This is a genomic window from Clostridioides sp. ES-S-0123-01, from assembly GCF_020658415.1.
GTDB lineage: Bacteria > Bacillota > Clostridia > Peptostreptococcales > Peptostreptococcaceae > Clostridioides.
On record NZ_JACVWD010000004.1, the window covers coordinates 519,041 to 562,472 of the forward strand.

At 27.4% G+C, this 43,432-nt stretch carries 34 protein-coding genes and 1 other annotated feature (1 of these 35 only partly in view); of the genes, 26 read left to right on the forward strand and 8 right to left on the reverse strand.

Annotation, left to right across the window (positions count from 1 at the left end):
* The 7 genes from IC175_RS12225 to IC175_RS12255 all read left to right on the forward strand — a co-directional run.
* Window positions 1-991 carry the 3' end of a virion structural protein gene (locus tag IC175_RS12225; protein WP_227851574.1) on the forward strand. 1,190 nt of this gene lie to the left of the window's left edge, so the window shows 991 of its 2,181 coding nt (coding positions 1,191-2,181); its start codon lies beyond the left edge, outside the window; the stop codon is at window positions 989-991.
* A gap of 10 nt (window positions 992-1,001) precedes the next feature.
* On the forward strand, window positions 1,002-2,765 hold the full coding sequence (locus tag IC175_RS12230) for a hypothetical protein (RefSeq protein ID WP_227824064.1): 1,764 nt from the start codon (window positions 1,002-1,004) through the stop codon (window positions 2,763-2,765).
* The gene (locus IC175_RS12235) at window positions 2,762-4,888 is read left to right on the forward strand and encodes a hypothetical protein (RefSeq protein WP_227851575.1); all 2,127 of its coding nucleotides are present in this window, start codon (window positions 2,762-2,764) and stop codon (window positions 4,886-4,888) included. Before IC175_RS12230 ends, IC175_RS12235 begins: the two co-directional genes overlap by 4 nt.
* Complete coding sequence (locus tag IC175_RS12240; RefSeq protein WP_227835737.1) at window positions 4,888-6,597, forward strand: hypothetical protein; 1,710 nt, start codon at window positions 4,888-4,890, stop codon at window positions 6,595-6,597. Before IC175_RS12235 ends, IC175_RS12240 begins: the two co-directional genes overlap by 1 nt.
* Window positions 6,598-7,827 (forward strand): hypothetical protein, encoded by a 1,230-nt coding sequence (locus IC175_RS12245; RefSeq protein WP_227824061.1) that lies wholly within the window; start codon window positions 6,598-6,600, stop codon window positions 7,825-7,827.
* Between the two features lie 664 nt (window positions 7,828-8,491).
* Entirely contained in the window at window positions 8,492-8,755 is a 264-nt protein-coding gene (locus tag IC175_RS12250; RefSeq protein WP_227851576.1) for a hypothetical protein, read from the forward strand.
* Between the two features lie 78 nt (window positions 8,756-8,833).
* Window positions 8,834-9,745 (forward strand): helix-turn-helix domain-containing protein, encoded by a 912-nt coding sequence (locus tag IC175_RS12255; RefSeq protein WP_227824059.1) that lies wholly within the window; start codon window positions 8,834-8,836, stop codon window positions 9,743-9,745.
* A 59-nt stretch (window positions 9,746-9,804) separates the two neighbouring features.
* Here the strand turns inward: IC175_RS12255 and IC175_RS12260 are convergent, their stop codons facing one another.
* Complete coding sequence (locus tag IC175_RS12260) at window positions 9,805-10,182, reverse strand: PadR family transcriptional regulator (RefSeq protein WP_227824058.1); 378 nt, start codon at window positions 10,180-10,182, stop codon at window positions 9,805-9,807.
* 265 nt (window positions 10,183-10,447) lie between these two features.
* Between IC175_RS12260 and IC175_RS12265 the strand changes: the two genes are divergently transcribed.
* The 5 genes from IC175_RS12265 to IC175_RS12285 all read left to right on the forward strand — a co-directional run bounded on the left by IC175_RS12265 (window position 10,448) and on the right by IC175_RS12285 (window position 17,335).
* Window positions 10,448-10,882: a hypothetical protein gene (locus IC175_RS12265; protein ID WP_227824057.1), complete on the forward strand. Its 435-nt coding sequence runs from the start codon at window positions 10,448-10,450 to the stop codon at window positions 10,880-10,882.
* A gap of 83 nt (window positions 10,883-10,965) precedes the next feature.
* Window positions 10,966-12,201: a hypothetical protein gene (locus IC175_RS12270; protein ID WP_227835409.1), complete on the forward strand. Its 1,236-nt coding sequence runs from the start codon at window positions 10,966-10,968 to the stop codon at window positions 12,199-12,201.
* Window positions 12,202-12,311: 110 nt separating this feature from the next.
* The gene (locus tag IC175_RS12275; RefSeq protein ID WP_227482760.1) at window positions 12,312-13,454 is read left to right on the forward strand and encodes a peptidylprolyl isomerase; all 1,143 of its coding nucleotides are present in this window, start codon (window positions 12,312-12,314) and stop codon (window positions 13,452-13,454) included.
* A gap of 459 nt (window positions 13,455-13,913) precedes the next feature.
* The gene (locus IC175_RS12280; RefSeq protein ID WP_227437297.1) at window positions 13,914-15,305 is read left to right on the forward strand and encodes a peptide MFS transporter; all 1,392 of its coding nucleotides are present in this window, start codon (window positions 13,914-13,916) and stop codon (window positions 15,303-15,305) included.
* Between the two features lie 236 nt (window positions 15,306-15,541).
* A complete protein-coding gene (locus tag IC175_RS12285) occupies window positions 15,542-17,335 on the forward strand; it encodes an aminopeptidase P family protein (protein WP_227851577.1) in 1,794 nt (597 codons plus the stop codon).
* 85 nt (window positions 17,336-17,420) lie between these two features.
* Here the strand turns inward: IC175_RS12285 and IC175_RS12290 are convergent, their stop codons facing one another.
* On the reverse strand, window positions 17,421-18,803 hold the full coding sequence (locus IC175_RS12290) for a peptide MFS transporter (RefSeq protein ID WP_227437294.1): 1,383 nt from the start codon (window positions 18,801-18,803) through the stop codon (window positions 17,421-17,423).
* Between the two features lie 255 nt (window positions 18,804-19,058).
* Here IC175_RS12290 and IC175_RS12295 point away from each other — a divergent pair, with 255 nt between their 5' ends.
* Both IC175_RS12295 and IC175_RS12300 read left to right on the forward strand, forming a co-directional pair.
* Window positions 19,059-19,406 (forward strand): cupin domain-containing protein, encoded by a 348-nt coding sequence (locus tag IC175_RS12295; protein WP_227437292.1) that lies wholly within the window; start codon window positions 19,059-19,061, stop codon window positions 19,404-19,406.
* A gap of 17 nt (window positions 19,407-19,423) precedes the next feature.
* Window positions 19,424-20,458 carry a DUF6398 domain-containing protein gene (locus IC175_RS12300; RefSeq protein WP_227835411.1) on the forward strand — a complete coding sequence of 345 codons (1,035 nt, stop codon included), beginning with the start codon at window positions 19,424-19,426 and terminating at the stop codon, window positions 20,456-20,458.
* Between the two features lie 50 nt (window positions 20,459-20,508).
* Here the strand turns inward: IC175_RS12300 and IC175_RS12305 are convergent, their stop codons facing one another.
* Window positions 20,509-21,558: a PTS transporter subunit IIC gene (locus IC175_RS12305; RefSeq protein ID WP_227437288.1), complete on the reverse strand. Its 1,050-nt coding sequence runs from the start codon at window positions 21,556-21,558 to the stop codon at window positions 20,509-20,511.
* A 273-nt stretch (window positions 21,559-21,831) separates the two neighbouring features.
* Between IC175_RS12305 and IC175_RS12310 the strand changes: the two genes are divergently transcribed.
* The 3 genes from IC175_RS12310 to eam all read left to right on the forward strand — a co-directional run bounded on the left by IC175_RS12310 (window position 21,832) and on the right by eam (window position 25,365).
* Entirely contained in the window at window positions 21,832-23,373 is a 1,542-nt protein-coding gene (locus tag IC175_RS12310; protein ID WP_227437287.1) for a hypothetical protein, read from the forward strand.
* Between the two features lie 211 nt (window positions 23,374-23,584).
* Window positions 23,585-23,725: a hypothetical protein gene (locus tag IC175_RS12315; protein WP_227482756.1), complete on the forward strand. Its 141-nt coding sequence runs from the start codon at window positions 23,585-23,587 to the stop codon at window positions 23,723-23,725.
* Between the two features lie 371 nt (window positions 23,726-24,096).
* On the forward strand, window positions 24,097-25,365 hold the full coding sequence (eam, locus tag IC175_RS12320; protein WP_227437286.1) for a glutamate 2,3-aminomutase: 1,269 nt from the start codon (window positions 24,097-24,099) through the stop codon (window positions 25,363-25,365).
* A 101-nt stretch (window positions 25,366-25,466) separates the two neighbouring features.
* On the opposite strand, the gene IC175_RS12325 is transcribed toward eam, so the two are convergent.
* From IC175_RS12325 to IC175_RS12340, 4 genes are all read right to left on the reverse strand, one after another.
* Window positions 25,467-25,823 carry a hypothetical protein gene (locus IC175_RS12325; protein WP_227437284.1) on the reverse strand — a complete coding sequence of 119 codons (357 nt, stop codon included), beginning with the start codon at window positions 25,821-25,823 and terminating at the stop codon, window positions 25,467-25,469.
* Window positions 25,824-25,973: 150 nt separating this feature from the next.
* Window positions 25,974-27,068, reverse strand: a complete 1,095-nt coding sequence (locus IC175_RS12330; protein ID WP_227437282.1) for an AI-2E family transporter — start codon at window positions 27,066-27,068, stop codon at window positions 25,974-25,976.
* Window positions 27,069-27,271: 203 nt separating this feature from the next.
* Window positions 27,272-27,970: a transglutaminase-like domain-containing protein gene (locus IC175_RS12335; RefSeq protein WP_227437280.1), complete on the reverse strand. Its 699-nt coding sequence runs from the start codon at window positions 27,968-27,970 to the stop codon at window positions 27,272-27,274.
* 36 nt (window positions 27,971-28,006) lie between these two features.
* Entirely contained in the window at window positions 28,007-28,696 is a 690-nt protein-coding gene (locus tag IC175_RS12340) for a helix-turn-helix domain-containing protein (RefSeq protein ID WP_227437278.1), read from the reverse strand.
* Window positions 28,697-29,081: 385 nt separating this feature from the next.
* On the opposite strand from IC175_RS12340, the gene IC175_RS12345 reads away from it, so the two are divergent.
* The 9 genes from IC175_RS12345 to IC175_RS12385 all read left to right on the forward strand — a co-directional run bounded on the left by IC175_RS12345 (window position 29,082) and on the right by IC175_RS12385 (window position 41,605).
* Window positions 29,082-30,197 carry a 4-hydroxybutyrate dehydrogenase gene (locus tag IC175_RS12345; protein WP_227437276.1) on the forward strand — a complete coding sequence of 372 codons (1,116 nt, stop codon included), beginning with the start codon at window positions 29,082-29,084 and terminating at the stop codon, window positions 30,195-30,197.
* A 318-nt stretch (window positions 30,198-30,515) separates the two neighbouring features.
* Window positions 30,516-31,337 (forward strand): AAA family ATPase, encoded by an 822-nt coding sequence (locus tag IC175_RS12350; protein WP_227851578.1) that lies wholly within the window; start codon window positions 30,516-30,518, stop codon window positions 31,335-31,337.
* 20 nt (window positions 31,338-31,357) lie between these two features.
* Entirely contained in the window at window positions 31,358-32,554 is a 1,197-nt protein-coding gene (locus IC175_RS12355; RefSeq protein ID WP_227851579.1) for a VWA domain-containing protein, read from the forward strand.
* Window positions 32,555-32,702: 148 nt separating this feature from the next.
* Entirely contained in the window at window positions 32,703-36,101 is a 3,399-nt protein-coding gene (gene cspBA / locus IC175_RS12360) for a bifunctional germination protease/germinant receptor pseudoprotease CspBA (RefSeq protein ID WP_227437270.1), read from the forward strand.
* 9 nt (window positions 36,102-36,110) lie between these two features.
* The gene (gene cspC, locus IC175_RS12365; protein ID WP_227437268.1) at window positions 36,111-37,784 is read left to right on the forward strand and encodes a bile acid germinant receptor pseudoprotease CspC; all 1,674 of its coding nucleotides are present in this window, start codon (window positions 36,111-36,113) and stop codon (window positions 37,782-37,784) included.
* 101 nt (window positions 37,785-37,885) lie between these two features.
* The gene (locus tag IC175_RS12370; RefSeq protein WP_413926922.1) at window positions 37,886-38,089 is read left to right on the forward strand and encodes a CDIF630_02480 family spore surface protein; all 204 of its coding nucleotides are present in this window, start codon (window positions 37,886-37,888) and stop codon (window positions 38,087-38,089) included.
* Between the two features lie 289 nt (window positions 38,090-38,378).
* Window positions 38,379-38,613, forward strand: a binding site (T-box leader).
* Window positions 38,614-38,688: 75 nt separating this feature from the next.
* Window positions 38,689-40,086, forward strand: coding sequence for an asparagine--tRNA ligase (asnS, locus tag IC175_RS12375; RefSeq protein WP_227437264.1), 1,398 nt, complete (start codon window positions 38,689-38,691; stop codon window positions 40,084-40,086).
* Between the two features lie 176 nt (window positions 40,087-40,262).
* Window positions 40,263-40,721: a hypothetical protein gene (locus IC175_RS12380; RefSeq protein ID WP_227851580.1), complete on the forward strand. Its 459-nt coding sequence runs from the start codon at window positions 40,263-40,265 to the stop codon at window positions 40,719-40,721.
* Window positions 40,722-40,930: 209 nt separating this feature from the next.
* Entirely contained in the window at window positions 40,931-41,605 is a 675-nt protein-coding gene (locus IC175_RS12385; protein ID WP_227851581.1) for a YARHG domain-containing protein, read from the forward strand.
* A 274-nt stretch (window positions 41,606-41,879) separates the two neighbouring features.
* On the opposite strand, the gene IC175_RS12390 is transcribed toward IC175_RS12385, so the two are convergent.
* Entirely contained in the window at window positions 41,880-43,055 is a 1,176-nt protein-coding gene (locus tag IC175_RS12390; RefSeq protein WP_227851582.1) for a GGDEF domain-containing protein, read from the reverse strand.
* Between the last annotated feature and the right edge of the window lie 377 nt (window positions 43,056-43,432).

A 43,432-nucleotide genomic window follows, 5' to 3' on the forward strand; every position in this document is an offset into this window, starting at 1 on the left:
ACAAATGAATGATAGAATATTATCAGATTCTTATGATGAGCTACTATCTAGAATAGTTGGAAATGACAAGTTGAATCACAAGGTATTAAAATATGAATACAACTATGGTTTATATGATTTAGGATGCTATAATAATCATTTTGATAGAACTGGCTTTTATATAAGCAAATCTTTAAATTTAAATTCTAATATAAAAAGTGTACAGATAGTAACTGATGAACTACATCCTAAAAATTCACTTGGAAAAACTGTCACCGACATAGAATACTATATTACAGTATCTGATAATCCAGATGCTAAAGATTGGATTCCTATATTGCCAATGAATAAGGAGATTATAGAATCTGAACTTTTATTTATAACAGGAAGTACTAGAGCTTATTTTAGATTTGAAGCAGAAATCGTTTATAAAGTAATGAAAGATGGAGAAGAGATACCTTTAGATAGTGAAGGATTTTATATACATAAAAATCAAAAAACTGGATTTTTTTGGTGTATTCAAATATTTAATTATGATTATAATGCAGTATATAGTATAAGTTATAAGCCTGTAAGGGGCAGTGATTCTGTAGATTTTGCATCAAAGTTAGAAACAACTATAGAATCTTTTAATGGAGAAAATAAATCAAATTTTGAACTTAAATACAGTCCATTTACAGAGTCTACAGTGGATTATTGTGATGTAAAAGTGGTAGACACATTAAATCAGAATATTAACTGTGAAATAGAAACTCTAAATGTGACAGATATATCAGAAAATGGAAGTAGTTATAAGAATTTTGATAATTTAAATGACAAACTTCAATTTTATATATTTAAGAACTCAATCTATTTTAATAGAGAGATAGAGAATAAGTATATCATAGATATATCATATAAACATTTAGTATCAAAAATAAAGTTGAAAGCATTATTTAGAAGAAATACAGTTAAAGATGGATGGTTAACACCTGCTTTAAAAGAAATAAAATATATGGTAGATACATTTTAAAGGTGATAATATGAATAATTATAAATATAAAAAGCCAAATATATTGTTTGAAGAAAGAATTAAAATTCTAATAGATGATTTAAACAAAGATTTTGATTCTGGAAAAATAAAAACTAAAGCAGAGTATTTTTATGAATTTAAGAATATGATTATTGATTTTTATAATAAACTTGGAAAACCATCATTTAAATTCTATGAGGCAGTATATATACCATCATTTTCAAACTATAGTGATATGTTAAAAAAAGCTAAATATGATATGCATGTCTTAATGTGTAGTTGTGAGAAAATAGGAAATGATTTACAAGTATATTTTAAAGATGTTAAAGAAGATACTGGTATATTAATGAAAAAATTAAACTGCATAGAAACAGAGATAAATGAACTAGATAAAAAAGTAGACTCTTTGAAAACAGTAAGTAATATGATTTATTCAGATGACTTTGTAAAAGTTAGTAATAGAAATAACTTGAATAATACTTCTTGCAGTGTATTATATGGAGCATTAACATTAGCAACAACATCGAGTAAATGTTTAAATGACAATATAAATATACAAGTTTTAGATATATCAAATGGCTTTCCTGGAAATACACATGAAATATATCCATCTTATAATAAAATAAAATATATTGGAGAAGATGACCCTCATATATATTTATCAGATATGTTAGATGGAAATGATGATACTTGGTTTGAGTTTGAAATGTATAATTTAGAATCTGATGTAAAAATAAAAACTGGAATGGTTGGATTTAAGTACAAAGAAGGTATAAGTTGGATAAGTGATGATAGAGTTTTAAAACTACATTTTAAAGTTTCTTTGGAGATACCTGTTAATATCAATTGGTTCAAAATTTCTGGTATACCAAGGCCAAATGTTAATCTACATAATCCTATAATAAAAAGAATAGTTGTAAGAGATAAATATGAAAATGCTCAAATATTACAATTAAATCAATATCTAGATGAAGAGCATATAATAACATTTGAATCGAGTATAGTTAAAGAAATTATAGTTGAATTAGAACAAGAGGACAGTAATTTTACTAAAGTATGTAGAGAGTATTTTTTAAATATAAATCCAACTAGAATTCCATATTTTTTTTATGACAGTGAGAAAGATTATGTACAATTTGATAAACCTCAAAAAAGTATAGAATTAATAGGGCTTAAATATAATCATGATGATAAAAATATAATTTATCCATCTACAAAAACAATAAACAATTTTTTGACAAGAGAGTATGTTAAATCTCAATTGTTTTATAAAAAGATAAGTGAAGATATTTATAAATTTCAATATGAAGAAGTAAGTGCAAGGAGATATGTTATAGGCATAAAAAATATTGATCTTAAATACAAAGTTTATGATATATATGGAGTATATCTATCACGTAAATTTTTATCAAATGAAAATATAAGGTCAATTACTTTAAATTCTAAAGATTACATACCTAAAAGATTTATAGAATATACAGATAAAAACAACAAAATTGATGATTATATTAAATATTATATAAGTTTTGATGATGGTTCAGTATGGACTAGGATAAGACCAAGACATAGAACTCAGTATGGCTCTTGTACAATAGTAGTAAATAGTAATGTATCAATTGTAAATAGAAATAAAAATGTTACATATGTTGATATGCTTAATGATGTAAAAGAATTTAGATTAAAAATAGAGTTATATAGACCAGAGGAAATAATTGATGAGTCACCTATAGTATATAGTTATAGTATAGATGTAGGTTCGGAGGAAATTATATGATGAACATTCAAGAGTATCAATTAAAAATTAAAGAAGAAGAGATAATAAAAAGGCTTTTGAATAATGGAGATTTAGTGACTTTTTATGAAGTAAATAAGTTTATAAGTGAATTTTTTGAAAAGAAAATAATTGGTTTGCCTTATTTTAAGCCAATTACATTATTACCATATCAAAATTCAGATAAAGAACAGTTTAATAATATGTTTAAAAATATAGAAGATGATTTGAAATCTATTTATGAAGTACATAATAATCATGTAGAGTCTTTTATAGAGACTGTAAATAAATATGATTTAGAAATAATAAATATATATAATGAAGCAAATAAGATTATTGCTTATTCAGAAATAGCAAATGAATTTTCAAGCCAAAAAATGGCTTATTACCCCTATGTTATAACTTTTAATACACTTGAAGATACAAATACTATAAACTTAGTAAAAAATAATATACCTAAGTCAACTTGTGAAATAGATTATAATACATCTACACTTAGAAATGAACTTCATTCAACCCCAGATGATAAAATAGATTTAAGTAAGTCAAATTTGAAAATATTATTAAATGGGCAAGAGATAGGTACAAGTTCAAATCTAAATTTAATATTAAATGAGGCTCTTAATGAAAACATATCATTAAATATAATGCCAATTAAAAATGAAACTCAAATAATTACAATTGACTTAGTGTTAGATGATATTAAAACAGTATCTAGAATTGAGTTGAGCGGTTACTCACTACAAGATACCATTATAACACTATTAATTTCTTCTGATAATAAGAATTTTAAAGAGAAGTTTAAATATCATGGAGAAAGAAATAATATATGGAGATTTAACAAAGAAGATATTTTATCGATTAAATTTATAATTGAAAAATATGAAATTGACCAAGAAGAAATAGATAACTTAAGTTCATTATTTGTATTAAACAATATTTCACTTTACAATGATAAGTATTCTAAAACTAGTGTGTATACAAGTAATAAAATTAAAATTGATGCACCTATATCAAATATAACATTAAATCCTAAAAATAAAATACCACCTATGACGAATATATCATATTTCATAGGTATAGAAGATAAAAATAATAGTGTAGAATGGAAGAATATAAAGCCAGGTGTAGCTTTAGATTTAAATCTTCTATGCAAAGAAGAAAAACTACTTAATTATTATACATCTGATTTATTTGGAAGACGTGACTTTGATATAGAATTAAAAAATTTTCTGTTTTATATACAACAACTTCCAGAACATGTAAACTTAAATTCTATTGAAATGAGAACAGGACATTCACAATGGATGATTGAGAGGCTGAATGTAAGTGATAAATATAATCAAGAATATCCAAGTTCATTGAAGGTATCTATAAATGACTATGCAAAACATAGAGTTACTGGAATAGCTCCAATGGATGCAAATATGATGGAAATAATGTGTAAAAGCGTATGGAATTATATGGTAATGAGTCAATATGTTAATTGTCTTGAAGATACTGTAATAGAAAATAAATATTTTAGTTTTGACAAAGACAAGGAAGTTTTTGATGTAGTTGTACTTGTAAATGGAAGACAAGTATTTAAAAAAGATAATAAGTATGCATTTAAGTTAAAAAAGGGAGAAAATAAAGTTCAAATAATGTTTTTACTTGGTGAATTAGATTTATCCGAGCCATTAAAAACCATCAAGCATAATTTTAATCTAATGTCTTATAGTGATTATATATTTGCTGGTCCAAAAATGAAAAGAATAACGTATAATTCTCTAGTGAAAGATATAAATCCTCATTCTCTTAAATATTATGCAATAAAATCTATAGATAATATGGACAATATAGTTACAAAATTTGACCCTAATTATACGATTAGCCCAAATAACCCTATAAATATTGAATTAAGAGAAAAAAGGAGTCCACAATACCAAAGACCAGATATAAAAATTAATACAGCTGAGTATTTTAGAATATTTATAAAATATAGACATATGTTGCCATCAACAATTGAAAAGTTAAAATCTATAAATGATGATAGCTTAATAAGATATAGAGTAATGGCTAAATTATCTACTTCAGATATATCTGTTACTCCTGTAATCAATAATATAAAGGTGGTGGCTGAATAATGTCAATAACACTATATGCTAAATCATCTGATAAAGAAAATAAGGTTAGTTTAAGTTGGGAGAATACATCAAGTTCACCTCACTTGTACAGAGTATTTAGAAAAAAAATAGGAGATGATTTTGGTAATTCTGTTGATGAAATATTTCAACCTATTTCTTTATGTGAACTAGAAAAATTAGAAAGTGACATAAAGGTATTGAATATACATCCAGACATAGGAGAAGAAATTAGTTTTAAATGTTATAGAGGTATTACATGGAGTATTAAGAAGTCTGCTTCTTTAAAAAAATGGATGGAAGAGCCTTGCAAAGAAGATGCAAGAGGATATGGTATGGCTAAGATAAATGTAACTCCTGTATCAAACAAAGAATTTTGTGAAAATCCAGATGATTTTTTAAAGGATACTAGTGGTATGTACATTTATGATGTAATAGTTATCGGATTTTCTAGTGGTGAAGATTATACTAATGAAAATAAGTTAAATAAGATAGCATTAGATTCTATATTTGAATTTATGAATACAAATAGAAGTGTTATTGCTAGTCATGATTTAATTTCATCCATATTTAGAGAAGATGAAAGTTTAAATAAGTTAAGGGAGTTTTTTAATGTAAAGATTGGAAAATGGAAAGGAGAGAATATATTTTTTGATAAAGGCTATGGATTTACAAGTTCTGTATGGGGAAATGAAGTAGTTGTAAATAAATTAGATTCAGTTGCATTATATCCATGGAATATTGTAAATAAAGAAGAAAAGATAAAAATATCATATACCCATACTACATCTAATTTTGCACATGGAGATATATGGTTTAATATAATACCACAAAAAACAGAAGGAGAGTCGAATTGGTCTACTTCACAAGAAAGAGCTGCTTCATATTATCTTACAACATGGAATAATACTGCCATGATTCAAATAGGACACAATATAAATGATATTGAAGATATAGAGGAAGATGAAAAGAAGATATTGGCAAATACTATTTTTAGAATGAAACAACTAACTGAAAATACGTCTATTGAAGACAAACCTGGAGATACCTCTATTCCAATTAAACCAAGTATAACAAATCAGTATACTACTGAAGATAGAAAAGTCATTTTGGAATATACTTCTAAAGATACAGGGAGTATATATCAATATTATGTAGAAGGAATAGATTTAAGTACAAAAACAGTAACAGAATCGAACATAGCCACCACAATAGTTACTACAGGCATAAAAGAGTACAATTGGTGTTTACATCCTGTAGAAAGTGATATTAATCCAATTATTTTAAATAATTCACATATTGTATACAATAAGACCCAAAGAGAAACAGTGATGACACAATCTCTACAAAAAGGATATTATATGTTTAGGATTTATACAACTGATTATTCAGGTAATAAATCTAAAGTAGAAAGTAAGATTTTTCATGTAGATGGTAAAGTAGACGAAACTTCAAACAGGGTATTAGATGAAGTTCCAAATGCTGTAAGATTTAATAATAGGTATAGGGGGCCACAAGAAAGTTGTAAGACAAGTTCGATGTACAATCAGATAGATTATAATATAAGAAAGTTAAGTGGTAAAATAGATAGATTAGGTGTAATGAAAGAAGAAGTGCTTATAGACTCAAATTATAGTTATGGAAGTTTTGTAGATATAATTGACAATATACAAGAAGAGATAGACATATTTTATGATGTAAGGGGAGATTAGATGAATAAACTTATCATTAATAACTTACCAGTATCAAACAGGAATGATTTTGGATATAAAGCCATAAACAAAAGTTCAATGCATAATGATAATCAGAATAATATGCTAAATGATATCCTAGATTTATTCAATAAAACTAATGAGATAGAACGTACATTAAATAATAAGATAAGTTTGATAAAACTTGAAAATGCTCAGTTGGAAGCTGTAAATTTAAACTTGATACAAAAGTATAATCAATTATTGAATAAGTATATTGATATACAAAAGTCTAATAAATCAAGAAGAAAAATAATATTACCTCAAGATTGTAAGACTGAGGAGAGTACATTTGGAGCTATAATAAACAATGTAACATCAGATATAACTATAAGACCTTCAAAAAAGATTTCAAAATTGGCTGTTTTTGATGATATATCAAATTCTATGTTTATTCCCAAAAGTCTTTCGGTTAAGACAAAAATTACTAGTTTTGGTGTCATATCAGAACAGGATAATGATTTATATGCACCTTTTTCTAAAGATAATAATCTATATTGGACAAAAAGAGTAGTTACAAGTAATTTCGTAGATTTTTTAGATACAGAGTATGAAATTACTCTTCCAGAGGATATTATGACTACATTAGAAATGAATGAAATATATATACATCCATTTTTATGTAGTGTAAAAAATGTATATGTAAGGTTTGGAGATTCCAGCTATTGGGAAGAAGTAGAGGGAATTGAATATCATTCAGCAATAACACAGAATAATTTAACAAATGAATTTTCAAATTCAGTTAGAGCATTTAGAATAAACTTTCCTAATAAAAAAGTTAATCAAATAAAAATAGTTTTAAGAGGTTATAATTATGAAGAATGTGAAACAAATCTAAGAACTTTTGTTTATGGTATAAAATCCTTAGGAGCTTATATAAATTATTATAATAATTATGAATCTTCTACATTTAGTTTTAAGTGTAATATTGATGAAAAGAAAGATGTAATGATTACAGGTATAACGCCCCACTTTAATAATAGCAGTGACACTGGAAAATATTCTAAAGACTTTATATTTGACGTATATTATGAAGATAAAGGAGAATATCATCATAAAATAGTAGATACTTTTCCATTTAAACCTCCTACAAAAAAATTGATGTTTAAATGCAGGATAGGTGAAATTTATAGTGAAATAAATATAAAGAGTATTGATATAAATTATACCTATTATGGAGATGACTTGTAGTGTTTTTAAGTGTGAATGATTGTATTTAACATTTTGCATATGATATAATTAGTAGTACAAATTTGGGGGTGGTTATTTTGATAGTGCTGATTTAGGATTTATAATAAAATATTTTAAGGTTTATAATAAAATATTAAAAAATTTTGTCTTTATTGAAAGACTTTTTTTTATTTTTAAATTGTCAATTGTGACAATTGACCTATATACTTTTATGCTTAGATTTATCATTAATAATGATAGATAGAGCGACATTAAAGATTAGGAGGTGAAAACTATACATTTATTATACAAAAATAAAAGTGAAATTAAAACAGTAACTAAAATAGTAAATCTTATTTTTAAAATTATTGATGAGTTAAAACTATTTGCTAATAATGTGGTGATATGTAATATAAATAAAGATGACTTAAAATATTATTTTTTGAAATTTGATTTACAAAATAAAAACTTGTTGTTTAATATAAAGCTTTACAATTCAATTACAAAAACAATTGTTATAAAAAGTTATGTGTTAACGGACTTGATAAGAGACTGTGAAACTAAAAAAATAGAATTAAAATTGAACTATGATGTCAAAAATATGATATTAAAATCAAAAGAGAATGTACATAAAGATATTACTGAAATTTATATATGATTTTATCAAGCTTATGGGGGGAGAAATATGAATTTTACTATTGATAAAAATATAGAAGCAAAGCATTGCACTACAGGCGGTAGAGTTCCAAAGCCACCAGGAAAAGGAGAGGTAATGATATGTCAAATATGTAATAAGCCAATAATGCCAGAACAATTTTCAATAGATAAATATAAAAGAAAAAAAGAATTTAAATGGCATATACATCCAAAATGCTTTGAGTACATAGATAAAATGGCTGATAAATCAGTTCCTGGTTTACTTAATGAAAGAAGATATTTACTTGAGTAAATTTTTCTTGTATAAATGTATAGTTTTATAATCTTAATGGATAAGAAATGATAATATAATGCTAAGAAGGTATATAATATGGAGAAAAAAATAACTTATAAAAATAATATGCAAAAGTATGGAATGAGTGAATATCAAAGAATACATGATTTGGTATATGAGTTACAAGCTGGTTCAAGAGATGCCGCACAAGAATTAATTAATTCATTTAGAACAATGTTAAATAAGTATGTCTCTTTAATAGTGTATGGACAATATTCTATAGAAGATTACTCAATAAGAAGTTTTATTAAATTATTTGTAGAGGAAGAAAATGAACGACTAAAATTAAATTCATATTTTGTGAATGGTCATGGTCAAAGGGTAGCAGATAAGACAGTTGCAAAAATAGTTGGTATATTTTCAAATAATGACAAAGAAGACATACAACAGGAGATAAGCGCTATTTTTTTATCTATGTGTCATAAATATAAAGATACAAAGCCGTCTTTTCACAATCATGTCAAAAGAAATTTTCATTATTATGTCTTTAGACATTTAGAAAAACTATCTAAAGACCCAATAGCAAGAGGTCTATATTATCAGAAAAAAATATGTAAGATATATGATTCTGACCAACAATTACCTATAGAAGAAACAATTTGTGATAAAAATGCACAAAAAGAAATAGACGAAGTGCTCGATTATGTCGAGCTTTTTTATAAGTTACAATTGTCAATTGCGATAATTGAAAAAGATGTAGCTATAAATATATACGATGATGAATTTTTAAATAATAATTGGATTAATGGAATTACGTGTTCTAATATTTTTAAGGATCTTACAACATTTGAAAGACGAATATTAGTAATGTGGTATATGAAAGATAATACTGATTCAGAAATAGCAGAGCTATTTGGTCTTTGTAGAGGGACAATAAATAAAAAAAGAGCCTGTGCAAAATCTAAATTGAGAAAAGCTGTAAGATTGATTAATTATTTAAAGGAGTAAGAATTATTACTCTTATAAGATTTAGACCACTCTAATATAAAGAGTGGTCTTCTTGAGTATTATTCTAATTCGTTCGCAATAGTATTATAAAAATTTGCTGATTCTATTAGCATTTGTTTAAAGTCTGCAGACCTTTCATTGTAATAGGTTCTACCTTTTTCAGTTATTTTATAGAGCTTTTTACGTTCTTTTTTTGCTGCAACCTCAATAAGACCTTTTGTGAGCATTTTTTCTATTATTGGATACATAGTTCCATTACTAGGTTTCCAAGATAAATTAAAACTACCTATATAATCTGTAACTTCCTTTCCATAAACACAATCGTCTTTTTTTATCATCAAATTTAACGTGTACAGCTCTAAAAATATACTACTAGAAAATTTATTATCATTTTCTTTTGTATTTACCGCTTTCATACCCATTGTTGAATATTTCATATATTTTCTCCTTTTAAATATTATTTTACAAATTCTGATACAGTTTTAATAAATAATTTACATGATAAATAATTTACATTATGTATTTGAATAATATAATTGAATATACACTATGAATTTTAACTTATATTTTTTGTATAGTTTTTACACGTACTTGATTATTATTATATAACATCCAACAGTCGCAAACAACAATTAATAAGTTAGAAGATATTTAGTTTTTAAGCTATAAATAAAATTTCAAATAAAGGAATGGTGAATAAACATGTGTAATACCAATATACAAGAAGAAACTATTTTAGAACAAATAAAAAGGATAAATGAAGAAGATAACAATATAGTTACCAATATAGTAGATAATTTTATAAATAAGCTTTATGATGAAATTAATAATAATGAAAATTTTAGTCTAAAACATGGTTTTTTAACTATAGGAAAATTACTAGTTATTTTAGCACAGTCATTATGTGATAATGAAGAACATTTTTCTAAAGAGTGTGATTTAGCAAAAGATATAGTTTTAAACAAAATTATGGAAGCTATTATGCCAAAAGTTGATTGTGGAAAAGTTATTGATGAGGATTTTGATATAGAAGATTTATCAATAAGAAGAATAATGCTTACACTTGGAATAGCTATAGATTATATTATTTGGAAAACTGATTTAACAAAAAAATATCAAGAAAATAGTATTAAGTAGTTATATACCAAATAAGAGTTTTGACAAAGTAATATTTTGTATGGCAATATAAAGAGTAGATAAAGTATTAGGAGGAACATTGAGTGTTAAAAAAGTGGTTTGGTATTATGAAAAAGAGACAAAAAGTTGAGGCAGCAAAAGAAGAAGGTGAAATAATATTAAAAAATGAAAAAATTTTGTATGAAGAAAATTTAATTGATAAAGAAAAAAAGGTATTATGCTGTAAAGAGGAAGTTGTAAGTGAAGAAAATGAGTCTTTAAACCAAGAAGAATATTTGTCTAATAAAGAAGATAAAGTGTTACGCAAAGAAGAAGTGGTATGTGATAAAAAAAATAAAGTCTTATCTGAAGAAGAATTAATAATCAACAATGATAAAGAAGAATTAATAGTTAATAATGATGATACAACTTTAAATAAAGTAGAAATAATAATTGATGATATAGAAATAATAGAAAAAAGTATAAATAGCGAAGAAATACTAATTAATAAAAATACTATAGAATTAGATAAAAATGAAGTATTTATTACTGATGAATCTATCAACTTAAATAAAGAAGAAATACCGCTTGAAAGTAAAAAAACAGATTCTAAAAAATTTGAAGAAATTGAGCGAAGTGAAAATAATATTTTAGTAACAAACACTACTGAAGTTGAAGAAAAACAAGTAATTGGTATAAATGAATATTTAACAGAAGAAGATTTAAATTACATAAAAGAAATAAAAATAAAACGAGGAAGAAGTATAAAAGCAATAAACTTATATACTAAAGAAGAGAAGACTTTTGATACTCATATTCAATGTAGTAAAAATCTTAAGGTACCACTTGGCTACATAAGAGAAAATTTAAAATATGGATATATGGATTACTTTGGAGAAGCTATAAATTATTTAAGTAAAGTGTTAAATGTAGAAGAATACTGTAAAAATGAGTGGAGCTATCTAGAAAATAGTAAATCTCCATCTGAGATATTTAATATTCTTAATGACAAAATATTTAGTACAAGACTTTCTGATAAAAGGAGAAATGAAATTTTAACTAATGATAAGATTGAAACAATAAAAATGAATTATAAGTTTGAGTGTATTGATGAAGAATATGATGAATATTTTAAAAAATATAAGTCTATAATCAAAAGAGGTGGAAAGAAAAAGATTGAATTAGTAAATAAAAAAGGCGAAGTATTAGAGATATTTAAGTCTTTAGAAGAATGTTCTATTTATTTGCAAAAAGAAAAAAATGAAGTTATACAAATGTTAAAGTATGGAGATACAAAAATAGGAAGAAATTTCATAAGATATAGTTTAAGAAATATTTAATTTCATTTTAAATTCATGAGAGTTTCATTTATGATTCACACATTTAATATTATTTTAATGTAAAATAATAAAAGTGAAGTATTGTACAATTAAATTTAAGGAGGATATTAATGTCTGAAGAAAAAAATTCAAAAGATAATACATTGAATGAAATTAAAAATTCAGAAAATGTAAGTTCTAAACAAGATGATGTGTCAGGTGAAAAAAATACTGATAACAAAATCAAAAAAAGAGAAATAAAATTAAGTAGTAAAAAGCTTAAAGCAATTGTAGCAATTGTTGCAGTAGGGGCAATTTGCTTGGGTGGAGGCTATGTCTCTGGAAAAGAAGCTGGAAGAAAATTACCAGCCACTTCAAAGCGTTATAATAGTAATGAAGTAGTAGCTACTATTGGGGATAAAAAAATTACAGGGGAAATGTTAAGAAAAAGAATGGAGCCATTATTTTATTTAAATGCAAAAAATACTATGAGTGATGATGAAATACGTTCATATGAATCAAATATGATTGAGACTATGATTACATCAGATATATTATCTTCAGAAGCAGCAAAAGAAAAGATAAGCATAACTAATGACGAATTAAATTCTCAATATGATAATCTAATGTCTAGCATAGAATCTGCAATGGGAATGACAAAAGAAGAGTTTCTAAAGCAATTTGACCTGACTGAGAAATATATAAAAGACGATATGAAAAAAGAACTAATAGCATCAAAATACTTAAATGAAGCATCAAAAGTAACAGATAAAGATGCACAAAGTTATTATGACAAAAACAAGAGCAATTATTTACAAGTTAGAGCTTCACATATTTTAATAAAAACTGTTGATGATAAAGGTAAACAAGTCAGTGATAGTAAAAAAGCTGAACTTAAAAAACAAGCAGAAGAAATACTTAAAAAAGCTGAAGCTGGAGAAGATTTTGCTACTCTAGCTAAAAAGTATTCTGAAGATAGTAGTGCAGAATCAGGTGGAGATTTAGGATTTTTTGGAAAAGGTCAAATGGTAGAATCTTTTGAAAAAGCTGCATTTGCTTTGAAAAAAGGAGAAATATCTAGTAAGCTTGTAGAAAGTGATTATGGATACCATATAATTAAGAAAACAGATGAAAAATATCAACCATTTGAAGAAGTAAAATCAGATTTAGTAAGTACTTTAACATCAGAAAAGCAAAACTTACTTATAAATGATTTAAAGGAAAAATACAATGTAAAAATTACAGATAAATATCAAATGAAAGCAAAGCAATAGATTAAATCAATTTATTAAAAGAAGAAAATATTAATATATATATCTAAAAGCTGTTTTTGTTCTTAAATAGAGAACTTAAACAGCTTTTATTATTTTATCATAAAATTAATTCGCCTAAAAATGAAATTATAAAAAAATAACATGCATAAATTAACAATGAAAACGTATTTTGAATTTAAATTATTTCATTGAAAATCTATATAAAATATAAAAAAAATAAATAAAAAAATTTAAAAGCTAAAAAAATACTATTCAAATATATATACTAAAGTTATTCTTTAAAAATACTTAAAAAAGAATATTTTTCATAATTTTAAAAATAATAATAAAAAAATGAAAATATTAACAATAATCTATTGAGTAATATAAAAAAAGATGCTATTATAAGTATGTGTTAAAATGATTAAGCTAATCTTAGTACTGAATTTAACTATAAAAATAATAAGGGGGCGTTTTTTTATGTCAAATACTGAAAGCGTATCTAAAAAAGCTAGTCATCCGAAGAGTTTTTGGCTTGTTTGTATGACAATTTTATGGGAAAGATTTAGTTATTATGGATTAACAGCTTTGTTGGTATTATTTTTTACAGCGAGTGTAACTCAAGGTGGTCTAGGACTTTCTACTCAAGAAGCAACTTCAATGTTTGGTTTGTTTACAGGTCTTATATATCTTACACCATTAATTGGTGGCTGGTTGGCAGATAAAGTTTTAGGTCAACAAAAATGTATATCTATAGGTGCACTTTTAATAGCAATAGGTGACTTTGTTTTGTTTGCATCATCTACATCTATTAATATGGTTTGGGTAGGTCTATCAATAATCATTTTAGGAAATGGTTTTTTTAAATCAAGTTGTTCCAATATAGTTGGTGATATATATCCTAAAACCGAGGTATCAAGAAAAGACGCAGCATATAGTTTATTCTATATGGCAGTAAATGTAGGTGCATTCATAGCTCCAATCATATGTGGACTGCTTTCTGATAATGTATTTGCAGTAAGAGGAGTAAACGGAGATATAGTGTCTTATGGATATAAGATGGCATTCTTAGTTTGTGGTATAGGTATGATGCTTGGTATGATTATATTTACACTTTTTGCGCCAAAGCTACTAAAAGAAGTTGGAAAACATCCAGTTACTAAGGGAAATAAAGGTGAAAAAATTGAGTATGGACCACTTACTAAATTAGAGAAAAATAGAATCATAGCAATGGTTGTATTATTCTTATTTGTAGTTTTATTTTGGACAGCATACTATCAAACACAAAGTTCATTTATGATTTATGTAAGAGACAATGTAAATAGAACTCTATTTGGATTTGAAATGCCAGTGGCATGGCTTACATCGTTAAATGCTATATTATGTGTAGCTTTATGCCCTGTATTAGCTGCTTTGTGGGTTAAATTATCTAACACTAAAAGAGGCGACTTTTCTATTCCAGTTAAAATGGGGTTGGGAATGATAATAATGGGTCTTGGTTTTATAGTTATGGTATTGGCCACATTAGCCAATGGTTCAGATGGGACAATAAAGGCTAGCATACTTTTTATAGTAGTAACCTATATATTTACAACTGTAGGGGAGTTATTTTTGTCTCCTATAGGTCTTGCAATGTTTAATAAATTAGCTCCAGCTAAATACGCTACATTATCTATGGGTGCATGGTATCTGACAAGTTTTTTTGCTAGTTTGTTATCAGGAAAAATTGCTGGATTTACAGCTACATTAGGTTTTTTGCAAATCTTTGGAGGAATAGCAGGAGTCTTAATAATCTTTGGTTTAATATTACTTGGATTAAGAAATATATTGACAAAATTAATGGCAATGGATTTGTTAACAGAAACAAAATAATCCACACTTAATTAGTGAAAATAAAGGAAATTACATTTGAATATAAAATCAAACGTAATTTCCTCTTTAATTATGAAAAAAAGCTTTACATAGATAGATATTGTAATTAAAATTATAATTGTGATAATTAGAGTGTATAAGATTTATATAAATTATATAAAAGGAAAATTTATGTAATAAACTTTACATACTTATATATTTAGTTATTCAAACTATTATTTTGAGGAGGTCTTGTTGTGAATATAAAAGACAGAGTAAATGAATTAAGAAGACTTATGGAAGAAAAAAATATTGATGCTTATATGATTCCGTCTTCTGACAATCATCAAAGTGAATATGTAGGAGATTACTTCAAATCAAGAGAATTTATATCAGGATTCAATGGTTCAGCTGGAACAGTTATTGTGACTAAAGATGAAGCTGGATTATGGACAGATGGAAGATACTTTATACAAGCAGAATCTCAATTAGAAGGAAGTACAATAAAATTATTTAAAATGGGACAAGAAGGTTGCCCAACTACTGATGAATATTTATATACAAATATTCCAGAAGGTGGAACTTTAGGTTTTGATGGTAAAGTTATATGTGCTAAAGAAGGAGCTACATTAGCTGAAAAATTATCTAAAAAAGGTATAAAAGTAGAATACCAATATGATTTAATAGATAGCATATGGTCAGATAGACCAGCTTTATCAGATAGTAAAGCATTTTTATTAGATGTTAAATACTGTGGAGAAAGTTTTAGTTCAAAGTTAGCTAGATTGAGAGAAAAAATGAGTGAAAAAGGTACTTCTACTCATGTAATAACAACTCTTGATGACATAGCATGGTTATTTAATATAAGAGGTGGAGATGTTAAATACAATCCAGTTGTACTTTCTTATGCAGTGATAACTTTAAAAGAAGTTTATTTATTTGTTGATGAAAGTAAATTAAATGAAGAGATATTAAATGAATTGGCTAAAGAAAATGTAAAAATAAAACCATATAATGATGTATATGATTTTGTAAAACATATAGATAAAGATGAAAAAGTTTTAGTTGATGGAACTAAGATTAACTATGCAATTTACAATAATATACCTTGTGGAGTTGAAAAAGTTGATGAGTTTAATCCAGTAATGTTCTTTAAGGCCCAAAAAAATGAGGTAGAATTAGAGAACATAAGAAATTCACATGTTAAAGATGGTGTAGCTTTCACTAAATTTATGTACTGGTTAAAGAATAATGTAGGTAAGATAGAAATAACTGAAATAAGTGCTACTGAAAAATTAGAGGGACTAAGAAGAGAACAAGAAGGATTCTTTGAACCAAGTTTCAATACAATTGCTGCATATAAAGAGCATGCTGCTATGATGCACTATAGTGCAACTCCAGAATCAAACTATAAGTTGGAAGCTGAAGGTTTATTCTTAGTAGATTCAGGTGGACAATATTATGATGGAACTACTGATATAACTAGAACTACAGTATTAGGATCTATAAGTGATGAATTAAAATTACATTTCACTTCTGTAGCAAGAGGTATGATAAATCTTTCTAAGGTTAAATTCTTACATGGTTGTAGAGGATACAACCTAGATATATTATCTAGAAGTTGTATGTGGAATATGGGAATAGATTATCAATGTGGAACTGGACATGGTATAGGATTTGTATTAAATGTTCATGAAGCTCCAAATGGATTTAGATGGAGAGTAGTTCCTGAAAGATTTGATAGTGCAGTTCTTGAAGAAGGAATGGTAACTACTAATGAACCAGGTATATATATAGAAGGTTCTCATGGTATAAGAACAGAAAATGAAATAGTAGTTAGAAAAGCTGAAAAGAATTTTTATGGTCAATTTATGGAATTTGAAGTTGTTACATTAGCTCCTATTGATTTAGATGGTATAGTTCCAGAATTAATGAATCAAGATGAAAAAGATTATTTAAACTGGTATCATAAATTAGTTTATGATAAGATATCTCCTTTCCTAACTGGTGAAGAAAGAGAATGGTTAAAAGTTTATACTAGAGCTATATAGTTTTGTAATTGAATACTATAAATAAATCGAGGCATTTTAATGCCTCGATTTTTGATATATTATCTATTAAACTTAAACATAGTTTTTACTTTGATAATTCTACAAGTTTTTTATTCATTATAAGTAATATAATTCCAAATAGCAATAAAAATGAAGGGATTACTATAAATACTTGTAACATACCAAGGTGGTCTATAATAGCCTGTGTATAACCAGATAATTTATTTGCTGCAAATTTACCTAAGAACCAAACACCCATTAAGAATGAAATATATTTTTCTGGTGAAAGTTTATTTACCATACCATATCCAACTGGAGAAAAACAAATCTCTCCTATACTTTGGAATGTTAAAAATCCAATTACCCAAAATACACTTGCTTTCTGAATTGAATTAGGGTTAGTTCCTGTTTGTATAACTGCGACTATCATGAATAAAAATGCTATAGCTAATAGTATAAACCCTAGACTCATTTTTGAAGGTACACTTAAATCGCCTTTTTTAGTCTGAGATAATTTTACCCAGACTAGAGCAGATATAGGGCCAAGGATGACACATAGAAGACCATTATATGAATCTATCCATGAGGTTGGTATTTGAAAATTACCAACAGTCAGATTTATGTGTTCTTTTGTATACAAAGCTATAGACATAGAAGCTTGATTATATGCTATCCAAAAAAATACTGTAAAAAAAGCTAATATTAATATTACTATTATTCTTTTTTTCTCAACTGAAGTTAATGGTTTTGAAGCAAGTAATTTTTTATATTCTAATGATTTCTTTATAGTTTCTTTTTGACTACTAAATTCATTACTTGAAGATTTATAAAATCTTTTGTGACCAAATATAAAGAATAATAAGCCTATTAAAACAGTAATTGAAGCAAATAAAAATACATATCTGTAACCATACATATTTATAGAAGTACCATTTTTCATAGCGAACCATTCATTAGCGACCAAACCACAGATTAAAGGACCGAATAATGTTCCCAGATTAGTAGCCATATATGTAATAGAAAAAGCGCCATCCTTTCTTGGGTCATCATTAGTATATAAGTTTCCAACTAAGGTATGTAAGTTTCCCTTATAAAAACCTATTCCTAATCCAGACAAGAATATCATGATGTTTACATCCATTTTGCTATTTGCCAGATATCCTAAAAAGTAGCCAATTGAAACCATTATCATTCCAAGCATAATACAATTTTTCGGACCTAAAAATCTATCACTAACCCATCCACCAATAACTGGAGAAAAATAAGTCCATGCTAAAAAAGATGCAAGCATTGATGCAGATTCTGCTGGTGTTAATCCCAAACCACCTTTAGATACTTGCTCAGCTAGAAATAACAATAGCACTAATTTCATACCATAGTATGCAAGTCCTACAAATGTAAATATTGAACAACAAAAATATAAATCCTTAGGCTGTTTAAGCTTTTCTTGAGTTTTTAAAATTGACATATGTCGAGAACCTCCAGACCAATAATTTAACAAAATTTTTCCACACTATATGAGTATATGTTTTTTTTATAAAGACGTCAACTTATGGCATAAGAAAACAAAGTGTTAATAATCTATAAAAATAGTATTATTTTATAGATTCAGTAATATTTTTTTACAAGAATATATGTTATTATTATATTAAAATACAACATATTATGGAAAGGATATGCCAATTTAGTAGTTAGATTGATTGTTTGGCAGGTGGGATGAGCTATGATAAGAAAGAAATCTGAATTACAAGTAGAAGTAAAAGAAAATTTAACTGGTGGGGTTGGAAAAGTTAAGCTTGAAAATATATTACAAATTGATGAGCTTAAAGGAAAAGGAAGATTATTTAAAAGAATAACTTTACCAGTAGGAAGTTCAATTGGTGTACATGACCATACAACTGATTTTGAGGTATATTATATATTAAAGGGAAAAGGTAAAGTTTTTGATAATGGGGAATTTGTAGAAGTAAATGAGGGTGATGTAATATACACTGCTGATGGTGAAGAACATTCTATAGAGAATATAGGAGAAGAAGAACTTGAATTTGTAGCAGTAGTCTTATATGTGTAAAATATGGAGGAGGAGTCATGACAAGCAAGATAGAAGAAATTAAAGACAAGATAAATAGATTTTGCAACTCCAATCTAAATCAAGAATATAAAGATATAAGTTTTAAAATCTTGCAAGACATTTTAGATAATAATAAAGAGATAATTCATTCTTCTAGAGCTGATATATGGTCTTCAGCTATACTAAACATAGTTTTGGAGCAAAATCTCTTATATAATAAGAAGCATCCATTACATATAACCAAAAAGGAATTTTCAAAAAAAATAGGTGTTTCTTTAAACACTATAAACAATAAATCATCATTGATAAAAGACGTTTGTAATATTGATTTCTTAAATCAAGATACTATTGCTATCTCTAATATTGAGTTTTGGGTAAGAGAGAGTAACTCTAAATCCAAAGCCATAGATTTAGAGTTAGAAAAGAAAAAAATACTTTATAAAAGATATATTAAACTATCACAAGAAGCTAAAAATCATATTGAGTCAATTAGGTATATGGAAGAAGCTGTAAACATTGGAAAAAGCATGATTACTAAGGAAGATAGACAACTTGGATTTTGGAAAGGTGTATCTACTAGAGCTTATATGGTAGCACTTGAGTCTCTTGCTAGGAAGTTAGAGAGTATTGATAATTTAAAGGAAGCTAGAAAGGTATTAGAGTATTTAATAGAAATCAATCCTGATGATGAGCAAGGAATAAGGTATAAATTACTCAATGTATTAATTAGGTTAAATGATAGAATAGCAATAAATAATTTATTTGAAATGTATAAAGAAGAAAATTCTGCTACATGGATGTATAGCAAAGCTCTTTATTATTTTAAAAATAAAAATATGTTTTTAGCAAGTGATGCTATTAAAAGTGCTAAAAATAAAAATAAATATATTGGATTATATTTAATAGATTGGCGAAATGCCTTTGGTAGAGAGTTTGTTACAGCGGAAGAAAAGGGAGAAGCTGTCTATTACTATGATGAAAATATAGTACTTTGGAATGAAGTTAAAGGTTCTATGGATTGGTTACTGAAAAAAATGTTGGAATTTTCATAAAAAAAACTACTCCTTATTACTTATAAAAAAGTAAGGAGTAGTTTTTTTATTTATACATCTAATTTTAAATCTCCTGGTTTTATCATACCTTTTTTTCTCATAAATTCTGATATTATTAGAGTTACAATGGCAGGAAGTACAAAGTTAAGTAAAAGTATACCAATCCACATAGTTATTCCACCTTTTCCAGCACTTTGCATGGCAGTTACTGTTCCAAATTGTCCAACTAATCCACAAGTTCCCATACCAGAGCCAATAGGTATATTTTCCATTTTAAATATTGTTGTAGATAATGGGCCAAGTATTATTGAAGCTATTGTAGGTGGTATCCAAATTTTCCAGTTTTTTATTATATTGGGAACTTGGAGCATGGATGTACCAAGTCCTTGTGCAACTAGACCACCTACACCATTTTCTCTAAAACTCATAACAGCAAAACCTATCATTTGGCAACAACAACCAACAGTTGCTGCTCCACCAGCAAGACCTCCTAAACTAAGCATCATACAAATAGCTGCACTACTTATAGGTAATGTAAGAGCTATTCCAACCAGTGCAGAGACTAGAGCTCCCATTATGATGGGTTGCATAGTGGTTGCTTGCATTATTATGTTTCCAAATGAAGTCATAAATGCAGAAACTGCTGGTCCAATAAGTTCTGCCACAAGTACTCCTATTAGTATTGTTACAGCAGGTGTAACTAATATGTCTACCTTTGTTTCCTTTGAAACTAATTTTCCAATTTCTACTGCAAAAAGTGTAGCGACAAATGCACCCACAGGTCCTCCTAGTTCATTACCACAAGCTCCAACAAGTGCACAAGAAAATAGCACAAGTGGAGGCGCTTGAAGTCCATACGCAATAGCCACTGCTATAGCTGGGCCTGTAACTTGCTTAGCAAGTGGGCTTATAACTTCAGTAAAAAGAGATATGTTAAAGTTATCTCCTAATGTGTTAAAAATTGTTCCAATTAAAAGGGAAGAAAAAAGGCCTAGTGCCATATAACTTAATGCATCAATAAGATACCTTTGAACAGAAATTTCAATGTTTTTGCTCTTAGCAAACGATTTAAAATTTCTTTTTTTGCAATTGATTTCCAATTTAAAATCCTCCTCATATAATACAAATATAATTTCTTTTTAATTAATTATATAACTTTTCAGCTGACAAGACAAATGTTATTTCACTAAAATTAGACTACTGTAATAGTAAGAAATTAACACTAATTTTAGTTTTAAATTTTAAATTTATGGTTTATAATTAGTATAGGGATATTCTGAAATATAATACTTTTCCAGTTTATCCCAATATTTAACTTAGGTAGATTGCTTACAAAACAAATGATTATATATTAGGCTAAAGGAAGTGGATAGATGAGATTTGTAGAAAATAAGAAATACAGAAAAATTGCCATAATTATATCTATTCCTATATTGCTTGTTGCGCAGTACTACCTTTTTAAATTTGGAATACTTAGACCAATGGTAAAGGGAGTGGAAATCGAAATTGTAGATGGGGAATATGTTAAAGATTTAGATAAATATGTAGTAAAACTAAATGAAACAGTTACTTTGTCTACTGGCGAATATATCAAGGTTCCTTCATATGCTAAAGACCCAAATATTTGGTTTAATGTGTTGGATAATTCAGGGACTTTAAAAATAGATGGAAATAAGATGACAGCATTAAAGGTTGGGTATTCTTCTGTGGGTATTATGAAGAATTCAAGAGTGTTGAAAAAGGCTACTATAAAGGTAGTAGACCCAGAAGTAGAATCACTAGATATGGAGATTAATGGGGATTTAAAACATGTTGGTGATAGTGCTACTATAGAAAGTACAATAGAGGTTGATTATGACAAATTTAAAAAGTCATATAAACCTATTTATAAGAGTAGTAATGATGATGTGCTAAAAATTAAAGGAAATACAGTAAGTGCAGTTGGAGTTGGAAAAGCCACAATATATGCTAAGTGTGGAAATAAAGAAGTAGAGAGAACCTTTAGAATTCAAGCTAGAGTTGCCGAAATAAATATGAATGATGTAAAAATAGAAGTTGACCAAAATGAGAAATTAAAACCAGATATAATAACTTCTCCACCAGGTTTAGAACCACCAAAAATACACTATGAGTTGGCCGATTCAAAATTACCTGTGGAAAGAGCTATAAGTCTAAGCGGTGATGGAAGTGTAGTAGGTCTTAGAGAAGGTAAAGAAAGAGTAAGGATAACTTGTGGAGATAAGTCTAAAATAATAACTGTAACAGTAGTCAAAGAAACTATAACTAATGATTATATACAGAATTTAGTAGGTTCACATAAAATAGTAAATAACAAAGTTATTATTAAACTTGAATGGGATTATATGAAAGATGTTTTTGACTATGATATATATCTTAAAGACAAGTTGTCAGGAGAATCATTTAAGAAAATTAAATCTATAACTGTAAATGAAAGTGATTTAGGAAAATCACAAAAAGTATATGCTACTATAGAAATTGATGTAAAAGATAATCAGAGTATAGATTATGATATTTATGTTCTAGGTAAGAAAGACTCAGACACAACCAAGCCAAGTAATGTAATAAACATTACTAACATGAATGGTAATGGCAACTCAGATAATAATGATAACATACAAAACATGAAGGTTGAAAATATATCCGCTAATGTTGACAGAGATAACAATGTTATTAGAGTTAACTGGAGCAGTGTATCTCATAAAGAATGTACCTATAGTATATATATAAAAAATAATACTAATGGAGATGGTGAGTTTACTTTGTATCAAAGTGATATAAAAGGGAATGAACATACTATAAGTATCCCTGAAGGAGATTTAAATTTAGATATATATGTAGTGGCAAATTACAATGGACAAAATTCTAAAAATAGTGATGTTATAAATGTAAGATAAATTTATACAAAAATTTAGAAGTATTAGATTTATGATTTATTAATAAATCAAATCATTATAAGAAGAGGATAGTATGGGAGTAATCATACTATCCTTTCTATTTTATTGAAACATACTGGTGTTAAATTTTTAGTGTGAAAATTATTGTAAAAATGAAAACATAAAAGGCATATATATCATACCAGATTATCATAATCCAACAACGCATTCTATGTCTAACTTATCATGTAAGAAAATAGCAGAGATAGCAAAAAAGTATAATATCATAATTATTGAAGAAAGAAAAGATGAGATTATAAAAAGAAATGAAGCTACTAATAAGATTTTATCTGAGTATAATTTAATTAAATAAATAAAAATGCGGAGAAATTTATTATAATAAACCTCCGCTTTTATTATTTAATGAAATACTTTACTTTCTATTAAAATTTTAACTTTAATCATCTTGAAAATATAATCGTTTTATGGTAAAATAATTCTTAAAAATAGAAATAATTAATCATTTGTTAAAAAAAATGCATAATAAATTGTAATTTATTGACTATAGTGGGAAAATATTCACAAATGTATAAAATAACAGAAAAAATGCAAAAATAAAATCAATTTCATATGTTATAAAATCTATATGGCAAAATTAAATTTGCCTATCAGAATGATATAAACACATCAGAAAGGAGGATGCTATCAATAATGGAAATTAATTAATTTTGGTAGCTAAAAATTATGAATGAACAAACTAGAATATCCTTAGAGAGAGCTGCTGAACTAAAATCAAAAATTGATGATTATATTCAGGCTAGGAAAACAATTAACAGAGGTCTTGAAAAAGAAGAAGAGATAAATAAACGAAAACAAAACATATTAAGCATATTAAATGGAACAGAAGAAGACTGGAATAATTACAAATGGCAATTATCAAATAGAATCACAGATGTAGATACTTTATCAAAGATTATCAATCTAACTAAAAAAGAAAAAGAATATATAAAAGAAGTTGGTACTCAATTTAGATGGGCAATATCTCCATATTATTTGAGCTTGATAGACCCAGATGATATATGTGACCCTATAAAATTACTTTCTATACCGACACATATAGAATTGGAAGATGAACAAGATGATTTAGACCCAATGGGAGAAGAGTATACAAATCCAGCAGGATGTATAACTAGAAGATATCCAGATAGATTAATAATAAATGTAACAAATGAATGTGCTATGTATTGTAGACATTGCCAAAGAAGAAGAAATATTGGTCAACAAGATTCTCATAAGTCGAAAGCTGTTATACAAGAATCTATAGACTATATTAGAGAAAATGAAGAAATAAGAGATGTATTAGTAACTGGTGGAGATGCTCTTACATTAAAAGATGATTATTTGGAATGGATTCTTAGCCAACTTAAAGAAATACCACATGTTGATTATGTTAGATTAGGAACTAGAACTCTTGTTACCATGCCACAAAGAGTTACAGATGATTTTTGTAATATGCTAAAAAAATATCATCCTATATATATAAATACACATTTTAATCATCCGATGGAAATAACTAAAGAATCTAAAGAGGCTTGTGAAAAATTAGCAAATGCAGGTATACCATTAGGAAATCAAGCCGTGTTATTAAATGGTATAAATAATGATAAATTTGTAATGAGATGTTTAAATCAAGAATTACTTAAAATAAGAGTAAAACCATACTATATATTCCAAAGCAAACATGTAAAAGGAACAAAACATTTTAATACATCAGTAGATGATGGTCTTGAAATAATGGAATATCTAAGAGGATATACATCAGGAATGGCAATACCAACATATATAGTTAATGCTCCAAAAGGAGGCGGTAAGACTCCATTACTTCCACAATACCTTGTATCAAAAGGAACAGATTATGTTATGCTTAGAACATGGGAAGGCAAAGTTATAAAAATGGAAGATGAACCAGCTGTAGATATAAAGAAACTTATAAAAGAGCAAGCACAGGATTAATAAAATATTTAAATATATAAAAAGAAACAACTTTAAAATAAAAATAAAATGGATGCTAAATTTATATCAATTTGCATCCATTTTTATATTAGTTAATTATTTTATTTATTATTTTGTTGTTGATTAACCAATTCAAGGTATCCACTTGGATGGAAGTAATATATCTCAGAAGTATTTTCATTTACAAAATAACCAATGTCACCATCTGCATCTGGTAAAAATACATATCCATTAAGATTTTTAGCTTTTAATGCTTCAAAATCGCTAGCATTTCCTTGATATATGTAATCAACTTTATTGTTGTATTTTACTAAAAGTTCTTTGGCTTGCTCTTGAGTCAATTTAGTACTTTGACTTACAGGAACATTCTTTTGAGAATCAGCATAAGAAGATTCATTTACTGGTGCAGTTAATAATAAACAAGATAAAACTAATAAAGATATAAGTGCTTTTTTCATACTAAAACCCTCTTTCGTAATTAATTATATAAGATTCATTTCTTAATAATATTATATGTTTTCTATAATTAAATATTACCATTAAAGAGGATAATATTACAGTTACACAGCTGTAACCTTTGATTACAAAATCGTAATTAAATTGTATTTTTATTCCATTTGTATTTTATCATGTCTACGATTAACAAATTCACAAAAGTATATTTTTATTACACCCATAACAGGAGCAGATAGAATCATACCAGGTATACCAAAAAATCCTCCACCAACAGTAACTGCTAGTATTGTAAAGAATGGGCTAAGCCCTAGCTGTCCACCTACAATTTTTGGTTCTATAAATGCAACTTCTACTTGTTGAATTATTATTAAGTAAATTAAACAAGTTAATGCAGTTGTCGGATTGTAGAATAAGTTGATTACTACAACTGGTGCCATACCTATTACTGGGCCAAAATATGGAACCATATTCATAATACCCATTAATGTACCAAACAATAGGGCATATTCAGACTTTAAAAAGTATAGACCAATTCCAGAAAGTACTCCAACTACAAATGAATCTAAAATTTTGCCTGTAAAATATTTACCAATATTTAAATTTAAGCTTTGACACAATTCTATTATAAAGTCTCCATATTTTTTACCTAAAGAAATATAAACAATTTTCTTTGTAAATTCTAAGAATCTTTCTTTTTCTAATAATATATAGAAACAAATTATAAAACCTAAAACAAGTTGTACTATAAATTTTCCAACAGAGAAGGTAGTACTAAAGATTCCTCCAAGTGAACCAATAAGCAAGTTACTAAACTTGGGCATTACGCTCATAATTTTATCACCATATTCTTTTAATGTATTAGGGTCTACTGATTGTAAGCTTTTTCCTAAATCAAATAAAAATTGTTCTGTCTTGTCTATATACATAGGAACTTGAGTTACCAAATCAGCCAAACTATTTACTATGGATGGAACTGTAAATAGTATAAAAGATATTAATATAACTATTAATACACCATAAGTAAGAAGCAAAGAATATATCCTTTTAAAATTAAGTTTATTTTCTAAAAACTTTACTAATGGATTAAATACATATGCTAATACAAAGGCTATTATAAATGGAGTTAGTAGTGACATCAGTAAACTTATTACTCCAAAAAAATATTTGTAATTATCAATAACTTTAATCAAAATATATGAAATAACTACAGTAAGTATAATATTTAAATGAATTTTTTTATCTTGCAAAACAACACAACCTTTCTTATATTTATTAAGTTTATATTTACTTAAATTTAAAATCAAGTTAATATTTATAGCTTATTATACAATAAAAAGTAGTATTAATATAGTGTGATTAATATTAAATTTGACAAGTGTACAATATTTTGCAAGTTTTCTCTAAATAGTGTTTTTATCTTCTCAAATTTGCATATTGCAAATAGAAACAGTTATAATTTGTTTCTAATTCTCTGTACATTTCTATTTATATAGTGCCTTCCAATATATTTGTATAAAAGATTTTTACACCATCCTATTTTTTGGTTATATTGATTGAAAAAATCATCTGGAGTATCAAAGGTTCCCAAATCATCAATTATTCCCTCTTTTTGAATAAATGTATTATTTAGATTCCAAGATATTTGAGGATTTTGCAAATCTTTAGTGGCAATGCCCCATCCCCAAAATAAGCCTTGACAGTCATTGTATTTTTGCTGAATACTTGTAAGATAATTTTTATCTAAAATAAGACCTTCTAATTGATACCATTGTTTTTCATAGTATACTTCTATCCATGTGTGAATGATTTCTGTAGGAGTAATCTTGTAAAGAACTCCTAAGAGTTCTAATTGAACTCTTTTATCTAGAGTAAAACCATGAATCCTACATGGAATGCCAACGCCTCTTAAAAGTGACATAGCAAGTATCGTCTTTGTATTGCATTGTCCATATCCATCTTTTAGTATTTTACTTGCAGATATATTGTCACTTTCATTAAAACCAAACTTGATGTCATCTCTAACAAAATTATAAATTTGTTTGATTTTATTAAAATTATCTAATTGATTCCATTTTTTTTCGATAATAAGCTCTTGAACATTTTTTGAATTAAAGTCTAATAATGTACTTTCTGATAAATGTCTTTTCATAAAATATAAATCTCCTTTATTTAGTGTAATTATATTTTATATCTTAGAGTAATTTGAAACTTTCAAAAACTTGCTGTTTTTTAATATACCAGAAATATTCATACCAGTCATACATTTATTGGTATATGCTAGATGTGAAGCGCTGTCAAAACCTGACATCATAGCAGCATCGGTTATAGAGTATTTACCAGATAAAAGTAAAAAATATGCTTTTTGAATTTTATGTAGGAGAATATAACTTTTTAATGGCATTCCTGTTTGTTCTTTGAATATATGGGACACTCTACTTGGCGAAAGAAAGACCATATTAGAAATCTTTTTTATAGAATGGTCATGACAGTCACACTCATTAAGTCTTTGCATTATTTTATGAATTCTTTTATCAACTACTGTGTAATTGTCTTGAGTAACATTAAGATATTCGAACATAGAATTTGTAAAATTTAAATAACTTTTTTCATCATGATTTTTGAAAAAATTAATATATTCTTTTTGTGTATGTTTATTATTATGAATATCTATAATTCCATAACCTTTAATTTTGTCAATATATTTTGACTTAAAGCTTAATGCAAGTGATGATGTTGGCTCAATTAACATAGTAAAACATATTTTTTCTCCTGTTGAAAAACAATGTTCTATATTACTATCTACAATAATACATTTACCTTCTATATCATTGCCATCTATAGTTATATTTAAACTGTCTTCAATTCCTATAAACAATTGTAACATCCAATGTTTATGCTTATTTGATTGAATAGAATTTGTAAACGAAGAAATATGATTATTTGATATAATTAATAAAATTACCTCCAAACATTTTTCTTATTGAGGAAATACAGGTTAATTGTACAGTATTTTTCAGTAAGATTAGTGAAATTTTTATTTTATTATACTTTAGATTTTAATTTTGTTCAATTATTTTAAAATTAGATTATTTTTATAATGAATTGATTTTATTTTATATAATATTGGACCTACATTAAGATATTTTAAAATATAAATTACTTATTGTAAAACTTGCATATAAAAAATAAAAATTTTATAATTATATTACAGATTATATAAAATAAAACATCAAGTCATAAGTTGAAGAAAAGAGGATGTCATGAAGTTATTTCAGCAAAAAACACAAGTTCATAAATTTAAAAATTCAAAGGAATTTATAGAAGAATTCAAAATTTGTAAATCAGATTTTATATTAACAAGTAAAAGTGCATATGATACATATTTTAAAAGTCTTGGTTTGGATGCACATGTAGAATATAAAAGTAAGTATGGAACTGGTGAACCTAATGATATAATGATGGATAAATTATTGGATGATTTTTCAAAAACTAATTGTACAAGAATTATTGCTATTGGTGGGGGAGCAGTTATTGATATGGCAAAGTTGTTAGTACTGAAAGATGGAAAGAAATCAAGTGATTTATTTCAAAAAAAGGTTCCTTTAGAAAAAATAAGAGAATTAATAGCTGTTCCTACAACTTGTGGAGCAGGTTCAGAGGTGTCAAATATTTCAATTGCAGAAATAACAGAGATGAATACGAAGTTTGGATTAGCTGTAGATGAATTATTTCCAGATTATGCAGTTTTAATTCCAGAGTTATTATTAGAGCTTCCATATTCATTTTTTGCTACAAGTGCAATCGACGCTTTAATACATGCTATAGAATCTTTTGTATCTCCAAAGGCGAGTATTTATACAGAAATTTTTAGTACCAAAGCTATAGAGATGATTTTAAATGGATTTCAGCAAATTGAACTAAATGGAAAAGATTATAGATTTGATATTATAGAAGATTTTTTGATTGCAAGTGATTTAGCTGGAATTGCTTTTGGGAATGCTGGTACAGGAGCAGTACATGCACTTTCATACCCATTAAGTGGAGTTTATCATGTTACTCATGGTGAAGCTAATTATCAATTTTTTATAGAAGTATTTAAAGCATATAATAGATTATCACCAGATGGTAAATTAGCAAAAATAAATATGCTTTTGAGTGAAATAATGAATTGTAAAGTATCAGAGGTATATGAAAAAATGGAAGAACTACTTAATAAAATTATTACAAGAAAAAGTTTAAGAGAATATGGAATGAAAGAGTATGAGATAAATAGTTTTGCAGACAGTGTACTAGATAGTCAACAAAGGTTGCTAAATCAAAGTTATATTAAACTTAATAAAGAAGAAATAGTAAATATATACAGAACTTTATATTGATACCCCAAATCTAAAAGTTAATTGTTCTATATTTAGCTATAACTCAAATTTATGAAAAGCGGTGATTTAATTAAATCATCGCTTTTTATGACTGATATTTTTATAAGATAATATATCTTGTACTTATTAAAAAATATATATTTCATTTAATTATGACAAATAAAGATAAAATTTAAATATTTTAGAGGTAATTTTATTTAGATATAGAATTTTAGAGTAATGATATACAAATGTGTTATATTACCACCTTATATCAAAAATAGTAATATAATAGTCATATACATTTAGAAAATTTATTGTTGAAAAGGAGTAGAACCTATGATAAAAAAAGAAATGGGTAATTTTAAAGGAAGCAGTGATTATGTAGTATCACCAGAATTAATGGCATCAGTTAATGTTGCTATAGCACTTGAAAAACCACTTTTAATTAAAGGAGAACCTGGAACAGGAAAAACTATGCTTGCACAAGCAATTTCAAATCAACTGCAAAAAGATTTAGTAATTTGGAACATAAAATCAACTACAAAAGCACAGGATGGTCTTTATGTATATGATACTGTTCAAAGACTTTATGATAGCCAATTTGGAGGTGAAGGAGTAGATGATATTGGTAAGTACATAAAATATGGTAAATTAGGAGAAGCATTTAGTTCAGAACAACAAGTAATTCTTTTGATTGATGAAATAGACAAGGCAGACTTAGAGTTTCCAAACGACTTACTTTGGGAATTAGATAAAATGGAGTTTTATATAAATGAAACAAAAGAAACTGTAACAGCAAAACAAAGACCTATAGTGATTATAACTTCGAATGCAGAAAAAGAGCTTCCAGATGCTTTTTTAAGAAGATGTATATTTCATTATATAGAATTTCCTGATAGAGATATGATGGAGGAGATAGTAAAAGTACATTTTGATAAAGTTGAAGAACATTTATTGGAACAAGTAATGACTACTTTTTATTGGATTAGAAGTTTAAGAGAGATACAAAAGAAGCCTAGTACATCAGAGTTAATAGACTGGATACAAGCATTGACTTTGAGTGGAATTCCAATTGAAAAAATAGAAAAAGAAGTTCCTTTTGCAGGGATAATGCTTAAAAATAACGAGGATATTGAATCTATGCAAAAACGTTTGTAGTCAATAGGAGCTGAATAATTATGTTTATTAAATTTTTTTATTTATTGAGAGCAAGAGGCCTAGATATATCTTTAAATGAGTGGATGACTCTAATTGAAGCACTAGACAAAGGGCTTTGTTATTCAAATTTTTCGAATTTTTACTATCTTTGTAGGATGATTTTAATAAAAAGTGAAAGTAATTTTGATAAATTTGATGCAGTGTTTTTGGAGTACTTTAAAGGTATAGAACACAAAGAGGAAATTCCAGAAGAGATTATGAACTGGCTTAAAAATCCAAATGTAGATTTAGAAGAATTTGAAAGATTAGAGCAAAATCCCAACATAAACCTTGATGAATTGAGAGCTAAATTAGAGGAACGTATAAAAGAACAAGATTCTCCACATAATGGAGGGAATTACTGGATAGGAACAGGGGGTACTTCTGAATTAGGTCATTCAGGCAAAGGTCAAACTGGTATACGCATAGGCGGAACTTCCACCTATGGAAGAGCTGTTCTCGAAGTTGCAGGAGAAAGAAAGTATAGAGATTTTAGAGATGATGAAGTTTTAAATATGCGTCAATTTCAAGTTGCATTAAAAAGGCTTCGTCAATTTTCTACTAGAATAGATGCTCCAAAAACAGAACTTGATTTAGATAAAACCATTGAAGAGACTTGTAATAATGCAGGGTATTTAAAACTGTTTTTCGAAAAACCAAGAAAAAATACAGTGAAGCTTTTGTTGCTTATAGATTCAGGGGGTTCAATGAGAGGATATAGTACTTTATGTAATACATTATTTCAGTCTGTAAGTAAATCAAATCACTTTAAAGATGTAAAAGTATACTATTTTCATAACTGTTTTTATGATAGATTATTTACTACACCAGAATGTTGGTTAAGTAAGTCTATTGATACTGAATGGATATTACAAAACATAGATAAAAACTATAAAGTTATAATCGTGGGTGATGCGTCTATGGCACCTTCTGAGTTACTTCATATTGGTGGTAATTATCGAGGTCCATATAACGATACACCTGGAATAGAGTGGCTTAAAAGATTCAAAAGAAAGTATAGTAAAATTGTGTGGCTAAATCCGGAACTGAGAGATGGGTGGGATTCAATCAGTTATTGGTATCAGACTCAAAGGTTAATACAAAGTGAGTTTAATATGTATCCATTAACTGTAAAAGGATTGGAAAAATCATTGAAAAATTTAATGGTCGTGAAATAATATAAAAAATGATGGTACAAATTATATAAAAAATGTACCATCATTTTTTATATTATAAATTGTATAATTGAAATTTAAAAATTATGTAGTCTAATACATTTTAGACTTACAAAAAACATATACATTAATAATAATTTTAGAAATTGAGGTGATTATAATAAATTATGAATTAATCGTAAAATACAATGGAGATATATTAAGATTAGAGCAAGAATTAGGTGTTTCAGTAGAAATACTTAATGCTTCCTATGCGATAATAACATCAAGTGATGAAGAAGATATAAATAGATTATTGACTTATCCAGAAATAGAGTTTATAGAAAAACCTTTTATATTACAAACTCAAGACATACAAAGTTTTTCAAGTACAGGGATAACAGGTTTTAAAAATAGAACAGGATTAACTGGAAAAGGAACTATAATTGGTATAATTGATTCAGGTATAGATTATACTTTGCCTGTATTTAGAGATAGCGAAGGAAAGTCCAAAATATTATACTATTGGGACCAGTCTATACAAGGAAATCCTCCAGCAGGTTTTAAAGAAGGAACCTTATATAATAATGAAGATATAAATAATGCAATAGCTGGTAATACATATATACCTATCTCAACGACTAGTCTACATGGTACACATGTTGCAGGTATTTGTTCAACCATTGCAAGCGATGCTAGGATAATAGTAGTAAGGGTTGGAAATATACAGACAGATGTTTTTTCAAGAAGTACAGAGTTTATGAGGGCGATTAAATTTATTTTAGATAGGGCATTAGAATTAAGAATGCCTGTTACATTAAATATAAGTTATGGAAGTAATGAAGGCTCACATAGAGGGACTTCTTTATTTGAGCAGTATATAGATGATATGTGTTTATTTTGGAAAAATAATATAGTGGTAGCGGCTGGTAATAATGCAGATAAGGGGGGACATAAAAGGATTAGGCTTCAAAATAATACTACAGAAGAAGTTGAGTTTGTAATTGGAGAAGGAGAGCGTATATTAAATATAAACATATGGCCAGATTTTATTGATGACTTTAGTGTACATTTAGTAAGTCCATCGAATAGCCAGACACAATCAATTTCTCTAACTTCAGGTGAAATAAGAAATACTTTAGGAGATACAAGAATTACTGGTTATTTTTATCCTATAGCACCATATTCTCTTACTAGAAGAGTTACATTGCAATTAAGTTCAAATACACAGATAAATCCTGGTCTATGGAGAATTGTATTTGAACCTATAGATATTGTAACTGGTAATGTAAACATATATCTACCAACTTCTGAGGGATTAAATAGAAACACGAGATTTTTGATTCCTACTCAAGAACTTACTGTTACAGTTCCCGGAACAGCAAGTAGAGTTATAACTGTAGGAAGTTTCAATTCAAGAACAGATATAGTATCTATATTTTCTGGCGAGGGAGATACACAATTGGGTGTATTTAAACCAGATTTATTAGCTCCAGGCGAAGATATAATATCTTTTTTACCAGGAGGTACCAGTGGAGCATTAACTGGAACGAGCATGGCCACTCCTCATGTTACAGGAGTTTGTTCGTTGTTTATGGAATGGGGAATTGTAAATGGAAATGATTTGTTTTTATATTCGCAAAAGTTAAGAGCATTGCTTCTTAGGGGAGCAAGAAGAACAAGTAATCAGTCATATCCAAATAATTCATCGGGATTTGGTTTTTTAAGTTTATCAGACATAGATTTGTATACTTTATCTAGTATAAATCAAGACTTAGAAACAGAGGACATTGGATATAGAAGCACTAATAAGTCGTTTAAAGATGAAGAAAATAATTATAGAGTTATAGAAAATTATAATTCTCAGAGAAACGATGATTTAAAGTTGGAGGATTTTATAAGTGAAAATATGGATAGACAATCAGGAACATTGGCAGGAATAAATGTAATTCATACTCCTGAATTTGAAGATGAGTTAGCCTCATTGGGTATGAGTCAAGAATTTCTTAAGCTAAGTGACTCATTTGGTGTATTATCTATAAACACTACAGACTATAATAGCATACAACGAGTTTTGGAACTTCCATCAGTTATAAGGACAGAATCAACTATAAAGATGACACTGCTTGGAGAGATTAATCAAGGTACTTTTGGTGGTGTAGTTGCAACCGAAGAAATAGGTGTAAATTTTTTTAAAAATAATCCCAATATAACAATAACAGGAAGAGGTACTCTTATAGCGATTGCTGACACAGGAATAGACTATTTACATAAAGACTTTATATATGCAGATGGAACCTCAAAAATAGCTTTTTTATGGGACCAAACAAAGAATGGAACTCCACCTGAAGGTTTTTATATTGGGACAGAATATACACGAGAAGATATTAATAGAGCAATTGCAGAAAATGATGCTAGTCTATCTCAAGATGAAGTTGGGCAAGGGACTATGATAAGTGGCATATGTGCAGGTCTTGGTAATGTAAATAAGGAATATGCAGGAATAGCTGAAGATGCTGAATTAATAATAATAAAAATTGCTAAGATAGAAGGATTTTATAATAGTGCAATGTTATTTGCTGCATCTCAGTATGCATATAAAAAATCTTTAGAACTTGGGAAACCATTAGTAATAAATATATCTTTGGGTAGCAATAGTTTAGTTGGATTGACCAATAGAAGTAATAGTGAAAAAGCATTTTTTACTAGAGGGCTGTGTATAACAGCAGGAGCTGGAAATGAGGGAAATACTCAGACACACACATCTGGAATAATACCAAATGTAGGAAGTTCCGTTGAAGTCGAGTTGGAATTAAATGAAGAAGAAGAAGAATTATCAGTTGAACTTTGGCTGAATAAACCAGATAAGGCAGATGTAATAATAGTGTCTCCCACTGGTGAAGAAAGTAAAAGTGTTGGAATATCAAGTTATAATAGGATAACAGGTTTATTTGATTTAGAAGGAACGGAGTATTCTATAACATATGTATATCCAACTACTTTTTCAGGGCAGCAGTTTACCAATGTTACTCTGAAAAATGCTAAAAGAGGAGTGTGGAAGATTAGATTAGTAGGAGTTTATATTGTAAATGGAATATATAACTTGTATCTTCCAAATAGGGCTCTTTTAAAAAGTGGAACTAGATTTAGAGAGGTTGACCCTTTTTATACAATAAATTATCCAGCTGTTCAAGATGATTTAATAACTGTAGGAGCTTATAATACTATTAATAATAGTTTGTGGCAAAGTTCATCAAGAGGGCCGACTATTGAGGATAGATTAAAGCCAGACTTAGTAGCACCAGGAGTTAATATAATAGCTGCATATCCTGGAAATACATATGCGACTATAACTGGGACAGCAGCAGCTAGTGCACATGCTGCAGGAGCCGCTGCGATGTATTTTCAATATACTTTTGTTGATAGAAGATATCCAAATCAAGCATATGTTCAAAAAATAAAAACTTTTATGCAGGCTGGAGCTAGAAAAAACCAAACTACAGAGTATCCAAATATGAGTACTGGATATGGAACTTTGGATGTTAGAGGTATGTTTGATGTGTTAAGATAGGAGGGATTTATGGAAAAATCTTATTGTATAATTTACCAAGGTGATATAGAAACTGCACTTCAAGAAAACGGAATAAATAAATATATGGTTTTAAATAGCCAGCTTGCAGTAATATATGTACCTATGGATTTTGATGAAACTATTTTAAACAATATATTACAGGTTGCTTGGTGGGAAGAATCTGCTCCAATGAGCAGTTTAATTGAAATAACTAATAATATGAATAATGGAGAAACTATTACAACAGCTACTGAAGCAGAGTATATTTATGAGAATCCATATAATGATATAACAGGAAGAGGGATTTTATTAGCAGTTATAGATTCTGGTATAGATTATTTACACCCTGACTTTATAAATGCGGATGGAACGAGTAAGGTTTTACGATTATGGGATCAGGAAGAAAATACAAATCCACCACCAGAAGGATTTATTTTTGGGAGTGAATTTACAAGAAGTGAATTAAGTTTAGCTATAAGTAGAAATGATGGAAGTTTAAGTCAAGATAATATAGGTACTGGAACTTTGGCTTCTGGTATATTAGTGGGAAATGGAAGAGTAAATTCACAATATAGAGGTATAACTACAGAGTCAGATTTGATAGTGGTTAAATTAAAATCATATACAGATACTTATTATGCTGGAAAGATAAATTATAGTGTTTCAGATTTTTTAGCAGCTATAACATATGTTACTAATATAGCAAAAACAGAAAATAAGCCTATAATAATAAATCTTACTATTGGAGTTAAGTCAGGTGCTGTAGCAACTACTTCCATATTAGATACATTTAATATATTAAGTAGTGCTGGTGTTGTTGTAGTAAGTGGTGCAGGTAATCAAGGTAATACAGATATTCATTATGCTGGAAGATTTAGTAGTTTAAATGAAGTCCAAGATGTAATAATACAAGATGGTGACGATTACGCACTTGATATAACACTCAATACAAATGGTCCAGATAAGATAGGGGCACAAATAATATCTCCTTCAGGTGAGGTTAGTCATGATATAAGATATTCTCCAGACTTTTATGTATATAGAGGAAAGTTTAATCTGGAAAATACTACTTATTCAATGAGATTCATCTATCCATATATTACTTCTGGGAATGAAAGCCTAGAGATAAGACTTAGAGATATAAAACCTGGTGTGTGGACTTTGAGGCTAACTCCAGAACTTATAATAGGGGGAGAGTATGATATATATTTACCAAATAAAAACTTGATAGCACCAGATACAAGATTTTTAGACCCAGACTCAGTGGCTACAATAACTATGTATGCTGCTGGTGATGATGTAATCACAGTTGGTACATTTAATAATAAGACTGATAGTATGTGGATTGGTTCATCAAAAGGGCCAATTAGAGGAAGGGGAATTAAGCCAGATATAGTAGCGCCAGGAGTAGATATAATATCTACATATAAAAATGGAACCTACAATACAGCAACAGGTACAGGAGTTAGTAGTTCAATAGTTTGTGGAGTCTTAGCCTTATTAATGGAATATTTGGAAAAACAAGATAATATCCCAAGGTTATCGTTGTTTACACAAGTTTTAAAAACATATTTAATATTGGGAGCTACGAAGCTCGATATATATACGTATCCAAATGTTTCACAGGGATATGGTATTTTAAATTTAAAAAATACAATTCAACAGATGGCAAATACTTTATAAATAAAAAAATATGTAAATAATGGTATTTTATCTGTTATAAATTTTACTTATGAATTTAATTTGAAAAATTGCTAAAACTATTACAAAATAAATATATAGAGGTGATAGTTTTGGAAAGTAAAAAAGCAAGAGCATTAAAAGGTAACGATAACAAAAGACTTAGAAGTCCGCTTCTAGTTGGAAATGAATCAACAGCAGCTTGGGCAGATGTTGAAAAATTAAAACCTCATAGTAAAGTTTCAATACCTTCACTTAATAGTGTTGAAGAAGCAAAAGATTGGGTTGACAATGGAAGTAAATTGTAAAACTTCTATACTTGATAACAAAAATAAATAATTTATTGTATTTAAGTAAAGTAGTATTAGTTTAAAAAGCTTAAAGTTAAACTTAAGCTAATAAACAGTATACTGCTTTACTTTTTTTATAGGTGTCAGAAGGGAAAATGTAATTTACAAATATTTGAAAGGAAAATATAAATCTTTGCATATAAATATTTATAGATTATATAAGACTAGTAAATATCAATTGCATAAATTTATTGACTAAAAATTTATAAATTGGTATAATTTTGTTAATTAGCGGAAATAATAGAAGATAAATACTGTGAAGAGAAGAGTAGATATAAAATGCAGTTTTAGCGAGTTGAGGATGGTGAAAGCTCAATACAAGTTTTATATTGAAGAACATCTTGGAGTTTCTAATCGAAAGCTTATTTAGCAAGTAGACTTAGACGGAAGGCACCGTTATAGGCTTTAAGCATTGCTTAACTAAGAGGTCATTTATGACAACTAGGGTGGTACCGCGAAAGTAATAGTCTTTCGTCCCTTTATACAGGGATGAAGGGCTTTTTTTATGGAATTATATTTAGAAAAAATTACTAAAAATTAAACTAGGAGGCTTTAAAATGCAAAAGGAATTTATAACAGTAAAAGAATTGTACAGAGATAAAGAACAGTACATAGGAAAAACTGTAAAAGTAGCTGGATGGATAAGAACATCTAGAGTATCTAAAAACTTTGGATTTATAGAATTAAATGATGGAAGTTTCTTTAAAAATATGCAAATAGTATTTGATGAAAAAGTTGAAAATTTTAAAGAGATAGGTAAATTGGCAATAAGTTCATCTATACTTGTAGAAGGTGAGTTGGTATCTACAGAAGGAGCTAAACAACCAGTAGAAATACATGCAAAAAATATAGTTGTAGAAGGTGAATCAGATAGTTCATACCCACTACAAAAGAAAAGACATACACTTGAGTATTTAAGAACAATAGCACATTTAAGACCAAGAAGTAATACTTTTTCAGCTGTATTTAGAGTAAGATCAATAGCTGCATATGCAATACACAAATTCTTTCAAGAAAGAAACTTTGTATATGCACATTCTCCAATCATAACAGGTAGTGACTGTGAAGGTGCAGGAGAAATGTTTAGAATAACAACTATGGATTTAAATGATATTCCAAAAACAGAAGATGGTAAAATAGACTATACACAAGATTTCTTTGGGAAAGAAGCTAATTTGACAGTTAGTGGGCAATTAAATGCCGAAATAATGGCACTTTCTTTTAGAAATGTCTATACTTTTGGACCTACATTTAGAGCTGAAAACTCTTATACAGGAAGACATGCTTCAGAATTTTGGATGATAGAGCCAGAAATAGTTTTTGCAGACCTTGAAGATAATATGGAACTTGCAGAAGATATGATAAAATATGTTATAAACTATGTTTTAGAAAACGCTCCTGAAGAAATGGAATTCTTTAATAGTTTTATAGATAAAGGATTGCTAGAAAGACTAAATAAAATAGTAAACTCTGAATTTGTTAGAATAACATATACTAAAGCAGTAGAGTTATTACTTGAATCAGGACATGAGTTTGAGTATCCAGTAGAATGGGGATGCGATCTTCAAACTGAACATGAAAGATATATAACAGAACAAATATACAATTCTCCAGTATTTGTTACAGATTATCCAAAAGATATAAAAGCTTTCTATATGAGAATGAATGAAGATGGGAAAACTGTTAGAGCAATGGATTTATTAGTTCCTGGTGTTGGAGAGATAGTTGGAGGTTCTCAAAGAGAAGAAAGAGAAGACGTACTATTAGATAGAATTCATGAAATGGGATTAAATGAAGAAGATTACTGGTGGTATTTAGAACTTAGAAAATTTGGTACTGCTACTCACTCTGGATTTGGTCTTGGATTTGAAAGAATAATTATGTATATGACAGGTATGTCTAACATAAGAGACGTTATACCTTTCCCAAGAACTCCTAAAAATGCTGAATTCTAATAATTATAACCTATAATATGATTATATAATTTTTCGATATAATAAAATAGCTTGTGTGCTATCTGATTTAGATACATACAAGTTATTTTTATTGTGTTTACAAATATATGTAGTTTGTTTGTTCATATTTTATTATACAATGTAATTATAAGTTACTTATACTAGGAGGATAAATAATGTGTAGTTTTTGTTTTATTAAATTTAATGTGAATGATGTAAAAATATTTAATCGAATAAAAAATTTATTTTCATATATAGCAGGTATAAAAAATGATTGTATACAAATTGAGGATTTAGAATATTATATTTTAGAAAAAGTAGATGAATTTTATAATAAAGAAGAATTAGATTATTTTTGGTGGCCAACAGAAGCAGAAAATAAAATGTTTTGGGAGAACTATAAACTACTGGATGAAGAGAATCGACAGGAATACATAAAGTCTGTTTCATGGGATTTTGAGACTGTGTTTTCTGAAATTGGACTTGGCGATTATACAATAGAAGGTTGCGAAATGATTGGTGAACAAACTGCTAAACTTTATTTTAACCCTATTGGATATCCTTATGGTGGGAATGAAGTGCTTCAAGAGTCATTAAAAGCTTTTGGAGTGACAATAGTGGGTGTGCTTGGATAACGTTTGTTGTGCTATACTATAACTAGTAGAGTTATTTTTAGATAAAGACAGGATAGCAAGTGATGTTGTTGGCTATTCATTTAATTCAGAGAATATAGCATATTCTACTAAAAATAAGGAAATACATTTTTATAATTTAAAAACTAAGAAAGACAAATATAGAAATAAACAATGAAGGAAAATATTCAGAGATTTATTTAGGAAATAAATTGATTTACTCTAAAAATTTAGAACCAAAAGACTTAAATGGTTTTTGGAAAGCTGATGAATATAATATATTTGAATTTGAAGAGCCAAATAAGATAAAACTTTATAGTAAAAGTGAAGAAGAAAGCAATTATACAGTTAAATATGAAGTAGAAAGTTCAGATAGTAATAGCATAGTATTAAAAGGAAAAGATACTTTATCAAAGGAAAAATTTACTATAACTAAGTTTAATAGTAATGAAATTTCATTACAAGCTAATAATGTAAGTGGTACACTTAATAAAATTTCCAAAGAAGACGCGGAGAAATTTATCAAGAGTATAAATAACAAGGAAAATAGTGAAAATACTGATAAAAAGAGTACTAAAAGTAATTCAGGTTCAAGTTCGAATTTGAAAAATAAAGAAGTAAGTTATGATGATGATTATATTATATATGATAGTGATTCTAGAGTATTAACTAAAGATGAACTTGAACTTTATAGTAAAGAGGAGTTAGCATATATAAGAAATGAAATATTTGCAAGATATGGATATGTATTTAAAGAAGAACCTTATAAAAGCTATTTTAGCAATAAGTCATGGTATCAGCCAGATTATAGTATAGGAGCGGATACAGATGTTTTAAATTCTGTAGAGAAACAAAATGTATCATTGATTAAGGAAATGGAAAACTAAGTTATAAGAAATTTTAAAATACATGTCTAAATGTGTAGTATAAGATAGTCTATAAACATTAAAATTGAAATGTGAATTAATTTTAAACATGAATTAATTATATATAAAATTATTAAATCTATAAGTTAGACTTAAGTATAATTTATAGATTTAATAATTATGAATCTAAAAGCTAATTTATAGGTTTACATAATATTATACAAATATTTTGAACAAAATAAATTTATTATTAAGAAAATATAAATATAAGGATTAATACTTTGTTTCTATACTACTAATAAAACTCAACACGATTACGACCTTGTTCTTTTGCAATATATAAAGCTTTATCACAATAACTTATAAATTCATTTAAAGTTATTAATTCTTCAACTTTCTTTGTATGAACTCCGATGCTAACAGTCACACATTTTGAAGGAACGTCATCACGTTCAAAATTACAATACTCTATAATCTTACGTAAATATTCGGATTTAAGTTTAGCATTCTCCTCATCACAATTGAAAAGACATATAAAAAATTCTTCACCACCATAACGGATAGCATGTGAATTTTCAGAATTTGTAAAATCTAAAATTACTTTAGCAATATTCTGTAAACAGTAGTCACCCTTTTGATGTCCGTAAGTGTCATTAAACTGTTTAAAATAATCTATATCTATCATCATTCCTGTTATAGGTTCTTGCTTTGTATGGGTCTTTAATTTTTTTTGAAAAACATCTTCTAAATACCTACGATTATTCATTTTAGTTAGGTCATCAGTCATAACCTTAAGATTTAATAAATTATTCATATGGGAGATTTCTTCATATTGTTGATGGATTAGCATTTTATCATAATAAGTAAATACACGACTTCTATATAACATTGTAGAAATAAAAATAGCAAGTGATGTTATAAAAAATGTGTTTACAATATTACTGAACTCATTACCTGATACAGTTTGAATTCCTGGTAAGAGTAGATTAAGAAATAAAAAACATCCTCCAAAAACTATTATTGATTGACCTAATTTTAATACTGAAAAAGCAGCAGCTGTTAACATTATATAACTGAATACACTCAAATCATTTCCGCCTAACTGGTCAAGCAAAGTAATTACACAACCCCATAAGCAGAAAAATGTTACATAAATCACCCACAAGTTTATATAATAAGTACAATGTTCCTTTTTTTTATTCCAAAGATAAGAAAAAACAAGCATAAAAATTAAAGAGATACAAAATAGTATTATATACATACAAAAATACCATTGACGTCTTGGGGTGGCAAAAGGACCACCATCTCTAGCTGATATTGATATCATCATAATTAGTTGAGATATTATTATTATGATACAAATAATTTTGCCTGTATGATAAAGATAATTGCAAAGTTCTCGTTCAACATTTTCTTTGTATTTTTTATCTAGAGGGAATCCAAAGAATTTTTTTAAATTTTCTAAGTTCATATAAGCCTCCATTAAAAATAAAACATAAAAATAAGTATTCCTCTTCTTTTCTTAGATACTCGGAATACTTTGTTTATAACTTAATTATAGCAAAATATGTTATATGTAACAATCTAAATTTGTAATAGATAGTATTTATTAGTTAAGATTAAATAAAATTTTGTATTAGTATTTTATTATAATTAAGATTAGTAAGTTATTTATTTTAGAATATTAGACAATTATAATGAAATACTAATATAAGACAAATAAAATAGATAAATATATCCAATTAAGGTATAATTAAGTTGTATTAGTTAGATTTATAATTAATATATTATATGAATTAGAGTTGCTATAAAACTGAAAGTATTGAAATTACAACGATATAAGCGATT

Bases quoted from the DNA above. Each gene is read 5' to 3' on its own strand.
- IC175_RS12355 (WP_227851579.1), top strand. From the start codon at position 31,358: ATGTTTATTAAATTTTTTTATTTATTGAGAGCAAGAGGCCTAGATATA.
- IC175_RS12245 (WP_227824061.1), top strand. From the start codon at position 6,598: ATGAATAAACTTATCATTAATAACTTACCAGTATCAAACAGGAATGAT.
- IC175_RS12250 (WP_227851576.1), top strand. From the start codon at position 8,492: ATGAATTTTACTATTGATAAAAATATAGAAGCAAAGCATTGCACTACA.
- IC175_RS12345 (WP_227437276.1), top strand. From the start codon at position 29,082: ATGAAGTTATTTCAGCAAAAAACACAAGTTCATAAATTTAAAAATTCA.
- IC175_RS12350 (WP_227851578.1), top strand. From the start codon at position 30,516: ATGATAAAAAAAGAAATGGGTAATTTTAAAGGAAGCAGTGATTATGTA.
- IC175_RS12335 (WP_227437280.1), bottom strand. From the start codon at position 27,970: ATGAAAAGACATTTATCAGAAAGTACATTATTAGACTTTAATTCAAAA.
- IC175_RS12315 (WP_227482756.1), top strand. From the start codon at position 23,585: ATGTCTAACTTATCATGTAAGAAAATAGCAGAGATAGCAAAAAAGTAT.
- IC175_RS12260 (WP_227824058.1), bottom strand. From the start codon at position 10,182: ATGAAATATTCAACAATGGGTATGAAAGCGGTAAATACAAAAGAAAAT.
- IC175_RS12390 (WP_227851582.1), bottom strand. From the start codon at position 43,055: ATGAACTTAGAAAATTTAAAAAAATTCTTTGGATTCCCTCTAGATAAA.
- IC175_RS12280 (WP_227437297.1), top strand. From the start codon at position 13,914: ATGTCAAATACTGAAAGCGTATCTAAAAAAGCTAGTCATCCGAAGAGT.
- IC175_RS12310 (WP_227437287.1), top strand. From the start codon at position 21,832: ATGAGATTTGTAGAAAATAAGAAATACAGAAAAATTGCCATAATTATA.
- IC175_RS12290 (WP_227437294.1), bottom strand. From the start codon at position 18,803: ATGTCAATTTTAAAAACTCAAGAAAAGCTTAAACAGCCTAAGGATTTA.
- IC175_RS12300 (WP_227835411.1), top strand. From the start codon at position 19,424: ATGACAAGCAAGATAGAAGAAATTAAAGACAAGATAAATAGATTTTGC.
- IC175_RS12265 (WP_227824057.1), top strand. From the start codon at position 10,448: ATGTGTAATACCAATATACAAGAAGAAACTATTTTAGAACAAATAAAA.
- IC175_RS12230 (WP_227824064.1), top strand. From the start codon at position 1,002: ATGAATAATTATAAATATAAAAAGCCAAATATATTGTTTGAAGAAAGA.
- IC175_RS12380 (WP_227851580.1), top strand. From the start codon at position 40,263: ATGTGTAGTTTTTGTTTTATTAAATTTAATGTGAATGATGTAAAAATA.
- cspC (WP_227437268.1), top strand. From the start codon at position 36,111: ATGGAAAAATCTTATTGTATAATTTACCAAGGTGATATAGAAACTGCA.
- IC175_RS12295 (WP_227437292.1), top strand. From the start codon at position 19,059: ATGATAAGAAAGAAATCTGAATTACAAGTAGAAGTAAAAGAAAATTTA.
- IC175_RS12275 (WP_227482760.1), top strand. From the start codon at position 12,312: ATGTCTGAAGAAAAAAATTCAAAAGATAATACATTGAATGAAATTAAA.
- IC175_RS12240 (WP_227835737.1), top strand. From the start codon at position 4,888: ATGTCAATAACACTATATGCTAAATCATCTGATAAAGAAAATAAGGTT.
- IC175_RS12255 (WP_227824059.1), top strand. From the start codon at position 8,834: ATGGAGAAAAAAATAACTTATAAAAATAATATGCAAAAGTATGGAATG.
- eam (WP_227437286.1), top strand. From the start codon at position 24,097: ATGAATGAACAAACTAGAATATCCTTAGAGAGAGCTGCTGAACTAAAA.
- IC175_RS12235 (WP_227851575.1), top strand. From the start codon at position 2,762: ATGATGAACATTCAAGAGTATCAATTAAAAATTAAAGAAGAAGAGATA.
- IC175_RS12325 (WP_227437284.1), bottom strand. From the start codon at position 25,823: ATGAAAAAAGCACTTATATCTTTATTAGTTTTATCTTGTTTATTATTA.
- asnS (WP_227437264.1), top strand. From the start codon at position 38,689: ATGCAAAAGGAATTTATAACAGTAAAAGAATTGTACAGAGATAAAGAA.